Source organism: Actinomadura syzygii (genome assembly GCF_008085905.1).
Lineage (GTDB): Bacteria > Actinomycetota > Actinomycetes > Streptosporangiales > Streptosporangiaceae > Spirillospora > Spirillospora syzygii.
The window spans coordinates 456,992-514,662 of sequence record NZ_VSFF01000006.1; the positions used below are offsets into that span (position 1 = coordinate 456,992).

A 57,671-nucleotide genomic window follows, 5' to 3' on the forward strand; every position below is an offset into this window, starting at 1 on the left:
CCTCCACGTTCGGTCCGGGACGCCGCGAGTTGTCGTCGGGCATGACGCCCTTGATGCGGTCGATGTTGCCGTTGTAGGACGACTGCCGCTGCCACACGAGGCCGCCCAGCCCGGCCACGACCAGCGCCACGAAGACTCCGACGGCGATCAGCACCCGCGGCCAGCGCCGCTTGCGCCGCCGCTCGCCGTCCTCGGCGCCGCCCCAGAACGCGGCGTCGCCCGCGTCCTCCGTCTTCCCGGCGTCCGTCTTCCCGGCGTCCGCGCCCGACGCGGGCGGCGGAGGCGGCGGCGCGGGCGAGGCGGGCGCCTCGCCCGCCTGCTGCGATGCCGACGTTCCGGGAAGATCTGGCCCACTCATGGCGCCGAAGCTACCAGCCTGATCAAACCCCTACGGCCGCAATAACCCCACTTGTCCATTTCAGGGCGATTACGTAGCCGCAGGTAAACCCAACCCCGTCCCGGAGGGTCGGTCAGGGGGTCTTTCTGCGGAGGGTGGCGGCGCCCAGGAGGAGGGCGGCGACGGTGAACGCGGCCATCACGGCGACGTCGAGCGTGAGGGTGCCGGTGAATTCTGCGCTGTCGCTGATCTCCCGCATGGCCTCGACGGCGTAGGTGAGCGGCAGGACGTCCGAGATCGCCTGGAGCCAGGACGCCATCGAGTCGCGCGGGACGATCAGCCCGCAGAGCAGGAGCTGCGGCAGGACGAACGCGGGCAGGAACTGCACGGCCTGGAACTCGCTGCGCGCGAACGCGCTGGAGAACAGGCCGAGGGCCATGCCGAGCACCGCGTCCAGCAGGGAGACGAGGACGAGCGACCCGAGCGAGCCGTTCAGGTCGAGCCCGAGCCACGTCAGCGAGATGGCGAGGACCACGCCCACCTGGACGAGCGCGAACACCCCGAACGCGAGCGCGTAGCCGAGGAGCAGGTCGAGCTTGGCGAGCGGCATCGTCATCAGCCGTTCGAGGGTGCCCGTGGTGCGTTCGCGCAGGGTGGCGACGCTGGCCACGACGAACATGACGGTGAACGGGAACAGGCCGAGCAGCATGGGCCCGATCCGGTCGAACATCGGCCCCTGGTCGAAGACGTAGCGCAGCAGGATCATCAGCAGCGTCGGCACCGCGATGAGCAGGGCGAGCGTCCGGTGGTCGTGCCTGAGCTGCGCCAGGATGCGGCGCGTCGTGGCGAACGTGACGGCGAAGCTCATGTGAGGCTCCCGGCCTTCTCGGTGATGAGCTGGAGGAACGCGGCTTCGAGGTCGGACGTCCCGGTGCGCTCGCGCAGGCCCTCGGGGGTGCCGTCGGCGAGGATCCCGCCCTCGCGCATGAGGAGCAGGCGGTCGGTGCGCCCGGCCTCGTCCATGACGTGGCTGGACACGATGAGGGTGGCGCCGCCCTCGGCCAGCGCCCGGAACAGCTCCCACAGCTCCTGGCGGAGGACGGGGTCGAGCCCGACGGTCGGCTCGTCCAGGACGAGCAGCTCCGGCGCGCCGAGCAGCGCGACGGCGAGGTTGACGCGGCTGAGCTGTCCGCCGGAGAGCGTCCCGGTGGTCTGGTCGCGGTGCCTGCCGAGGCCGACCTCGTCGATGACGCGGGCGGGGTCGTCGCGCGGCGCCCGCAGCACGGACGCGAAGTAGCGCAGGTTCTCGGCGACCGTCAGGTCGGCGTACACGGCGGGCGTCTGCGTCGCGTACCCGACGCGCCGCCGCAGGCCGGGCGACCCGGCGGGCTCGCCGAGGACGTCGACCGCGCCGCCCGCCACGTGCTGGACGCCGACGATCGCCCGCAGCAGCGTCGTCTTCCCGCAGCCGCTCGGGCCGAGCAGCCCGAGGATCGACCCGCGCGGCACGTCGAAGGTGACGCCGTGCAGCACCTCGCGGCCGCCGCGCACGACGTGGAGGTCCTGGACGCGGACCGCCGGACTAGAACTCATCATGTGTTGAATTTATGTCGCGCACGGGGGCACGGTCAAGGTGTTCCGGATGCCTGTGACGGAGCAGACTCGGGCCCGGTCGCTCAGGAGGCGGGCGCTCAGAGGCGGGCGCTCAGGAGGACGTGAGGTACCGCTGGATGGTCGGCGCGACCAGTTCGACCAGCTCGTCCTCGGACGCGGACGCGATCGGCTCGACCCGCACCACGTAGCGCAGGATCATCAGTCCGATCATCTGCCCGGCGGCGGCCTGGAGCGGGAGCTGCGGCGCGCCCGTCGCCTTGCCCGCGCGGCTGAACAGCGCGGACGTGACGAACTCGCGCAGCAGCGCGGCCGCCTGCTCGTTCGTCATCGCCGACCGCAGCATGCCGAGCAGCGGACGGCGGCGCTCGTCGTCGCCCCACACCTCGAGGAAGGTGCGGACCATCAGCTCGCCGAACCGCTCCTTCGGGAACGACGCGGCGCGGCCGAGCAGCGCGGCCGGGTCGACGGGGAAGCGGATCGCCTCGATGAAGACGCCGTCCTTCGTCCCGTAGAAGTGGTGGACGAGGGCCGGGTCGACGCCCGCCGTCCGGGCGATGGCGCGCAGGGACGTCCCGTCGTAGCCCTTCTCGGCGAACAGGTCGCGGGCCGCGGCGAGGATCTTCTCGCGGGTCTCGGTCGGGCCGGGGCGCCGTCCGGGACCGCGGGCGGCCCCGGCCCCGTTCGAGTCCGGACGGGCGTCGGTCACCGTCCGCCCCGGCGGCTGACCTCGCCGGCGGAGGTGACCTCCCAGGTGCGGTCGGCGGCGGCGAGGTGCAGGCGCGCGAAGGCCAGCGCCTCGGCGAGGTCCTCCATCCGCTCGACGCGGCTGGACGCCCGCCGTGTGTTGATCTCAAGGACGACGTGTCCCCGGAAGCCGCCCTCGGCGAGGTTCTCCAGCATCGCCCCGCACGGCTGGTTGCCCCGGCCGGGGACGAGGTGCTCGTCCTTGTTCGTGATGCCTACGCCGTCCGCGAGGTGGATGTGGCGGAGCCGGTCGCCCAGGGTGCCCGCCATGTCGAGGGCGTCCGACCCGGACACGGCGGTGTGGGACAGGTCGAGGGTCACGTGCGGGTAGTCCTGGTCGACGGGGTTCCAGTCGGGCAGGTACATGCCCGCCTCTGCGCCGCGCGCCTTGAGCGGGAACATGTTCTCCACGGCGAAGAGGACGTCGGTCTCGTCCTGCATGCGGGCGATGCCGTCGACGAACTCCTTGGCGTAGTCGCGCTGCCAGCGGAACGGCGGATGGACGACCACGACCTCCGCGCCCAGTTCCTCCGCGACCTCCTTGGAGCGCACCAGCTTGCCCCAGGGTTCGCGTCCCCACACCCGCTGGGTGAGCAGCAGGCACGGCGCGTGGATCGACTTGATCGGCACCTGGTGGTAGTCGGACAGGCGGCGCAGGACGTTGAGGTCCTGCGAGGAGGCGTCCGTGGACACCATGACCTCGATGCCGTCGTAGCCCAGCAGCGCCGCGATCTCGAAGGCGCTCGGCACCTTCTCCGGGTAGACCGACGCCGTGGAGAGCGTGATCGGCGCGTCCGGGACACGCAGAGCCGGTGCAGAACTGACGCCGTTGTGTTGCGGGGTCAAGGCTTCCTCGCCAGGAATGGTCGCTCGACGGTTTCGTAGGGGCTGCGGTGTTCGCGGCGGTACGCAAAGGAAAGCCTATGCGGCCACGGCGGTGATGAAACCCTCGCCCCGCGTGATCCTGATTATCCCCCGGCCGCGGATGACTACCCTCTGTCCCCGTGGCCGAGATAGCGCCGGGCGCCGTGCCGAGCCCCAACATCTGGAACTCTCCGCAGGTCTACGAGCTGGAGAACCGTGCCGTCGACCCGGACGGCGTGCTGCCGGACGCGATGCGCGCGATCCGCCCCTGGGACGGGGCCGACGTCCTCGATCTCGGCTGCGGCACCGGCTTCCACCTGCCGTTCTTCGCCGCGGACGCGCGCCGCGTGATCGGCGTCGAGCCGCACGCGGGCCTCGCGTCCGCCGCGGCGCGCCGCACCCGCGACCTGGCGAACGTCACGGTCCGGGTCGGCGCGGCGCAGGCTCTTCCGCTTCCGGACGCGTCGGTCGACGTCGTCCACGTCCGGTGGGCGTACTTCTTCGGGCCGGGTTGCGAACCGGGGCTCGCCGAACTGGACCGGGTCGTGCGGCGCGGGGGCGCCGTCTTCATCATCGACAACGACGCGACCCGGTCGACGTTCGGCGGCTGGTTCCGCCGCAGCCTGCCGAAATACGACCCGGACGCCGTCGAGCGGTTCTGGACGCGGCGCGGCTTCGACCGCGAGCCGCTGCTGATCCGCTGGGCGTTCGAGAACCGCGACGATCTCGCCGCCGTCCTGCGCATCGAGTTCCCGCCCGACCTCGCCGACGCGTGCCTGCGCGAGCACCCGGGCCTGGAGGTGGACTATGCCGTGAATTTGTGGTGGCGTTGCCCTTGAGTTACTGACGAGTCGGTCACCCGACGGCGTGTCGCGACCTTGACGAACGGGAGGAACCGGCCATGGGCCGTGCCGCCACGACGAGCGCCACCGCGGACTCCGGGTTCCGCTGGGGGCTGATGCTCGGCGGCGCCGTCGCCGCCACCGTGCTCGGCGCGGCCGGGGCGGGCGCCGGGCTGGCCGTCCAGCGGCGCGCCCTGCGGCGGCTGCAACTGCGCCCCGACCCGTTCGCGGGCGAGCCGTTCGGGTCGCTGCGGGGCCGTCCCGTCCCGGTCCGCGCGGGCGACGGCACGCGGCTCTACGCCGAGGTCGACGGCGACGACCGCACCGACCTCGCCGTCGTGTTCTGCCACGGCTGGACCCTCACCCAGGACGCCTGGCACTTCCAGCGCAAGGCCCTGCGCGGCCTCGCCCGGCTCGTCTTCTGGGACCACCGCGGCCACGGCCGCTCCGACGGCGGCGCCCGCGACGGCTATTCGCTGTCCCGGCTCGCGGGCGACCTCGCCGCCGTGATCGACGCGACCGTCCCGGCGGACACGCCGGTCGTCCTCGTCGGGCACTCGATGGGCGGCATGACGATCCTGCGGTACATCGACGCGCATCCCGACCTGGTCGGACACAAGATCGTCGGGACGGGGCTGCTGTGCACCTCGTCCGGCGGGCTCGGCGACATCACGCTCGGCGCGCCCGCCCTGATCGCGCGCGCCACGCACCGCGTGCTGCCCCGCGCGCTCGGCGCGCTCGGCGCCGGGTCCGGCGCGGTCGAGCGGGTCCGGCACCTCGGCCGCGGCGCCGCCGTCCTCATCGAGGACCTGATCGCCTTCGGCCCCGAGGGCGGCCCCGCCGCCGTCGCGTTCGCCGAGCAGATGATGGCCGAGACCCGGATGGACGCCTTCGCCGGATTCCTCGGCTCGATGGTCTCCACCTCTCTGATCAGCGACTGCGCGGCGCTCGCCGGGGCGGAGAACCTCGTCATCGGGGCGGAGCACGACCTGCTCACGCCGGTCGAACACAGCCTCAGGATCGCCTCCTGCGTGCCGGACGCGCGGCTGGAGGTCGTCCCGTCCGCCGGGCACATGGCGATGATGGAACGTCCGAGCGTCGTCAACGACCACCTCGGCGACCTGATCGAACGAGCCCGCAAGACCCTCCCCACCTGACCCGCGCCTGGTCGTCGGACGGAGGGTTGTCGGACGGAGGCTCTACGCTTCGGCGCATGGCGAAGGCGAAGACGGCGAAGGCCGCCTACCGGTGCTCGGAGTGCGGCTGGCAGACGTCCAAGTGGGTCGGGCGCTGCTCCGAGTGCCAGACCTGGGGGACGGTCGCCGAGGCCGCGTCCGCCACGCCCGCCCGCGTCGTGTCGGCCGGGCCGGTCAGCTCTCCGGCCCGGCCGATCGGGCAGGTGGACGTGCGGTCCGCGCAGACCCGGCCCACCGGCCTGGACGAGCTCGACCGCGTCCTCGGCGGCGGGATCGTGCCGGGCGCCGTCCTGCTGCTCGCGGGCGAGCCGGGCATCGGCAAGTCGACGCTGCTGCTGGAGGTCGCCGCGCTGGCGTCCAAGCAGGGCGACGCCTCTGCGAACGGCACTGCGAACGGCGCCTCGTCGGGGCGGAACGTCCTTTATGTGACGGGTGAGGAGTCGGCCGAGCAGGTGCGGCTGCGCGCCGACCGCGTGGGCGCCATCACCGACGACCTGTACCTCGCGGCCGAGACGGAGCTGTCCGCGATCCTCGGGCACGTCGACAAGGTCGAGCCGTCGCTGCTGGTCGTCGACTCCATCCAGACGATCGGGACGTCCGAGGTCGACGGCGCGCCCGGCGGCGTCACCCAGGTGCGCGAGGTCGCCGCCAACCTCATCCGCGTCGCGAAGGAGCGCGGCGTCACCGTCGTGCTCGTCGGCCACGTCACCAAGGACGGCGCGATCGCCGGGCCGCGCCTGCTGGAGCACCTCGTCGACGTCGTCCTGTACTTCGAGGGCGACCGGCACTCCCGGCTCCGCATGATCCGCGCCGTCAAGAACCGCTACGGGCCGACCGACGAACTGGGCTGCTTCGACCTGTCCGACGTCGGCATCGTCGGCCTGCCCGACCCGAGCGGCCTGTTCCTCACCCGGCGGGACGAGCCCGTCCCCGGCACCTGCGTCACCGTCACCCTGGAGGGACGCCGCCCGCTCGTCGCCGAGGTCCAGTCGCTCGTCGCGAAGTCGCATCTGCCGTCGCCGCGCCGCGCGACGTCCGGGCTCGACACGTCGCGGGTCGCGATGGTGCTGGCCGTCCTCGCGCAGCGCTGCAAGATCTCCATGCACGAGCAGGACGTCTACGTGTCCACGGTCGGCGGGGTGCGGCTCAACGAGACGTCCGTCGACCTCGCGCTCGCGCTCGCCGTCGCGGGCTCCACCGTCGAGCAGTCGCTGTCGAGCAGTCTGATCGCGCTCGGCGAGGTCGGGCTCGCCGGGGAGGTCCGCGTCGTGCCCGGCGTGCAGCGGCGGCTCGCCGAGGCGGCACGGCTCGGGTTCAAGCACGCCGTCGTCCCGCGCGGGTCCCTCGAACTCGCCGACGGGCCGCTGCGCCGCGCCGACCCGCAGCTCAGCAGCTTCGAGGGCATGAAGGTGATGGAGGTGGACAGCCTGCAGCAAGCGCTCCAGGTCGCCTTTACGGCCCCGTGACGCGGCGCCCGGCAGAGTATTACCCCGCGCTGCCCGCGCTTGCGACCAGGGGAGGAACCGGCCGGCGGCCCGTCTCGGTAAACTGACGCCGTCCAGCGACCTCCGGGGGTCAGGTGCCATCACACGACAAGGGTCATGACGAACGCCGCCGCGCCACGTTGGCAGCGGTGGCCCCGGGCACCCAGATCCGCGACGGGCTCGAGCGGATCCTGCGGGGCCACACCGGCGGCTTGATCGTCCTCGGCTGGGACGCACCCGTCGAGGAACTCTGCACGGGCGGCTTCGAACTCGACGTCGAGTTCTCCGCCACCCGGCTGCGCGAGCTCGCCAAGATGGACGGCGCGATCGTCCTCGACGACGCCCGCAACCGGATCGTCCGCGCCGCCGTCCACCTCGTGCCCGACTCCACCATCCCCACCGAGGAGTCCGGGACGCGCCACCGCACCGCCGAGCGCGTCGCCCGGCAGACCGGGTTCCCGGTCATCTCGGTGAGCCAGTCGATGCACATCATCGCGCTGTACCTCGACGGCATCCGCTACGTCCTCGAAGACTCGGCGGCGATCCTGTCCAAGGCCAACCAGGCCCTCGCCACGCTCGAACGCTACAAACTGCGGCTGGACGAGGTGTCCGGCACGCTGTCGGCGCTGGAGATCGAGGACCTCGTCACCGTCCGGGACGTCAGCGCCGTCGTCCAGCGCCTGGAGATGGTCCGCCGCATCGCCGACGAGATCGAGGGCTACGTCGTCGAGCTCGGCACGGACGGCCGCCTGCTGTCCCTGCAGCTCGACGAGCTGGTCTCCGGCGTGGACGTCGACCGCGAGCTGATCGTCCGCGACTACCCGTCCGACGACACCCGCGCCCGCGGCGTCGCCGCCATCCTCACGGCGCTCGACACGCTCTCCGCGACCGAGCTGCTCGACCTGTCCACGGTCGCCGAGGTGATGGGCTTCTCCGGCCCGGACGCCCTCGACCTGCCCGTCAGCCCGAAGGGCTTCCGGCTCCTCGCCAAGGTCCCGCGGCTGCCGAGCATGGTCGTGGAACGCCTCGTCGAGCACTTCGGGGGGTTGCAGAAACTCCTCGCCGCCAGCATCGACGACCTCCAGGCGGTGGGCGGCGTCGGCGAGTCGCGCGCCCGCAGCGTCCGCGAGGGCCTCTCCCGCCTGGCCGAATCCTCGATCCTAGAACGCTACGTCTGACACGACGCGAACGCCTGACACGACGCGAACGCTCGGCGCGAGCGCTCGCGTGAAGGCTCGGCGTGCGGCGAGGGCTAGGTGTGGTGGGCTCCCAAACGCTTTCGCAGGCCGGGGATGGGCCAGCGTCTGGCGCGGCGGTCGGCCGTCCACGTCCATGGGCGCCGCAGGTCGAAGAACTCCGCGTCCCCCTCGTAGTGGGACATCTCCTCGTCCCGCCACGACTTCAACTCCGGCGGCATCTCCTTGCGCTCCCCCGCACGCGCCTCCTCCTCGGACGTGAAGTAGACCGCGACCGTGCACCCGCCGTCCGGGTGGACGCAGAACAGCCCGCCGAGCGTGTCGGGACGGAACTCGCCCATGGCCCGCCCCTCCTCCTCGCTCCAGAACGGCCGCAGCGCCTCCCGGTCGCGGACCCTCGTCTGGATGATCTGCACGAAGCCCGCCGTGTCGGAGGGCCCCTGCCCGAAGACCTCCACGTCCGCGCATTCGTGGACGACGACCCCGTCCGCGAACAGCCGGGACGCCCCGTCCCACCACTGCTCCTGCTCCGGACGGACCTCGTTCGCGTGAGCCGCCTCACCGGACTCGAACCGGACGAGTCCGACGAACATCCCGTCGTCGGTGACGCCCGCCGTGCTTCCCAGCCACCCGCGCGCCCCGGGCGCCACCTGCCGGACCCAGTCCTCGCACGCGTCCCGCACGGCAGCCGGATCAGTCGTCCGTCCTTGGACGATCTGGACGAACATCACGCCTCCCCCCGAACTCCGGCCTCGTCCGCAACCACGCTACCGACGCCCACGCAAACAAAAAGCAATGCTTGTCAGGATCAGCGCAGGTAAAAGACCTTTTTCTTGGCCTTTTCGTCTTTGAGTGCGGCCACGTAGGTGCCTGGACGGGCAATGGCGCCGCCCGCACAGCCGCGTTTCCGGTCCCAGACGACGGTGTCGACGTAGGGGACGCCCCGCTTGACGGTTTTCTTGGACGCGCCGCCGCGTCGGCATTCGGCGGACGACCAGAGGCGATCGGCACCGGACGTGACGCGGACGTCCAGTGATCCCGTGTCCAGGGTGCAGGAGCCGCCGCCCATGTTCACGACCGTGATCCGGAACTCGGGAGTGGCCGTCCCCGCGTAGGTCGTCCGGGACGTCGCGATGCTGAACACCAGGTCGCGGTCCCGGCACGCGCCTCCGGCGGCCGCCGTGGCGCGCGGCGTGGTCGTCGCGGTGACGGTGACCGTGGGCATCGCGGTCGGCGCGGCGGGCGGGCTCGACGCCCCGGCGGCGCCCGCGTTCGGCGCCGGGGAGTCGTCTCCCGAGGCGCCGGTGCAGGCCCAGGCGAGCAGCCCGGTGGCGGCGAGGACGGAGGCCAGCGCGACCGCGCGGCGCCGCCAGTACTGATCACTCCCGGAACCGTTCTCGTTACGCCCAGTATGCGCCCCCATACGGTCAGTATGCATTCAGCGATCCGGAAAGAGGGGACGACCCGCCGCGTGCCACAATGGCGGCTCGCCATGAACTCCACCGTCCTGAACTCCGCTTACACCGCGCCGATCCTCGACTGGTACGACGCCAATGCCCGGGATCTCCCCTGGCGGGCGCCGGACGCGACGCCCTGGGGCATCCTCGTCAGCGAGATCATGCTCCAGCAGACCCCGGTCGCCCGCGTCCTCCCCGTTTGGGACGCCTGGACGGCCCGCTGGCCTGAGCCCGCCGCGCTGGCCGCCGAACCGTCCGGCGAGGCCGTCCGCGCCTGGGGACGCCTCGGCTACCCGCGCCGCGCGCTCCGCCTGCACGAGAGCGCCCGCGCCATCACGGAACGGCACGGCGGCGAGGTCCCCTCCGCGCACGAGGACCTCCTGGCCCTCCCCGGAATCGGCGCCTACACCGCCGCCGCCGTCGCGAGCTTCGCGTTCAAGCAGCGGCACGCCGTCCTGGACACCAACGTCCGCCGCGTCCTGGCCCGGCTCCTCTCCGGCGACGAATACCCGCCGAAGTCGCAGACGAAGGCCGAGGTCGCGCTGGCCGAGAGCCTCCTCCCCATCGATCCCCCGACCGCCGCGCGCTGGGCGGTCGCCGCCATGGAACTGGGCGCCCTGGTCTGCACCGCCCGGACACCCCGCTGCGCCGACTGCCCGGTCTTCGACCGATGCGCCTGGCAGCGGAACGGACGCCCCGCCTACACGGGCCCGCCGCGCCGCGGCCAGACCTACGCGGGCACCGACCGCCAATGCCGGGGCCGAATCCTCGCCGTCCTCCGCGCCGCCGAGGGCCCCGTCCCCAAACCCGCCATAGACGTGGTCTGGTCAAACCCGACCCAACGCGAACGCGCACTGGACACCCTGATAGCCGACGGCCTAGTAGCCCCCTTGGACGACGACCACTACACCCTCCCCACCTGACCGACCTTCCGCCGGCTGGGGTGAGGGTCAGGGTCGGCGGCGGTTTCTGGCGCCGACGGCCAGGGAGACGCCGATGCCCAGGCCGAGCACGCCCAGCAGGATTTCCGCTGCGGAGTTGCTCTCGCCACAGGCTGCGCGGACCGGAGCCGTCGGTCCGGCCGCCTCGGCGGCGTTCGCTCTGGCCGCGAAGAGACTGCACCCTCCCTGCACTCGCTGCACTCCCTCCGCGGCCCCGGTGATGAGCATGGCCAGGCTCGGGACGAGGACCACGATCGCGAGCAGGGAAAGGACGCGAAACTGCCATTCCCTCCCCTGAAGCCCGCCGGATCGCGAACGCTGCGTCGCGGGCGGCCCCGCCATTTCCCGGGGCCTCTGCGGATTCGCAGGGGCGGGTTTCCGCGGGCGGGCAGGAGGTGAATTCCGCGGCCCGTCCTGGCCAGGATTCGGCGGGCCCACATCGGCGACTCTCTCCGGAACCGCAGGCGCGGGAGTCCCGAGACCAGGACCCTCGGAATCGACATCGGCTGCATTCTGCGGCGTCGCGGACGGCATCCTTGGCGCTTGCTGGTCGATCATGGTCTGAACCGGGGCCGGGAGCCAAGAACCGCCCAACATCGGCGGGGCGAGCTCCTGCAGAAGCTCCGCGGGCGTCGGCCGCTCCGCCGGATCTTTCGCCAAGCACCGCCCGATGATTTCCCCGAGACCGTGCTCCAACCCTGTAAGGCTGGGCTCTTGATGGACGATCCGATAGCTCAATGCAGGCTGCGGCCCCTCACCGAAAGGCCGCACTCCAGCGGCGTGAGCGAGGACCAGACCGAAGGCGAAGATGTCGGCCGCAGGGGTCAGCGATTCCCCGGTGAGTATCTCGGGAGACATGAAGCCGGGGGTGCCCGCCATCGCGGTCGCCTGGGATGCGTCCGTGGCACGGGCGATACCGAAGTCGATCACGCGCGGCCCGTCAGCACCGAGAAGAATATTGGACGGTTTAAGGTCCCGATGAATGAGCCCGGCTTCGTGGATGGCCTCCAGCGCCTCGGCAATACCCGCACCGAGAACACGCAGAGTAGCGTCCGGAAATGGACCATGTTCAGCGAGAGCCCGCTCCAGTGACGGCCCCGCGATAAATGCCGTGACCATCCAAGGTGGTTCGGCGGCGGGATCGGCATCGACGACACCAGCCGTATGCAACCCGTTGACCTTGCGAGCCGCCTCGATCTCCGACTGGAATCGGCGCCGAAACTCAGGGTTTGTAGCGTGGACCTGATGAATGAGTTTTACCGCCACCGGCCGCCCGCCGGGCGTCAAGCCGAAGAAGACTTCACCCATTCCACCTGCGCCGAGCCTGCCCGACAAACGGTATCTTCCCACCTGGCGTGGATCGCTCGGCCGTAGGGACTCCACCCGCCACCCGCCTTCATTTCCATCCACTGAAGCCAGAAGATCTTATCGGACAAGCACCTCATCCCACAGATCCACTTCTTGATCAATTCACGCGGACACAGCGACCGGAAAAGGACAGACTCACTTACCCGCCGAAGCTTGTGCAGCACACGGCAGGCCGTCTCCACCCTCAACGAAAAACCTGAGGCACCAGGACCGAACCGGTCGGTACGGTGCCGTGGTGCGTAATCTGCTGAGCCTGCCCAAGACCCATCTTCACGTCCATCTGGAGAGCACCGTCCGGCGGGCCACGCTCCGTGAGATCGGTGCGGCGAACGGGGTGCAGGTCCCCGGAGACATGGGCGCGTTCGGCAGTTTCGCCGCCTTCTTCGCGCAGAACGACCTCGTCCGGGCGTGCCTGCAACGGCCCGCCGACTTCCGGCGGATCGCCTACGAGTTCTGCGAGGACGAGACCACACAAGGCACCCGCTACGCCGAAGTCTCCTTCACGGCCGCCGCCCACGGCGAAAGGCTCGGCGACCTCGACATGCCCCTGACAGCCGTCCTGGAAGGACTCGAGGCAGGACGCGAGGCGTTCGGGATCGAATGCCGTCTCATCCTCGACCACTCCCGGCGCCGCTCCGTGGAACGCGCCTGGCGGACGCTCGACCTAGCGCGCCGTCACGACGCGGTGGTCGCCGTCGGCCTGGCAGGCGACGAGTCGCACCCAGGCGACCCGTTCGACAACGTCTTCGCCGCCGCCCACGACGAGGGCCTCCACGTCGTCCACCACGCGGGCGAGGGCGAGGGCCCCGCCAGCATCCGCCAAGCACTCGGCCCCGGCCGCACAGAGCGCCTAGGCCACGGCATCCGCATCCTCGACGACCCAGACCTGGTGGCCGAGGTCCGCGACCGCCGAATCCCCCTTGAGGTATGCCCCACCTCCAACGTCGCCCTGGGCTTCGCCCCAACCCTCAAAGATCACCCTCTCCCCCGACTCCTGGATGCGGGCCTTGTCGTAACCCTGAACACCGACATCCCCGCCTTGATCGACACCCCGCTAGCCACCGAGTACGCCCGCGTCCGCGACACCTTCGCCTACGACGACCGCACCATGGCCGCCCTGGCCCGCGCCGGCGTAGACGCCTCTTTCGCCCCCACCCCCATCAAGGTCGCACTCCACCAAGCCCTAGACACCTGGCTAACCGTCCCCACCCCGTAGAAGAGGGTCGATTAGGGGCTCATGGTGGGTGAACTCGTATCAGCGGGCCGGTGCGGATTTCGCGGAGGAATGGGTCGGCGTCGTCTTTCCATTGGGAGGCAGTGCGGACGACCGGATGTACGGGAAGCGCGAGACGTGCGGCGGCCTCCTGAGCGGTGTCGAACGCGACGTCCGGAGCAAGGTCACCGACGACCAGAACCTCCACGTCGGTCGGCTGGTCGCCGGGAACGTGCTCATACCGTTCGGCCCAGGCGCCGAAGAGATGGACCTCGCGGACGGAAGGCAGCCGTCCGAACTCCTCCGCCACCACCGCGGCGGGGCCGAACGTCAGCATCAGGAGATGGGCGAGCGGCTCGTACAGCGGGCTCTCGGTGTTCCGCTGAACCAGCCGTCCGGCCAAGGTGCGGCGCAGGACGAGGATGCCCGCCCGGGACTGACGATCCACCTCGCGCATCACGCTGCCCAAGTCGGTGCGGAGCATCACGGCGAGATCGAGCATCGCCAGCTCGCGCACCGGGCCGAGCAGCAGGCGCGCTAACAACTCGCCCTGCAGCCGCGACCGGAAGATCGGCAACTGGGCGGGCGCCCGCGCCCGGACATCACGCAGAAACGCCTCCGCGACGTACCCCTCCGCGACCTGAGCCACCCCACCCTGCCCTTCCTCGCCACGCCCGCCCCGCGACGCCACAGCAACGCACCCCCTCCTCATCACCGCCGTAGAGCCCGGCACTCTCGATCATTTGTTCGAACCCTATGCCGCGCGTCCGACAATCCGAGAGCGTCCTCAGCTCGGCCGGGTGCGCCGGGCTTTGATCCGGGCTGACGCCCGCAGGCGACGCCAACTCTTTACACATCCGGAACGTAGTCAGGAGACTACTAAGAGTGATAGATGTTTGACGTCCAGCCATCTATGTAAAGGCGACCTCATGATCAAGCGTGTCTCCCTGGTCGGTATCGGACTTGCCGCCGCCCTGCTGGCCACGGCCGCCCCAGCCGTCGCCGCCGCCGGGATCTTCGAATACTCCACTCCCGACGGCGTCGCGGAAACCCTCCTCAACCCCACCGACCACGCCTGCTACAACATCGACGCCAGCGGACCCGCGACCAACAGGACCAACCGCGACACCGTCGCCTACACCGGCCAGAACTGCGAAGGAGGATCGGTCACGGTCCACCCAAACGAGCAGAACCCCAATCTCACCGCCCGCAGCGTGAGGTTCACGCGCTGACGCCTGGGACTCGACCCTGCTGCACGTGATCGTGCGTCCTCGCGCGGAGGCCGGTCCCTGATCGACGGACCGCGCGAGGACGCGCTCTAGCCCGTCCGCCTACGCGTGGCTCCGGCGATTCGTCCGGCCCCTCATGGTGACCGCAGAGGGGCCCGCGCATGCGGAAGGGCCCGCATCGGACGAATCCGATGCGGGCCCCTCTGGACGAAGCTCAGTCCTTGTTGAAGTTGACCGCGCCCTCGATGGGCGGCGGGCTGTCCGGGACCGTGTCCGGCTTGGGCACGCCCTTGAAAGTGAACTTGGCGTTCTCGGCCGAGTCCGGGTTCTCGGGGTCGAAGCCCTCCGTGCCGACGATCACGATCTGGCCCGGCTTGAGCTCGCTGTACAGGATCTTCTCGGACAGGTTGTCTTCGATCTCCCGCTGGATCGTGCGGCGCAGCGGCCGGGCGCCGAGCACCGGGTCGTAGCCGCGCAGCGCCAGCAGGTCCTTGGCCTCCTGCCGCAGCTCGATGCCCATGTCGCGGTCGCGGAGCCGCTCGTCCACCTTGGCGATCATCAGATCCACGATCTGGATGATCTCCTTCGGGGTGAGCTGGTGGAACACGACCGTGTCGTCGACGCGGTTCAGGAACTCGGGACGGAAGTGCTGCTTGAGCTCCTCCGACACCTTCGCCTTCATCCGCTCGTACGAGCCCTGCTCGTCGTTCTGCCGGGCGAACCCCATGGAGACGCCCTTGGAGATGTCCTTGGACCCCAGGTTCGTCGTCATGATGATGACGGTGTTCTTGAAGTCCACGACGCGGCCCTGGGCGTCGGTGAGGCGGCCGTCCTCCAGGATCTGCAACAGGCTGTTGAAGATGTCCTGGTGCGCCTTCTCGATCTCGTCGAACAGCACCACCGAGAACGGCTTGCGCCGCACCTTCTCGGTGAGCTGGCCGCCCTCCTCGTACCCGACGTAGCCGGGCGGGGAGCCGAACAGCCGCGAGACGGTGTGCTTCTCCATGAACTCGGACATGTCGAGCTGGATCAGCGCGTCCTCGTCGCCGAACAGGAACTCCGCCAGCGTCTTGGACAGCTCGGTCTTACCGACACCGGACGGGCCGGCGAAGATGAACGAGCCGCCAGGACGCTTCGGGTCCTTCAGACCGGCGCGGGTACGCCGGATCGACTGGGACAGCGCCCTGATGGCGTCCTCCTGGCCGATGACCCGCTTGTGGAGCTCGTCCTCCATGCGGAGCAGTCGCGTGGACTCCTCCTCGGTCAGCTTGAAGACCGGGATGCCGGTGGCGGTCGCGAGGACCTCGGCGATCAGCTCATCGGTGACCTCGGCGACGACGTCCATGTCGCCGGCCTTCCACTCCTTCTCCCGCTGCGCCTTCTGGCCGAGCAGCTGCTTCTCCGAGTCGCGCAGCGCGGCGGCCTTCTCGAAGTCCTGCGCGTCGATCGCGGACTCCTTGTCGCGCCGGACGTCGGCGATCTTCTCGTCGTACTCGCGCAGGTCCGGCGGCGCGGTCATGCGGCGGATCCGCATCCGCGAGCCCGCCTCGTCGATCAGGTCGATCGCCTTGTCGGGCAGGAACCGGTCGGAGATGTAGCGGTCGGCGAGCTGCGCCGCCGCGACCAGCGCGCTGTCGGTGATCGACACGCGGTGGTGCGCCTCGTAGCGGTCCCGCAGGCCCTTGAGGATCTCGATCGTGTGCGACAGCGACGGCTCGGCGACCTGGATCGGCTGGAAGCGGCGCTCCAGCGCGGCGTCCTTCTCCAGGTACTTGCGGTACTCGTCGAGGGTCGTCGCGCCGATCGTCTGGAGCTCGCCCCTGGCCAGCATGGGCTTCAGGATGGACGCGGCGTCGATCGCGCCCTCGGCGGCACCCGCACCGACCAGCGTGTGCAGCTCGTCGATGAACAGGATGATGTCGCCGCGGGTGCGGATCTCCTTGAGGACCTTCTTCAGGCGCTCCTCGAAGTCACCGCGGTACCGGGAGCCGGCGACCAGCGCGCCGAGGTCGAGGGTGTAAAGCTGCTTGTCCTTGAGCGTCTCGGGCACCTCGCCCTTGACGATCTTCTGTGCCAGGCCCTCCACCACGGCGGTCTTGCCGACGCCGGGCTCGCCGATCAGCACAGGGTTGTTCTTGGTCCGGCGGGACAGCACCTGCATGACCCGCTCGATCTCTTTACCACGGCCGATGACCGGGTCGAGCTTGCCCTCACGCGCGGCCTGGGTCAGGTTGCGGCCGAACTGGTCGAGCACCAGGGAGGTGGAGGGAGCGGACTCGGAAGGACCGCCGGAGGCGGCCGGCTCCTTGCCCTGGTAACCGTGCAGCAACTGGATGACCTGCTGGCGCACCCTGTTCAAATCGGCGCCGAGCTTCACCAGCACCTGTGCCGCGACACCCTCGCCCTCACGGATCAACCCAAGGAGGATGTGCTCGGTGCCGATGTAGTTGTGGCCGAGCTGCAACGCCTCACGCAGCGACAGCTCAAGAACCTTCTTGGCACGCGGAGTGAACGGGATGTGGCCCGACGGCGCCTGCTGGCCCTGGCCAATGATCTCTTCGACCTGCTGGCGCACCGCCTCAAGGCTGATCCCGAGGCTCTCAAGAGCCTTGGCAGCCACACCTTCACCCTCGTGGATCAGACCCAGGAGGATGTGCTCGGTGCCGATGTAGTTGTGGTTGAGCATCCTGGCCTCTTCCTGAGCCAGGACGACAACCCGCCGCGCGCGGTCGGTGAACCTCTCGAACATCTCGTCGCTCCTCACAGAGCGGTTGGGCAGAGTCCGGAACGTCCGGCACTGTCCTTCCGCATGCTAGCCCGCCCCGAGGAGGCCGCCCGGTGCACTCCCACCAGAAGACGTTCCCCAGCTAAGCGCTGTTCAGTCTCATCCAACTACCGCATCGGTGCGTCATGTTCCCGCTACGCCCCAAGCGAACGGGCGCTTTCCGCAGGTGGGCCAGGGCGAGAGCCAGAAGTGCCGATTGGGGGTGGAGTTGCGCCCGCGCCGCCTCTCTACCGCGCCGCGTGCGCGCGCAAACCGATCTTTCTCTACGCCACAAGCGAACGCCCGTCCGCCATCCGCGGCGAACGGTCCGGACGAAGCCCGGGCGGTCCATACCGGCGGCGGGGCGGAGCTCGCGAACCATGAACGTCCGGCGAACGGTCGCCGCGATGCGACGAATGAGCCCGCGGACCGGTGAATGACGCGCGCGGACGCCAAAGGAACGCGGCCCGAACGGCTCGCCTCCGTCCCGCGAAGGGCGACCCGGTCGCCATCCGGCCGGCTATCGCAAACGGCGGTGCGGCCGCCATCCGCAAACGGCGAGCGGCCCGCCCCGCGAACGGGACGGGCCGCCGGTGGCTCAGCCGTCAGTTCGCCGCCTCGTACTGTTCGATCACATGGGCCGGGATCCGGCCGCGCTCATTGACCTTGATGCCATTGTTCTTGGCCCAGGCGCGGATCTCGGCGCTGCGCTCGCGGGAGGACGCGCCGCGTTGCCGGCGGCGGCGCGTGGCCGTGCCCGCCTTCCGCGACTTCTCCACGAACGGCTTAAGAGAATCCCGCAGCTTCGTTGCGTTGGCGCCACTCAGGTCGATCTCGTAGGAGGCGCCGTCGATCGAGAACGCTACGGTCTCGTCCGCCTCGCCACCGTCGAGGTCGTCGACGAGAAGCACCTGAACCTTCTGTGCCATGGGGACAGACCCTTTCGGCTTGAGCAAACTGCATTCGGTTGCCAAAGATATACCGCAGAGTCGGTCGATGACAATTCCAACGTCCGGCCTAGTACCGGCACTCTGGACGAAGTTCCTTCCACGGTGACGGCCCGTAATCGGCTTCATCGTTTCCGGCATGTTCGGAGGGCGTGCGGAGGACACGACGCACGGCGCCTGAATTTCTCCACCGCACCGTGGGCCGCGGCGCGGATATCGGCGTGACCGGCGTCACGGGCGTACCACGCTGACCTGGGCGGGCACGCGCGCATTGACCGGCGTTTGCGGACGGCCTGGGCTTTCTCTGGGACGGGTCGCCGGGAAGTCAACGTATGACCGTCCGACGAAAAGGTCCGCGGGCGACCTTAACAGGGTGGAGGCCCCGGCACCGCGGACCGGGATTAACTCCAGGGCATCGGAACAAACCGCAGGCCGGGGACGGAATGCGCCCGGCCGCCCGTAACAAGCGGGGGCGCGCCGAGCGATCAACGCCGCCACCGGCGGATGTGGACGGATAACCGCCGGTCGGGCGATGCCGAAATCTCTTGCCGCCGCGAGGGCGACGGGAAGTCGGCGGAGCTCGGTCCTACCGGGAAGCCGCCGGTAGTCGACCATCCCGAAATCGGGAGATTGCGCCACAATCCCACCGCGCATCCCACTTCTTCGAGCCGGGCGGAGCGCAACGTGTGAACGGTACACGGTTCATCCGAGCCCGGCGACATGTGGCGCGAAAGGTAGCGGTCCAAGCGAGACCGCGTGCGGTCCGAACTGAGTCGCCCGCGCTATGCGGCGGGCCCGACGGACGCAACTGCAACGCCTATGAAGCGCGCCCCAAACCGGAGGGCCCGTCCGGGACGTGACAGATCCCTTGGCGATTCGGGGCCGTAACCGGAACGAGCTGGCATTCGGCCCGGCAACGCGCGGCGTCCGAAACAGAGCGGCGATCTAGGGCGAAAGCAGGGGCCCGCTCGGCATGCCCTCTCGGGTCCCGCGAACCGACCGGGGCGCGATGCCGGGATCGTTCTCCGGCGAGCCCGGCCGAGAGCGCCGGAGAGGATCTCAGAAGGCCGTTGAATCGCTCGGCGCGCTTTTTACCACGAGCGTCCCGCTGAGCCTGTCATGGACGGCCTGACGCCGCGTCCCCTCGTACAGCGCGCCCGCGTTCGCGACCCAGAAGACACCGGCGAGTAGGCCGAGAACGGGAATCGGGCGGGCCGCGATCGGCAGCGAATAGATCGCCGCGCGGAGAACGGCGCGGAGTACGTCCGGACGAGCTCCGTCGCCGATCGGCACGTTTACCGGGTTCCGCGCCGCCGACTCGCTATCGGACGCGGTATCGAACTCGGCGACGGGCTCCGCGGCCGCTTCCGTGACCGTCTCCGCGGACGCCGCCCCATCGCCTCCCGCGCGCGCTGCCACGTCCGCGCCTGCGGGCGTCTCCGTGGGCGTAGGACGGTCTCCCGGCACGCCTGCCTCGCCTCCAGGCGTCCTTCCGGACAGGGAAGGGCCCATTGGGGCGATGACGACTTCTATACCGGCGAGGCGCTTGCCGATCGTCCGCCCCCACAAGGCCAACTGGATCGCCTCGTAGAGGAGCATGCATCCCGCCACGACGGGCGGGGCGACGACCTCCACGGTGTGCTCGGACACCAGTTCGCGGACGACGATGATGACGGGCAGGCCGACGACGAGCGTGTCGATGACGCGCGCCAGGAGGCGCTGCCCCGGTTCGGCGAGGGGTGCCTCCATGCGGCCCTATTCCGTGTACTCGTCGTATTCGTCGTATCCGGCCCGCTCGTCTATGACGAGAGTGCCGGCGAAGCGGTCATGGAGGGACTGGTGCAGGGGCTGGTCCCAGATCGCCCACAGGTAGGCCATCAGCGCGCCCGCCCAGACCAGGAGCATCCCGTAGGCGGCGTAGTCCCACACCATCACCGCTACGACGAGGAAGAAGAAGACACCGAGCTGATAGCCCACGTGCACGATCCCAGCGCGCCAGACGGCCTGGGTGGTGGTGAGCGGCTGCCCCCCAGGGGACTGGACGATCCCGAGCCCCATCACCCGCTTCCCCAACGTCCGCCCAGACATGGACAACTGGACGGCCTCATAGAGGAACGGCAGCACCGACAGGACACAGAAGAGGGTGAAGATGATGGGCCAGTTCCACACACCCCCGTCGTCCTCGGTCTTGCTGCCTGGCTTGTCCAGTCCGAACGCACCGATCGTGACGGGGAGGATGAGGGCGAACCCGAAGACCGCGACGAGAGTGTTGTCGATGATCCGGGCACCCGCGCGCCGCAGGATCGGAGCGAGCGCCGGGCCGTCTCCGTAGGAGCCGCCCCCGTATTGGTCTTGGGGCGCACCGTACGACTCGTCGTACGAAGGCTGCTGTCCCCAATCCTGTTGCTGGGGCTGTTGCCATTGCTGCTGGGTCTGCGGAGGTTGCTGCCATTGCTGCTGAGGTGGCTGCTGGGGTTGCCGCTGTTGCTGAGGCTGTTGCCCTTGAGGACCTTGGTACGGAGGCGGGGGGCCATAGGACCCCTGCCCCTGCGGCGGCTGGTACGGCCCGCCACGGTCGCGGGAATCGCTCATCGGGTCAATCCTCCAGGCGAAGCAACATCCGGGTGTTGCCCAACGTATTGGGCTTGACCCGATCGAGGTCCAAGAACTCCGCAACGCCTTCGTCGTAGGAACGGAGAAGCTCTTCGTACACCTCTGGCGACACCGGGGTCCCCAGGAGTTTCTCGAAACCGTGGCGGGCGAAGAAGTCCACCTCGAAGGTAAGACAGAACAGCCTCCGCACGCCTAGTTCCCGTGCCGTCTCCAGAAGACGGGTGACGATTCGGTGGCCGATGCCGCGTCCGCCATAGCCGCCGTCGACGGCGACCGAGCGGACCTCGGCGAGGTCCTCCCACATGACGTGCAGGGCTCCGCAGCCGATCACCCGTCCCGGCGCGCCGCCCTGGACGTCCTCCGCCACCCAGAATTCCTGGACGTCCTCGTACAGCTTCACGGTGGACTTCTTCAGCATGCGCCGTCCCGACCCGGCGTACAGATCGACGAGCCTGCGTATCTCCTGGACATCGGCGGTACGGGCACGCCGGATCACGACCTCCACAATCAGGCGAGATTATCGAATGCGGGCACTTCACCGGTCCCCTGACCTGCGCGCCGTGTGTGCTCCGCGTGTGCTCCGTGCGCGCCCACCCGGTTCGCACACGCCGGACTCCGTCGCGAAACGGCGTCGCGACCTGCGATTTCGCGGGTTCTGGTTGGCATCCGAAGCGTGTTCCGTTAGTGTCCATCGCTGATGTCGGCCGTCCGCAGGACGAAGGCCGAACCGCCGAGTCCCCGGGACGCAACCAGCGCCCCGAGGAGCCGGGGACCCACTTTCGGAGTGTTCGGGGGAGCACCCTCGGCCCGTGAGGGGTGAATCCGCAAGCCGCGTGGTCCGATCCGCGCGTGCCCGCGGACGGGCTGCTCCGGCCCTAACCCGTCAGCTAACTCGGTAGGCGGACGAGGAGAGGAGATCTCAGTGGAGCCATCGCGCCCTGCTTCCTTTCAACGATCTGCGGGTTCCCGCCCCGTGACGCCTCCCGGCGCCGTGCCGCCGCAGTCCCGCCGCGCGGGCCGGTTCCGCGGCCGGGCGGCCGTGCTGGCCGGAGCGCTGGTCGCCCTCTCGGCGGCACCGCACGCGATCAGCCCGCACACGATCGCCGTCGCCCACGCCGACCCTGAGCCGTCCACGAAGGAGCTCCGGGCCAAAGCGCTCAAACTCGCCGACGACCTGGAGCAGCTCACCGAGCAGTACAACGGGCTCAAAGTAAAGCTGGCCCAGTCGCAGCGCGCCGCCAAGGTCGCCACGGAGAACGCGGAGCGGCAGGAGAAGTCGCTCCAGGGCATCCGCGAGAAGGTCGGCACGCTGGCCGCGACCAGCTACATGCAGGGCGGTTCCGACCCCGCCGTTTCGTTCGTCGCCTCCCAGGACCCGCAGGCCGTCCTCGACCAGGCCGCCACCCTGAACTACTTCGCCAAGCAGGACAGTACGAAAGTGCTGGGTCTGATGCAGGCGATGCAGGCCGCCCAGCGCGCGCGCAAGGCCGCCGAGGCACGCGCCCAGCAGGTGAAGCAACTGCGCACGGAACTCGACTCGCAGCGCAAGAAGGTCACCGACACCTACGAGAAGGTGCGCGGGAAGCTCGTCGACCGGGATCCGTCCCAGCTCGCCAGCCTTCCCGTCATCGGTACGGGGAAGGCCGCCCAGGCGCTGCGCTACGCGATGGGCAAGATAGGCCGCCCGTACGTGTGGGGCGCCGCGGGTCCGACGTCCTTCGACTGCTCCGGGCTGACGATGTGGGCCTACAAGCAGGTCGGCATCAACCTGCCGCACTACACCGGCAGCCAGTGGAACGCGGGCACCCGTGTGTCGCGCAGTGAACTGCAGCCGGGCGACCTCGTCTTCTTCTACGCCGACCTCCACCACATGGGGATCTATGTCGGGGGAGGCAAGATGCTGCACGCGCCGCACACCGGCGACGTCGTGAAAATAGCCTCGATGTCGGGACGCCCCTTCGCCGGCGGCGTCCGAGTGGCCTGATTCGTCTCGGGCTCTGAGGACACACGTCGCGAGTGCGTTTCCGCGTGGGCCGATGGACGTGCGCCCAAAGCATGCTTGAAGGGTTCGGCTTGCCTGTGGGGGAAGGCATGCCCACATGAGCGGGATGGGCACGCCGGTGAACTCCGCGGGCGGGCAATTGAACACCGTCCGCGGCGACGTCTCCTGCAGGGACCTACCTGTCAGGACGTCGACGCCGCCGCTGCGGGGTCGGACGGAATTCGTCTGTGCTCGCCGCCTTGGTTCCTGCCGACGCCCGCCGTCCCCAGGCGGGCGTCATGGGCCGCCGCTAGATGAGCTGCCTCCGGGCCGCCCACACAACGGCCTCGATAGGGGTGTTGACCTCCAGGCGGTCGCAGATCGTCCGCAACCGGCGCCGCAAGGTCCGTGCGCTCAATTCCAGCTTGCGTGCCGCCACATCGGCGGTGACACCGCTGGCGATCTGGGCGAGAAGCCGGATCTCCTCCTCGTTCAGCCCGAAATCGTCGGTGCCACGACGTGCGAGTGTGGCCTGTTCCACTCCGTCCTCCCTCGTCCGTGGTGATGACCGCGGGGATGCAGCCGTCCGCTGCACAGGCACGGGTTGGTCTCGATCTCTGTACGCGCGTTGGGTTGCCGGGTCCGGAGCCCTCCGGACTCAGATCATCGGGTTCCTTAGCTGTCTCACGCGCTTGGCCGGAGGTGGCCGCATGGCCGATTGCGGGGTCGTTCGGGGGAACTCCGGGTGACGATTCACTCGTTGGTCGTCTGAGGGAGACGGGATGAGATCGCCAGCCATCCGCACCCGTCCTTTCTCGTCGGACTCGCCTGATCTCGCCGCGGACGAAGATCATGAATCGTTTCAAGCTACGCTTCGGCTCGGAACGCTAGGCGGCCGGATCCGGCCCGTCAAGCGCTGGTTCAGTGCACTGTGTGCGCGAATCGTCACTATGCGTGGTCGCGTATTCGTCCGCACGCTATGCAAAACTCCACTACCTGGGAAAACACGCCCTGGACGGGACGAGGAGCGAGTTGCCGCAGACCAGTATTCGTGAAGTCGCGAGGCGAGCTGGGGTCTCAGTTGGGACCGTTTCGAATGTCCTAAACCGGCCAGACCTCGTGGCCGAAGCTACCCGTGACCGTGTTCGGGCCGCGATCGAGGAGCTCGGATTCGTCCGGAACGAGTCCGCCCGCCGGCTCCGGCGGCGCCCCGAACACACCGCGGGCGAGTTCGGCGACCAGCCGCGCCGCGCGTTCGGCGTCGTCGTCGAAGACCTCACCAACCCGTACGCGAGCGACGTCGCCCGGGGGGCCGAGGCCGCGTTGAACGCCGCGGGCCATGACGCCCTGTGGCTGTCGAGCGACCACTCCGCCGCCAAGGAACGGCGCTCGGTGACGCTGCTGGAGGAGCAGAACGCGGCGGGGGTGCTGATCATCCCCGTCGGGCTCGGCTCCCGCGACATCTCCCGGCTGCGCGCGGCCGGGATGACCGTGGTGCTGATCGACCGCGACGCCGCCGAGGTCTGCTCGGCCCAGGTCGACCACGTCGCGGGCGGTGAGATCGCGGCCGCGCACCTGCTCGGCATCGGCCGGGAGCGGATCGCGTTCGTGACGGGCGTGCCGGAGCCGCAGCCCTGCGTCGAACGCCGCGACGGCGCGGCCCGGACGATCGTCGAGGCAGGTTTCGGCAAGCCCGCGACATTGGTGCAGGACGCGCTCAGCCCCACCGAGGGACAGGCCGCCGCCCACGAGGTCCTGGCGATGTCGCCGCGGCCGGACGGCGTGTTCTGCGCCAACGACCTGCTCGCCATCGGGCTGATCAACGAGCTGATCAGGGTCGGCGCGCGGGTGCCCGAGGACATCGCGGTCATCGGCTACGACGACATCGAGCTGGCGGCGAGCGCCGCCGTCCCGCTCACCACGATCCGCCAGCCCCGGCGCGAGCTCGGCTGGGAGGCCGCCGAACTCGCCCTGGCCGAGTTGGGGGAAGGGAAGTCTCACCAACACCGACAGGTGGTTCTCAGACCCGATCTCGTCATCCGCGAAAGCGCCTGACCCGCCGGCACGACCCTGTTCCGCCCCACTGCACCCGCGGTGGCCCAGCTCCCCTTTCACGCTCCCCACGGCGCTCTGGACGCCGTTTCAACCCGCCGACGCACTTTCCACCCCGGCCGTCGCCGTAGCGGCTCCTGCGCCCGTTGTGGGCGGCGCAGGAGCCTCCGCGTTGTTGGCGGGCCATGCCGCATCGGCCGGGTTGCGGACATGCCAGAGCCCGCGGGCCGTGACGTGGGGCGCGTCGTCTGACCGCGTGCTTCGTGGGCGGTCCGTCGCTACTCGGGCTTGACCAGCGGGAACAGGATCGTCTCGCGGATTCCCTTGCCGGTGAACGCCATGATCATCCGGTCGATTCCGGCGCCCATTCCGCCCGTCGGCGGCATCGCGTATTCCAGGGCGCGCAGGAAGTCCTCGTCCAGTTGCATGGCCTCGAGGTCGCCGCCCGCGGCGAGCAGTGACTGCTCGGTGAGCCGGCGGCGCTGCTCGATCGGGTCGACGAGTTCCGAGTAGGCGGTGCCGAGTTCCGTCCCGAAGCCGATGAGGTCCCATTTCTCGGTGAGAAGGGGCTCTTCACGGTGCTGACGGGTCAGCGGCGACGTCTCGACCGGGTAATCCATGACGAACGTGGGCTGGACGAGGGTGTGCTCCACCAGTTCCTCGAAGAGTTCCTGGACGAGCTTGCCCTGACCCCACTTCGGGTCCCAGGAGATGTCGCGGGCGTCGGCGAGCTTACGGACGTCCTCGATCGGCGTGTGCGGGGTCACTTCTTCGCCGAGCGCCTCCGACACGGCCCCGTACAAAGTGATCCGCGGCCACCGCGCAAGGCCGAGGTCGATCTCGACACCGTCATGGACGACCACGGTCGTACCGAGAGCGGCCACGACCGCGTTCTGGTACATCCGCTGGGTGAGGTCGGCCATGTCGTTGTAGTCGAGATACGTCCCGTAGGCCTCCAGCATGGTGAACTCGGGGTTGTGCGTGGAGTCCGCACCCTCGTTCCTGAAGTTGCGGTTGATTTCGAAGACCTTCTCGATGCCGCCCACGACGAGCCGCTTCAAATACAACTCGATCGCGATGCGCAGGTAGAGGTCCATGTCGTAGGCGTTGATGTGCGTCTGGAAAGGACGCGCCGCCGCACCGCCGTGGATCGGCTGCAGCATCGGCGTCTCGACCTCTAGGTAACCCTCGTCGTGCCAGAAGTCCCGCACGGCGCGCACGGTCGCGCTACGCACCCGCGCCATTTTCCGGGCTTCGTCGTTCACGATGAGGTCGACGTAGCGCTGCCTGACCCTCGCCTCAGGGTCGGTAAGCCCGGCGTGCTTCTCCGGCAGCGGACGCAGGCACTTCGACGTGATCGCGAACCGGTCGGCCATGATGGACAGCTCGCCGCGGCGGGACGTGATGACCTCGCCTTCGACCCCGATGTGGTCGCCGAGGTCGACCTCCCGCTTCCAGAATTCGAGCTGCTCCTCCCCCACCTTGGCCAGGGAGAGCATGATCTGGATGTCGCCGGTGCCGTCCCGGACCGTGGCGAAGCACAGCTTGCCCGTGTTGCGGATCAGCATGACGCGGCCGGTGACGCCGACCTTCTCGCCCGTCTCAGAGCCCGGTTCCAGGTCCGGGTGTTTCGCGCGGACGTCGGCGATGGTCGCCGTCCGCGGAAAGGTCACCGGGTAGGGGTCGATCCCGCTCGCACGGAGCCGGTCGAGCTTCTCCCGGCGCACGCGCATCTGCTCCGGGAGCTCGTCGAAGGTCTCGTCACTCACGCCCCAAAGGCTATCCAGCCCGCCGAGCGCGCCGCGAACTCGTTCCCTGTGGCGTAGCGGGCTTACAGCCAGGTGCGGGGTCAGGGCGTGTTGCGCTCGTAGATCAGGCGGAGACCGATGAGGGTCAGCCAGGGCTCGAACTCGTCGATGCTGCGCGACTCTTCCAGGACGAGCGGCGCGAGGCCGCCAGTGGCGATCACCGTGACCTCGGCGGGGTCCGACGCCAGTTCCTCGGACATGCGCTCGACGATGCCGTCGACCTGTCCCGCGAACCCGAAAATTATCCCGGACTGCAACGCCTCGACGGTGTTCTTCGCGATCACGCTGCGCGGGCGGACCAGCTCGATTTTGTGAAGCTGGGCACCGCGCGACGACAGCGCGTCGATCGAGATCTCGATTCCGGGCGCGATCGCACCGCCCACGTACTCGCCCCTAGCGGAGACGGCATCGAACGTGGTCGCCGTACCGAAGTCGACCACGATCGCTGGGCCGCCATGGGTGTGGACGGCCGCGAGTGCGTTGACGATGCGGTCCGCGCCGACTTCCTTGGGGTTGTCCATGCGGACGGGCACCCCGGTCTTCACACCTGGTTCCACGATGACCGCGGAGACGTCGCCGTAGTAGCGGCGGCACATCTCGCGCATCTCATGCAGGACGGACGGGACGGTCGAGCACAGCGCGATGCCACTGATGTCGGTGTCGGCCAGCAGCGGACTCTGCTGGACGAGCCCCTGCAGGACCACTGCGATCTCGTCGGCGGTGCGCCGCGGATCGGTGTTGATCCTCCAGTGCTCGATCACCTCGTCCCCCTCGAACAGGCCGAGGACGGTGTTGGTGTTGCCGACGTCGATGGTGAGCAGCATCAGGTCCCCGCTGATCAGGTGAAGTCAAGGCCGATGTCGAACACGCGCGCCGAGTGCGTCAGCGCGCCGACTGCAAGGTAGTCCACCCCGGTCACGGCGACGTCTCGGGCCCGCTCCAGATTAAGCCCACCGCTGGCTTCCAGTTCCGCCCGCCCTGCGACCAATCGGACTGCCTCGACCATCTCGTCGTCGGTCATGTTGTCGAGCAGGATGCTCTTCGCACCCACCGCGACGGCCTCCTCCACCTGCGCCAGGGTGTCGCACTCCACCTGGATGTGCAGGGACGGGTACACCGCGCGAATGGCCTCGTATGCCTTGGTGACGCTTCCAGCCGCCGCGACATGGTTGTCCTTGATGAGCGCGGCGTCGTAGAGACCCATCCTGTGGTTGACCCCACCGCCGCACTGGACGGCGTACTTCTGCAGGACGCGGAGTCCGGGCAGCGTCTTGCGTGTGTCGCGAACCTTGGCTTTCGTGCCGGACATGGCGTCCATCCACTGCCGCGTCGCCGTCGCGATTCCGGACAGGTGAGTGAGCAGGTTCAGAGCCGTTCTCTCCGCGCGCAGGACTGCGCGGGTAGGGCCACTGACCGAAATGAGCACCTGCCCTGGGACGACCCGGTCTCCGTCTTGCACTTTCGTCTCGTAGGCGATGTCGAGCACGTCGAACACCACTGAAGCGACCGGGATACCGGCCACGACACCGTGCTCGCGGGCCCTGAGATCGCCTGCGGCGGTGTCGTCGGGCGCGAAGATCGGCATGCTGGTGACGTCGACCTCACCGTCCTCGGTGAGCGCGGCGCGGACGAGGTTATCCACATGTTGCGGATCGAGCCCGGCGTCGGCGAGCGTTTGCGAGAGTTCAGGTGTCATGAACGCTTTCCTTTCAGAGGTTCGTAGGCGGTGGTCAGGGCGTTCCCTGTCAGCCGCGTCACCAGATGCCCGCGCCACGCGCCGTCCGCGCGCTCGGGGAAGTCCTCCCGCCAGTGGCTGCCCCGGGTCTCCTCCCGCCGCCGCGCCGCCGCCACGATCGCGGACGCGACGGTGAACAGGTTGGTGACCTCCCACGCCTCGACCCCGGGCTCCGCCTGGCCGCGCTTCACCCCGTCCAGTTCCCTGGCCGCGGCCTCCAGCCCGTCCGCCCTGCGCAACACCCCGGCATAGGAGGTCATGATCCGCTGAATCTCCCCCCGCATCCCGGCATCGACCAGTCCATCAAGGGCCTCGCCCCCGCCAGCCAGTTCCCCTGCAGTCTCCCGAGCCCCACCCCCAAGCCGCACGCCCCGAGCCGCCACCTCCTGGGCAGGCGCCCGTTGGGCGGACACCTCGTGAGCAGGCAGTCCTTGGGCAGGCGCCCCTTGGGCAGGCGCCTCCTGGGCCAGCGTCTCCTGGACGAGCGCCTCTTGGGCGAGCGCCTCTTGGGCGAGCAGCTCCCCGGGGGACGAAGGCGGAGGCGGGGTTGGGGTGGGGGGTCGGGAGAGTTCATCTTGAAGGACGGTGGTGATGCGATTGGCGAAGACCAGGCCCTCCAGGAGGGAATTGGACGCCAGACGGTTCGCGCCGTGAACACCGGTGCAGGCGACCTCGCCGCAGGCGTAGAGGCCGGAAACCGACGTGCGGCCGTGTAGATCCGTGCGAACACCACCGCTCGCATGATGCGCGGCAGGAACGATGGGGATCGGCTCGCTGATGGGGTCGATGCCGTGATGGCGGCAGGCGGCCAGGATCGTCGGGAATCGGTTCTCCCACATCGCCGCACCCAGGTGGCGGCCGTCCAGGAGCATGTGGGACGCGCCGGTCTCGTGTATCCGGTTCATGATCCCTTTGGCGACGACGTCCCGTGGGGCGAGTTCGGCGAGCTCGTGACGTCCGAGCATGAAGCGCTCACCAGCGTGGTCGATCAGGTGGGCGCCCTCTCCCCGGACGGCCTCGGAGATCAGCGGCTGCTGCCCGGTCGCGCCCTCACCGAGCCACAGCACGGTCGGATGGAACTGGACGAACTCCAGATCGGCGACCTCGGCCCCGGCCCGCAGTGCGAGCGCGACACCGTCACCCGTGGAGACCTCGGGGTTGGTGGTCGCGGAGAACACCTGTCCGAGCCCGCCGGTCGCGAGCACGACGGCGCGGGCCCGGACGGCTCCGACGCCACCCGGCTGCCCTTCGCCCATGACATGCAGGGTGATTCCGGCTGCTCGTCCGGTGGCGTCCTTCAGCAGGTCGAGGACGAGCGCGTGCTCAATGACCTCGACATCAGAGTCTTTGAGGGCGGCAAGCAGGGCACGACTGACCTCGGCCCCAGTGGCATCCCCGCCCGCGTGGGCGATGCGACGCCGGTGGTGTCCACCCTCGCGGGTCAGCGCGATCTCGCCGTCTTTGGAACGGTCGAATGCCGTGCCGAGCTCGATGAGTCCGCGTACGGCGTCCGGCCCTTCGGTGACGAGTGCTCGGACGGCGTCCTCGTCACAGAGCCCGACTCCGGCGGTGAGGGTGTCGGCCAGGTGCTCATCTGGCGTGTCGTCGGGCGCAAGCGCCGCGGCGATCCCGCCCTGCGCCCAGCGCGTCGACCCCGCGTCGAGGAGAGCCTTGGTGACCAGCAGCACCCGCCCATGCGTCCGACAGCGCAACGCTGCCACCAGCCCAGCGATACCGGAACCGATGACCACCACGTCGGTATCGGTGGTCCAACCGGGCTCGGGGGCACTGAGAACGGAAGGGATCATGAACCCTCCTCGGGATCGGTTCTCGTCATTATGACCCTAACCCCGCCCAACTCCACCCCCCGCCCCCCAATTCCCGCATCAACCCCCATCCCACCCAGCAATCCCCCGCCCGCATCGCCCATGACCTCACCCCCACAACGCCCCCAACCACGCGCCCACAGCGGTGCACCACCCACGGCCGCGCGGCGACACCAGACGGCATACGGCAGCGCGAGCCCACCGGACGCAGGGCGGTCCCCAGACCACGCCAGCGGCACACGACGGCCCACGGCCACACAACGGCCCAAGACGGCGCCAGACCACTCCTGCAGGGCGCGGCGGGGCACGACCACACGCGGCAGGGCATGGCGGCGCACAGCCCTAACGGCGCACAGCGCTAACAACGTCGAATAACAAACAAGGCCCGCGCATGGTGTGGCCGTTCCAAGCGTACGAAATGGCCCTTCCGAGCCCTTAAATATGGCCAATCTCAGTATCGAGGGGTGGCCACGCCTACGCGGGCCGCGCTGCGCAGCACCGCTCTAGCACCAAACTTCACGAACGTCTTCAGTAACCTAGAACGAAGGCTTCCTATCGGCCGCCGCGCCGACCAGTTCGCGGAGCAGCGAGCATCCAAGGTCGGAAGGCTCTTCGCGGGCAGGGTGTAGTGCCGACCTTCCTGCAAGTTGCAAGTAGCGTCGATCAATTCCTCAATGGATGCGCCGGTCAGAAGGCAGTCCAAAGGCCACTTGTTCCCCGAGTGGGAGATGACCAGAACACGCTGACCGCCCAGGCAGCGGAGAGGTCACAAAGGAAGTCGCTGGTGGCTTGGATCACCTGGTGGTAGCTCTGGCCGCCCGGGTCGAGGGGGGGCGATGCGGTGCGCACGTTCGGCGGCCACGACACTGACCGGGGAGCCGTTCAGGTCCCCGTAGTCGCATTCACGCAGACGCGGATCTTCATAAATGGCAGTCGAAGCGTCAGGGAAGGCGATCTGAGCAGTCTCGAAAGAACCTCGTAAACGTCAGTCGCGAACCAGATCCCCTCGGGTGGTTCGCGTTCCGGGGACAGGTTCGGCCGGGTCGGAGCCCAACGAGATGATTCGGTTGTACCGATCGACGTGAACGACGGCAGGGACGAATTCACGAGCCTCGGCGTCCGCCATCTGAGCATAGCTAATGATGATCACCATATCCCCCGGCTGGACGAGGCGGGCGGCGGCCCCGTTAATGCCGATCACCCCAGTGCCGCGTTCACCGGCGATCAGATAGGTCTCCAGGCGAGCGCCATTGTCGATGTCGACCACCGACACCTGCTCCCCGGGCAGCAGGTCGGCGGCGTCCATGAGGTCCTGGTCGATGGTGAGGGAGCCGACGTAGTGAAGGTCCGCCTGGGTCACGGTGGCGCGGTGGATCTTCGACTTGAACATCGTCCGGAACATCAGTGCTCCTTGCCGAGATGGAGGGGAACGTTGTCGATGAGGTGGGTGGCGCCGACGCGGCCCGCGACGGCGAGGACAGCCGGGCCGTCGCCCGTGGACGCGGCGAAGGTCGAGGGATCGACGAGCACGAGGTAGTCCAGGTCGAGCGGGGGGTCGGCGGCCTTGGCCGGGTCGAGGACGGCGGTCGCCGCGGCGATCACCGCGTCCCGGCCTTCGGCGGCGGCGTCCGCACCCGCGTGCAGGGCACGGGAGAGGGCGAGGGCCGTGCGCCTCTCCTCAACGGACAAGTACCGGTTGCGGCTCGACAGGGCCAGCCCGTCCGGCTCCCGGACGGTCGGCCCGGCGGCGATCGTGACGGGCACGTTCAGGTCGGCGACCATCCGGCGGATCATCGCGAGCTGCTGCGCGTCCTTCTGGCCGAAGATCGCCACGTCCGGCCGGACGAGGTTGAGCAGCTTCAGGACGACCGTGAGCATCCCGTCGAAGTGTCCTGGACGGGCGGCGCCCTCCACGACCTCGCCCATCGGCCCCGACTTGATCGTGACCTGTGGCTCGTCCGGATACATGACGTCAGGGGACGGCGCGAAGACGAGATCGGCGCCCTCGGCGGCGCACATCTCGACGTCGGCGGGAAACGTGCGCGGATACCGGTCGAAGTCCTCACCGGGAGCGAACTGGAGCGGATTGACGAAAATGCTCACCGCCACGGCGTCCGCACTGTTCCGCGCCTGCCGGATCAGAGAACGATGCCCCTCGTGCAGGGCACCCATGGTCGGAACGAGCGCCAACGTTCCCGTGACCTGCGAACGAACATCCGCGAGTTCCTCCCGCGTCCGCGCGATAACCGGCGTCACGTCATTTCCTCCCACTCACAAACGCCTCCACCCACCACAACAACCAATCCGCCCAGCCGCAGCCCACGCGACTCGCTCACCGCCAGCGCACCACGGTCAGGTCGTCTATCACCCGGCGGCTGTGTCCACCGCCGCCCACTGGACGACCTGACGCTCGACCGTCCTGATGGCGAGGCCGCGAAGAAACCATTTCGCGAACCCACGGGTCGTCTGTCATCCGACGGCTTTGTGCACGGTCGCCCACTGGACGACCTGACGCTAGGCCGTCCTGATGGGCGAGTCCGCGAGGGAGCCATGTCGCGAGCCCGTCGGACGGGCACCGCAGAGGATCGGGTGGGCGCCGCAGAGATAGGAGGGGACACGGTCTCGTCCGGTCAGTCGGCCAGGGCTTCGAGGAGGCGTTCGGCGTCCTCGGGTTTGAGCATTCCGGCGGCGAGTGCGCGGTCGGCGGTGAGGCGGGCCAGGGCGATGTAGGCGCGGCGGCTCTCCGGTGACACCCGGGACAGTTCGGCGACGTGGTCGGAGACCGTTCCGGCGTCGCCGCGGGCGACCGGGCCGGTGAGGCCGTTGATGCCCAGGCGGAGCCCATTGTCGAGGGCGGCGCCGAGCAGCGGGCCGAGCATCCGGCCGGGCTCGGCGATGCCCGCGGCGTGCAGCAGGTCCATCGCCTCGACGACCAGAGTGACGAGGTGGTTCGCGCCTCCGGCGAGCGCCGCGTGGTAGAGCGGACGCCGCTCCTCGGTGATCCACACCGGTTCGCCGCCCATCTCGACGACGAGCGCCTCCGCGACCGGACGCAGCGGCTCCGGCGACGTGACGCCGAACGAGATGCCGGTGAGGCGGTTCACGTCGTCGGGACGTCCGGTGAACGTCATGACCGGGTGGAGGGCGAGCGGCAGGGCTCCGGCACGGGTGAGCGGGTCCAGGACGGCGGCCCCGTACCGTCCGCTGGTGTGCATGACCAGCTTGCCGGTGACCGGGACGCCCGCCGAGACGAGTCCGGACGCCAGTTCGGGCAGGTCGTCGTCCGGGACGGTCAGGAGCACAAGGTCGGCGGCCGTGACGACCTCGGGCGGCGGTGCGATCTCCGCGCCGGGGAGGCGTTCCTCGACACGGGAGCGGGACCGCTCCGACACGGCGGTCGCGGCGACGACGCGGTGCCCCGCGCGGGACAGCGCCGCGCCGAGCGCGGTGCCGACCCGGCCCGCGCCGACGACGCCGACCGCGAGGCGCGCGGGCCTGTCCTCGGGGGACTCCGGCCCGGGTCCCGGTGCGTCCCAGGGGGCGTCCGACCCGTTTCCGGGCGTGGCGGAGGACGGCGTGACAGGGTCCATCGGTTCGTTCCAGTCCTCAGGTAGGTACCGGACGTGCGCGCACCAGAGTACCCGCGGGCCCCGGCCACGCCGTCCGGTGGGTGGCGGCGGCCACCCCGCACCCTCCATTCAGTCATGGGCGAGGGACTCGACGATGGACGTCTTCGCGGCGCGCCGCGCGGGCATCACGGCGGCGCCCGTCCCGGCGAGGCCGGCGAGGGCGACGAACCCGATGACCTGCAGATAGGGCAGGGAGAAGATCGAGTCGGTGGCCATCGCGTTCGTCGCGGCCCAGCCGAACCCGATCCCGAGGACGACCCCGGTGAACGCACCGATCACCGCCATGACCAGGGCCTCCACGGACAGCATCCGGCGGAGCTGCCGCTTGGTGAGGCCGAGGGCGCGCAGCAGCGCGGACTCCCGCGTCCGCTCCACGACGGAGAGGGTCAGCGTGTTGGCGATGCCGAACAGCGCGATGACGATCGCCAGGCCGAGCAGCCCCCCGAAGATCATCAGGATCATGTCCACGGCCTTCGTCATCGTCTCCTTGAACTCGGCGCCGGAGACGACCTTCGCGGCCGGATAGGGGTGCGCCGCGTCGTCCACGGCCTTGCGGGCCTGGGACGCGGGCACGCCGTCACGGGTCTTGACGTAGATCGCGGACGGGTCGACCACACCGAAATACCGGGTGAAGTCGGACTCGGGCACGGCGATCCCGTCCAGCCCGGCACCCGGCGCGTACACGGCGGTGATCTTGACGGGGACGACGCCGTGCGCGGTCCTCACCTGAACGGTGTCGCCCATGCCGCGGCCGGGCTTCTTGGCGGTCTCGGAGTCGGCCATCCCCGTGCCCGGCTTGAGCGCGGCGGCCAGCGTCCCGTCCTTCATCTCGGGTTTCACGACCGAGCCGAGCGCGGCCGTGGTCATGGTGGAGACGGTCTCCTCCCGGCCCCCGACCCGGGCGTCCTTCTCGCGCGCCTCGATGACCTGGGCGACTTCGGGACGCTGCCGCAGCGTCCCGGCGAGCGCCTGCGGGAGGGTCCCGTCCCCGTCCTGGGTCTCGATCTGGAACTCGACGGGGAACTGCTCCTCCAGTTTGTGCACCGCCGTCGCCTTCCCGCTCGCCGCGATCACCGCGAACAGGCTCATCAGCCCGACCCCGACGGTCAGCGCGATCGTCGTGGTCGCGGTGCGGCGCGGGGCGCGCTGCGCGTTCGCGACGGCGAGCCGTCCGGGCACCCCGCCGAGCCGCGCCGGGACGGCCCCGGCGAGCCGGCCGAGCGGCCGGACCAGCGCCGGCATCGCCGCGATCACCGCGAGGAAGAACACGCCGCCGGCGAGCGCCACCACGTACATCGCGGCCTCGCCCTTCTCCATGGCGACCGAGCCGAGGGCGCCGACGGCGAGGCCGATGCCGCCGAGCAGCACGGCGATCACGGTGCGCGGCACGCCGAGGCGGAACCGTCCGCTGCCCGGCTCCAGGTCGGAGCGCAGCGCCGCGACGGGCGCGACGCGGGTCGCGGCGCGGGCGGGCAGGAACGCCGACAGGACGGTCACGGTGACGCCGACCAGGAGCCCGGCGATGATCGTCCGCACGGCGAGGGACGGCGCGGCCATGGCCACGTTCGCGTTGAGCCTGTTCACGCCGAACAGCGCGCCCTCGCCGAGGCCGACACCGGCGCCGATGCCCAGCAGCGAGCCGACCAGGCCGACCACCGCGGACTCCACCAACACGCCGCCGAAGACCTGGCGGCGGGTGGCGCCGACGCAGCGCAGCAGCGCCATCTCGCGCATCCGCTGCGCGATCAGGATCGAGAACGTGTTGTAGATGACCAGCGCGGACACCAGCATCGCCACGAGCCCGAAGATCAGCAGCCCGGTACGGATGATCTTCGTGTCCGCGCCCGCCGCCTTGGCCAGCCTCGCACCGAGCTCTGCCCCGGTGTAGACGTCGTAGGACGAACCCACGGCACCCTTCACAAGGGTCTTGCCGCCGCCCGCGATGTCGAGTTCCCGGTACGTCTTCTCACCGGTCATCAGCATGGTCGTGGCGGCGTCGAAACCCACGGCTCCACGGAAGCTCGCGTCCTGGTCGATGCCGAAGTCGACCAGGCCGACCACCTTGAAACCGTGCGGGCGGTGCTGCTTGTCGAGAATCGTGACCGTGTCGCCGACCGTGTAGCCCTCGCGCTTGGCCACCGCCGTGTCGAGGACGGTCTCCCCGCCCCCGGAGGGAGACCGTCCCTTGTCCATCTCGTAGCGCAACAGCCGTCCGGACGGCACGGACATGCCGACGGTGGGGGAATCGCCCACCGCCTTACCGTCCTTGCCGACCAACGCGGCATCGCCCTTGACCAGCCCCTGCACGTCGGTGACGCCGGGCAGCGCACGCACTTTCTGGAACACAGCGGCCGGAATGCCATCGTCGGCCCTGCCGACGCCGGGCTGCACCGCGACGTCGACCTTGTCGGCCGAGCGGGCGAAGGTCTTGGCGACGCCCTTATTCATCGTGTCGGTCAGGACGAACGTCCCGGAGATGAAGCCGACGCCGAGGGTGATGGCCACGGCGGTCAGCACCAGCCGCAGCTTGTGGGCGCGCAGGCCCGCGAGGGTCGTGCGCAGCATCACGCCTCCAGGCTCTTGAGCCGGTCGAGCACCGCACCCGGAGTCGGTCCGACGATCTCCGACACGATCTCGCCGTCGCGCAGGAACACCACCCGGTCGGCGTACGAGGCGGCCACCGGGTCATGGGTGACCATCACGATCGTCTGGCCCATCTCGCGGACGGACGCGCGCAGGAACCCGAGGACCTCCGCGCCCGCGCGGGAGTCAAGGTTGCCGGTCGGCTCGTCCGCGAAGATCACCTCGGGGCGGGCGACGATCGCGCGGGCGCATGCGACCCGCTGCTGCTGGCCGCCGGACAGCTCGCTCGGCCGGTGCCGCAGCCGGTCGCGCAGCCCCAGCACGTCCACGACCTGCTCGAACCATGCGCGGTCCGGCTTGCGCCCGGCGAGATCCAGGGGCAGCAGGATGTTCTGCTCGGCGGTGAGCGTCGGCAGCAGGTTGAACGCCTGGAACACGAACCCGACCCGGTCGCGGCGCAGCATCGTGAGTTGCCGGTCGCCCATCCCGGTGATCTCGGCGTCGCCGAGGAGGATCCGTCCCGACGTCACCGTGTCGAGCCCCGCCAGGCAGTGCATCAGCGTCGACTTCCCCGACCCGGACGGCCCCATGATCGCGGTGAACGCGCCCCGCGCGAACGCGACGCCGACCCCGCGGAGCGCGTGGACCGCCGCGTCCCCCGCCCCGTAGACCTTCGACACACCCTCGGCGGTGACGGCCGGCGTGGCCGCGACGGCTCCCCCGGCGCGTCCTGGCGGGTCGGTGAACGTGCTGGTCACGGCTGCTCCTCGGGTCTCGGACGAACGATGACCACGTTAGGAATCCGCGCCGTGCCCCGGCATCGGTCTGGCGGCTACATCCCGCGTCAGCCTCGCGGCTACCGGGCGTAATCCACTGGGCTACACGGCGTCCGCGCATACGACCTGAGGATTACGCCTTCGGGCTACAGCCCCCGTCCGACCTGCGGGGACGCCTTTCGTCCGGCCTGCGGAAACACCGAGGCGCCGGAGATCTGAACGATCTCCGGCGCCCGGTCGCCGGGCATCCGCGCCCGCCGGTGACGCGCGTCAGCCGTTCTCGACCGACGCACCGCCCTTGCAGTGGGCCGACGCGATGCCGATCACCGCGATGGCGTTGCCGCACACGTTGATCGGGATGGAGATCGGCGCGTTCACCTGGTTCCCGCCCAGGATCGAAAAGTTCCCGCTGGTGTGGTTGCCGTTGAACTGGCCGTGGTGATGGCCCTTCGGATGGCACTTGTGGTGGCAGTGGCCGTGGCCGCCGCCGTAGACCGACGCGTAGGCGGGCGTCGCGACCAGGGCGGAGCCGGCGAGGGCAAAGCCGAGGATGCCGGTGGCGGCAAGCTTCTTGAGCACGAAGAGGTCCTCCCGTACGTGGGCTTAGCAGGCCCGTTCTGACAAGTGCCGACGTCGCCCCCAAAGGCGACGTCGCGTACGGTAGTTACCCCGCTACTCTCTGGCAGGACATTTGCGTGGTTCATGGCGAAGGCAAATGACCACCAGCAGACGACAAGCCGCTACGCGGAGTTGTCGCCTTGGCCGCTTTTGACCAGCCCTGTCTCGTAAGCGAACACGACGGCCTGCACCCGATCGCGAAGCCCCAGCTTCATCAGGATCCGCCCCATGTGCGTCTTCACGGTGGCCTCCGAGACGTACAGCCGCGCCGCGATCTCCGCGTTCGACATCCCGCGCGCGACGAGCCGCAACACCTCGCCCTCACGGTCGGTGAGGCTCTCCAGCGCACCGTTCGCCTTGGCCTCCGCGTCCGGCAGATGGACGGCGAACCGGTCCAGCAACCGCTTCGTCGTGCTGGGCGCGACCACGGCGTCCCCGGAGTGCACCGACTTGATCGCCTCGATCAACTGCGCCGGGCCCGCGTCCTTCAGCAAGAACCCGCCGGCACCCGCCTTGATGGCCGCGAAGGCGTACTCGTCCAGGTCGAACGTGGTCAGGATGACGACTTTCGGGCCGGAACCGGCGACGACATTGCGGGTCGCTTCGATACCGTCCATCCGCGGCATCCGGACGTCCATGAGAACTACGTCCGCCCGAGTGCCGCGTAGCAGTTCCAGGGCCTGCACCCCGTCTCCGGCCTCGCCGACGACCTCGATGTCGGGTTGCGCGTCCAGCACCATGCGGAATCCGGCCCGCACGAGCTCCTGGTCGTCGACCAGCGCGACCCGGATCGGCGGCGCCAACTCGTCCGCATCCGTCATGTGGCCCCCACTTCCTCCCGTACCGGTATCCACGCCACCACCTCGAAGCCTCCTCCGGAACGGGGTGCGGCACGGACTCGGCCCCCGTACACGGCGACGCGCTCGCGCATCCCGGCGAGACCATGCCCACGTCCGTCGTCGGGTGCGGCGGCACCCCGCCCGTCGTCGTCCACCTGGATTTCCAGGGCCTCGCCCGAATACCGCATCCGCACGGACACCGCTACGCGCGGACCTCCGTGCTTGAGCGTATTGGTCAGCGCCTCTTGGACGATCCGATAAACGGTCAACTGGCGTCCCTCCGACATGGGCACCGGCACCCCTTCCACCTCGTAAATGACGGGCAATCCGGATGCGCGTACTTGCTCGATCAAATCGTCCAGTTGTGCGACCCCAGGCTGAGGGGCGTACGCACCCACGTCGTCGTTCTCCCGCAGGACGCCCAGGAGGCGACGCATTTCCGCCAAGGCCAGCCGTCCCGTGTTCGAGATGGTCTCCAGCGCTTGCCTGGCCCGTCTTATGTCGGTGTCGATCGCGTAGGACGCGCCGTCCGCCTGCACCACGATGACGCTGACGTTGTGGGCCACGACATCGTGCAACTCACGGGCGATGCGCGCGCGCTCTGCGGCCATCGCCATCTTCACCTCGTTGTCGCGCTCCTGCTCCAGGCGAGCCGCTCGTTCCTCTACCGAACGCAGGTACGCGCGACGTGTCCGCATATGCAGACCCAGGACCCACACCCCTGCGACCACCACCGCGAGGATGGTGAACGTGGATTTCCTGGCGTTCGCGCCGGTCGGGTAACGGAAAGTCGCCATGGCCGCCCCCACTTCGCCGACCAATGCCGCCGCGATACCCCAGCGGAATGCGTAACTGGCAGTCACCGTGTACAACCCCATCAGGACGGCGACGTTCGCGGGCACGGGATTGACGCCCGCCAGGCATTGGACGCCAGAAATCAGCGCGACCACCACGAACACGGCACGCGGGTACGTCCGGCGCAGTACGAGCGGTGCGGTCAACGCGACCATCAACAGCGCGTACGTCCCCTTGGAAACCCCAAAGGGCTCCCTCAGCAGATCGGGCAGGGAGAGGAGCACCAGCGGAGCCGCGAAGAACGCATCGACCAGCGGCTTCTCACCCCGCAGCCAGTCCCATGCGCGCACCACCATGCCGACAGGGTACGTAGCCGCAGCTCAGCCCTGGATCAGCCACAAGTAGTACGCCCGTCGGCCACAGGACGGACCGAACGGACGACCCACCCACGGTAACGTCACCCTCGTGGACGCGTTGGTTACCGAGTGGCTGCCATGGCGCACCGCGATGGAGCGCGCGTTGTACGGGGACGGGGGCTTCTACCGTCGCGGCGAACGTCCCGCCGAGCATTTCCGTACGTCGGTGCACGCCTCCCCCCGGTTCGCTGCCGCCATCGCCCGCCTCCTGGTCGAGGTCGACGCTCTCCTCGGACGTCCAGACCGGCTGGACATCGTCGACATCGGCGCTGGGTCCGGACGGTTGTTGAGCAACATCCTGGGGTGCGTCCCGTCCGACCTTGCGCCGCGGCTGGCCCCGACCGCCGTCGAGATCGCGCCCCGCCCCGCCGACACCCCACTGGAGATCATCTGGCGCACCGACCTGCCGGACCGCATCACCGGCCTCGCCGTCGCGAACGAATGGCTCGACAACGTGCCGCTTGACGTCGTCGAGCACACTCCCGACGGCATGCGGACGGTGCTCGTCCAACCATCGACGGGCGTCGAGCGGCCCGGCCCGGCCCCGACGGACGAGGACCGCGCCTGGCTGGACCGCTGGTGGCCCCTGCACGAGCCCGGCGACCGCGCCGAGATCGGCCACCCGCGCTGCGCTGCCTGGGCATCCGTGATCGGACGCCTCTCCGGCGGTCTCGCCCTTGCTGTCGACTACTCCCACTCAGCCGACTCCCGCCCCGTGTACGGAACGCTGACCGGTTACCGGGACGGACTCACCGTCCCCGCCGTCCCGGACGGCTCCTGCGACGTGACCGCCCACGTGGCCCTGGACGCCTGCACAACCGCCGGAGAACGAGCCGGGGCCACGTCCACCCTCCTGACCACCCAACGGAAGGCCCTGCGCGCCCTCGGCCTCACCGGCGTCCGCCCGGCCCTGTCCCTGGCCCACCAGAACCCCCGCGCCTACGTCTCCGCCCTCTGCCACGCAGGTGAGGACGCCGAACTAACCGACCCCTCAGGCCTAGGCAGCTTCGGCTGGCTGGCACAGACAGTGAACGTCCCAATCCCCACCGCCCTAACCACCTAACTCCCACCCACGCACACACCCCCGCTCCCGCCTCCGCGCACAGGGAGGGACCGCTCGCGCGCGGGCGCGCGCAACACGCGACGGGACGTGCACGCTAGGGACGCGCGCAGGAGGCCCGAGTGGGGTGCGGGGTCAGCGTTCTACGTAGAGGGCCTCCAGGCCGCGTAGGACGAAGCCGGGCTTCCATTTCGGTTCGGTGGAGAGGCGTAGGTCGGGTGCTGCGCGTAGGACGGCCGCGAACGACTCCGCGAGTTCGATGCGGGCCAGCGGTGCGCCCAGGCAGTAGTGGATGCCGAGGCCGAACGTGATGTGCGGGTTCGGCTCGCGTGACAGGTCGAGACGGTCGGGCTCGGCGAACACCTCCGGATCGCGGTTGGCAGACGCGAACTGCAAAGCCACCTCAGCCCCACGGGGAATGTCGACCCCGCCGACAGTGATGTCCTCCAACACCCATCGCTCGAACATCGGCGCTGGGGTGTCGTAGCGGAGCAGTTCCTCAACGGCCGTCGGGACGAGTGAAGCATCGGCCCGGAGGCGCGCGAGCTCCTCCGGATTGCGGAACAGGGCCCACCAGCTGTTGCCGGTCGCGTTGACGGTGGCCTCGTGGCCCGCGTTCAGGAGCAGGACGCAGGTCCCGATCAGCTCGTCCTCGGTGAGCCGGTCGCCATCGTCCATCACCTGGGCCAGAGCACTGATGAGGTCGTCGCGCGGCTCGTTCCGCCGCGTGCGGGCGAGGTCGCGCAGGTAGTCGGAGAACTCCAGGGCGGCGCGGACGGCGGTGTGCTGCACCTCCTCTGGCGGGTTGAGCTCGTACATGCCGCAGATGTCGGCGGACCACGGGCGCAGCAGATGCCGCTCCTCCACCGGCACGCCGAGCATTTCGGCGATCACGTTCACCGGCAGCGGCTCGGCGACCTCGGCGAGCAGGTCGCCGCCGCCCTTGTCCGCCAGCGCCCCGGCCAACTCCCCGGCGAGCCGCTGGATCGTCGGCCGCAGCTCCTCCACCATGCGTGTCGTGAACGCCTTGGACACCAGGCGTCGCAAGCGCGTGTGGTCGGGCGGCTCGAGGTCCAGCATCCCGGCGCGGACCAGGTCCCAGAACGGCTTGAGGAAGTCCGCCTCCGGCGCCTGGCCGAACTCCTCATGGCTCGCGATGTGGAGATACGTCCGTCCGAGGCGCCGGTCCCGCAGCAGCGCGTTCACGTCCTCGTACCGGCTGATCACCCATTGCCCGGTGGCCTCGTCGAAGAACACGGGCCGCTCGGCACGGAGCCGCTCGAACACCGGATACGGATCTGCGACGAAGTCAGGAGACCAGGGGTCATAGACCAACTCGCTCATGTCTCGACGATATTCGCATTCGGCGAATCAGCCCACCGTCCAACGCCTCCCAACCATCCCCGGTGGACAATCCACAACAATGACGTGCCTGGATGAGCTGTGGGCCACACCGCCGTCGGCCCCCCACTCATTAGTCGCGAGCAGCAACGAATCGCACAGATGCCCCCTTTTAGGCTCCGTGTCGTTTGGGCGGTCGGCCCGCCTCCCCCCAGCGGCGGGCCGACCTGAATCCATGGTGATGGGGCGCGGGGCAGTCCGGAAGTAGAACGTGGTTCTGTGGATAACCCGTCAGCGGGCCCAGCGGGTCGGGTCTCCGCCTCCGGCTCGGCGGGCGGCCTGGGCGCGGCGGGCCGTCGACTCGACGATGGCGCGCGCCTCGCCCAGCTCGCGGTCGGTGGCCGCGACCTGTACGGGTCCGGGAGGCGCGTCGACATGGACGGTGGCCAGCCCGACGAGGCGCTGGAGAGGGTTCGCGGTGAGGCGGACGCTCTGTGCGCGCGCGTGGGCGATCACGTCGGTGCGGCGGCACGGCCAGCCGTGGCGGGTCACGAACACGACATCGTCGGTGCCGGCGCCGTCCGCACGGTCGATCGCCACGGCCCTGGACGAAGCAGCCACCAGAGGGACGGCGTCGACCTGCGTCCCGGGAAACACCTGCGAGACAAGGTGCATCGCGACGTGACGAGGCGCGACGGGCAGCAAAGTCGACGACAGGGCCTGCCGCTCACCCGCGTAGCCAGCGACCGTGACCTCGACCCGAGCCCAGCCCAGGCTCCGCCAGACCGAAGGCTCGATGATGCTGACGGCCTGGACGCGCCCCGGGGGCAGGGTCTGCATCCGGGTCTCCAGGAGGCCGTACCGCAGGCGTATCCCGTCCGGTGACATGGCGACCGTGAAGTTGGCGTACATCACCAGGGGGGCGATCACAGCGCGGATGAGCCCGAGCAGAACAGGAATGGTGACGGCCAGGATGCCGCCCTCTGCGTACATCACCAGGAACAGCACGGAGGCGAAGAAGAGCAGAACCGTGCCGAGGACGGGCAGGCGCAGGATGAGGGACGCGAGCAAGCTTCCGAACGAGACATGCCAAATAAGCCGTTCAGGCGCCTCGGGCGTGTGACCGGGGAGCCCGGCGGCACGAGCCAGAAGTTCGGCGCGCAGTTGTTGGGCGGAGTTACGTCCCAGATAGCGGAGCGCGATCTCGCTACGTTCACCGCCCGCCAACTCCACTCGCACCTCTGCCAGGGCGAAGACGCGCGTCACGAGCGGACGGACGAGGTCGATGGCCTGCATGCGCGACAACGGGATCCGGCGCTTGTTCTTGCGGAGCAGACCGGTCTCGACAACGAGATCGTCACCGTCGATACGGAAACGTAGAGCGAGCCACGTCCAAAGACCCGTCCCCACTGCAACGAACCCCACCGGGACGGTCACGATGACAAATCGTCCAATCACCTCTGGAGTGAGCGCCAGGGTGATGCCGTCCCCTGTCTGGGTGAGCAGCAAAGGGAAGCCGAGCAGGACGAAGTAGACGATGAGAAAAATGAACGCGCGCAGTGGAGCCGTCGCCCAGTGCAGCCTGTGCGTGCCCTCGGAGAACCGGACCGGCGGACGGTAACCCGCATACGGAGGCTGAGGCGGCCCGTAGGGCGGACCCGGATGCGGGCCGGGCTGAGGTCCATGCTGAGGTCCATAAGGAGGGCGCGGACCATAGGGCGGCACAGGAGGACCATAAGGGCCGGGCGGTCCTGGCCGTCCATACGGACCGGACGGCCCATACGGACCGGGCGGGCCAGGCGGGCCGTAGGGGCCGTTCATAGCCCCATGCTCCGCTCCTCGCCCTTCTGGGCGAGGCGGTCGCGCAACTGGGCAGCCTCCCAGGCCCGTAGGCCGGGAATGGTGGCGTCCGTCGCCGCGGCCGCCGTGTGCATCCGGACGGTGGCGACACCCATCCAACGCTCCAGCAGCCCCGCTGTGACGTCCACGAACTGCATCCGCCCGTAGGGGACGACGATGAGCCGCTTCACCAGGACCCCATGAGTCACGATGAGGTCGTCCGCACGCTCGGCGTATCCGTAGGCACGGCGGTCAAGCTCGGCCATCACCCATGTGAGAACGGCGCCCAGCACGACGGCAGCGACCCACATGGCGGCTGGAACCACACCGCCGTTCCGCCACACGATGAACCCGCCCACACCCCCGATCGGCACCGCCCACAGCACGGCAGTGAGCAGCCTGTGCCAGGCATGCCGACTGGAGATGCGCGACCATTGCAGGCCGCCCCCTGCCGCGAACGCCTGGTCCGCCTGGTAGGCGGGGCTCCCGGATGGATGCGGGTTCGGCGGATAATTCGCCGGTACCTGGCCCTGCCCAGCCGCTCCTTGTCCAGACACGCCCTGACCGGACGGACCCGGAGGTCGACCGCCCTGGCCCGGCTGCCCGGATGGCAGGGGCGGATACGCCGCATCCTGGGCTCCAGGATCGGCGGCGGGCTCGTAGGGCGGTTCGCCGTGGCTCGGATTCATCGGGCCATAGTCAACCGGAAAACGAGTACCGCTCGCCATGCGACGATGAGGCGGTGACCCGAGTGGCGAAGACGCGACCATGACGACCGAACGCATCGTCGGTATCGGTGCGGGCGCCAAGGAGCTCGCCACCGAGGACATGACACTGAACATCGGCCCCCAGCATCCGTCCACGCACGGCGTGCTCCGGTTGAGGCTGACCCTGGACGGCGAACGCATCTCGGCGGCCGAACCCATCATCGGCTACATGCATAGGGGCGCGGAGAAGCTTTTTGAAGTCCGTGACTTCCGGCAGATCATCGTGCTGGCGAACCGGCACGACTGGCTGTCGGCGTTCTCCAGTGAGCTCGGCGTCGTTCTCGCCGTCGAACGGATGCTAGGCATGGAAGTCCCCGTGCGCGCCGTATGGACGAGGACGCTCTTGGCAGAGCTGAACCGCGTCCTCAACCACCTGATGTTCCTCGGCTCGTACCCACTGGAGGTCGGGGCCATCACACCCATCTTCTACGCCTTCCGTGAGCGGGAGGCGTTGCAGCGTGTGATGGAGGAGGTCTCCGGCGGACGGATGCATTACATGTTCAACCGGGTCGGCGGGCTGAAAGAGGAGCTTCCCGCCGGTTGGACGGCGCGCGCGCGGAGCACGGTCTCCGAGGTGCGTGCCCGCATGGGCGACATCGACGACCTCATCATGGGCAACGAAATCTTCCGTGCCCGGACGAGAGGCGTCGGTGTCCTCACACGAGAGCAAATTCTTCAGTACGGCGTGTCCGGGCCCATCGCACGCGCGTCCGGCGTCGACTTCGACCTCCGCCGGGACGAGCCGTACCTCGCCTACGGCGACCTCGACGTCCGTGTGGTCACCCGGACGGAAGGCGACTGCCTGGCCCGATTCGAGTGCCTCCTCGACCAGGTGCACGCCTCACTGGACCTCGCCGACGCCTGCCTCGACCGGCTGGCCGAACTCCCCCCGGGCCCCATCAACCAACGTCTTCCGAAGGTTCTGAAGGTCCCGGAGGGCCACACCTATGCCTGGACGGAGAACCCCCTGGGCATCAACGGCTACTACCTCGTATCGCACGGTGAGAAGACGCCGTGGCGCATGAAACTGCGGTCCGCGTCGTTCAACAACATCCAGGTCCTGACGGAACTGCTGCCGGGCAACCTGGTCGCCGACATGATCGCGATCCTCGGCTCGATGTTCTTCGTCGTGGGCGACATCGACAAGTAACCGTCCGAGTGATGGAGATTCAGGCGCGCGAGACGCCGTGGTCGCGCCGTTCCTCGTCCGGGTCCTTGGGCACGCGGCAGGCGTACTCCAGGAAGAACGCGGCCCCGACCAGGACGACGGCGGCGAGGAACGTGCCGCCGCTGACGAAGAAGTCGTGGCGCGGGGTGGGCTTGTCGAGCGACGCGACCAGGCTGGCGGCGAACCCCGCGAACACACCGGCGATGACCGCGGCGGCGTGGGCGCTGGCCTTGCCGAGGGCGGCGAGCCTCGCGACCGCCATCGGATCCAGGGGCTTGGGCGCCGACTTGCGGTTCGCGTCCCGGCCGCGCCCCCTGTCGGGCTTGCGGCGGATACGGCGCAGGACGTTCAACCCGGTGAAACCCTCGCCGAGGGCCAGCAGCAGCAGCGTCGGGACGGCCGTCCACGGGAGCGGCGGCAGCGACACGTACGCAGAACGCATCACCGCCCAGGTGATCACCGTGATGACGACCACGAGGGCGATGAGGAAGAGCGGGCGGGACGGTTTCATGCAGGCTGCTGCAGGGCCAGGTCTTCCCGGCGACGGCAGGTCGAAGGACCGCCCTCGGCCTGCTTGGCCTGGGCGAGGTCGCCGACGCGGCCGTGTCCGGGGAGGAGCACGTCCGGCTCGATGTCGGCCCACGGCACGAGAACGAACGCACGCTCGTGCGCGCGCGGGTGCGGGAGCGTCAGATCGGGGTCGTCGGACGTGATGTCACCGAACACGACGATGTCGATGTCGAGCGTGCGCGGCCCCCAGCGGACCTTGCGTTCCCGCCGCATCGACGTCTCGATGTTCAGTACTCGCTCCAGGAGGTTCTCCGGTGGGAGCCGGGTGTCCGCGACGAGCACGATGTTGAGGAAGTCGCCCTGCTCGGGGATCGTCTCGCCGGGCGGCGCGTAGGGGGCGGTTTCGTACACCGGGGAGAACGCCACGTAGTTCAGCCCGGGGGCGTCGAACAGCGCGTCCACCGCCTCCTGGATGTTGTCCAGGCGGTCTCCTAGGTTGCTGCCGATCGAGAACACGACCCGGTGCTCGACCAGCATGTGGCCGCCGGTGGCGGTGCGGTCGGGCATGCGGTCGGAAGCTGTCATGGGCGACTCCTCCTGATCTTCACGGCCACGTCCGTGAAGGGGTGCGGGACCGGGGCGCTCGGCTTGTGGACGGTGATCTCGACCTCCGTCACCGCCCTGTCTTCCAGACATATCTTCGCCAGCCGGTCGGCCAGCGTTTCGAGGAGGTCGACGGGCTCCCCCTCCACGACGGCGACCAGTCGACTGGCGAGCGTTCCGTAGTCGACGGTACGGGACAGGTCGTCCGCGGCGGCGGCGGGGCGGGTGTCGAGTCCGAGGACGGCGTCAACGACGAACTCCTGCCCCAGCTCACGTTCGGCGGGCAGGACGCCATGGCGTCCGCGCGCGCGCAGACCGCGCAGTTCGATGTGGTCGAGAGTCATTCTTCCTCTGCATCCACGACGTTGAGGACGGGGGATCCGTGGTGGAGCAGCAGCCGCCATTCCCCGTCCGCCCGTACGAACACGTTCGTGGCCACGATGCTTCCTCCTGCGAGAAATCCGGCCTCGGTGTCCTCGTCCGCGGTGAGGATGTTCTCCTTGCAGGTGACCACGGCGTGATCGCCGTAGACGTCTGTCTCGATGTCGGTCAGTACGAACTGGATGTACGTCGTGTTGGCCATGATGAGGGCCCAGGAACGGAGCACCTCTTCGCGTCCGCGCAGCATCGTCCAGCCTGGGTGCACGCAGGAGACGCCTCGCGCGTACTCGCCGTCGGCCCACACGTCGGACATGCGGTCGAAGTCACCGGCCTCGAACGCGGCATAGAACTCGGCGTGGACTTCGTCCACGTCAGCACGGTTCACGGCACGGCTCATGGACGGCGGCTCCCGTCGTCGGCGCGGCCGCCGGCCGCGGTCTGTCCTGGGCTCTGTTCGTCGGCGGGAGGAGCATCCTCAAGTGAGGGACGCGCCGCACGGAACGCGGCCGCCACCCGAACGGCGTCCGCGTTGGGTCGGACGCGGTGGACCCGCACGCACCACGCCCCCGCCGCCGCGATCAGGGACGTGACCGCCACGGTGGCGTCATCGCATTCGAGGAAGGGTCGCCGCGTACCATCCGGCTCGGCGAGCAACCTCGTGAGGAAGTTCTTGCGGGAGGCCCCCACCAGGACGGGATACCCGGCACCGGTGAACGCATCCAGATGGGCCAGCAGCGACCAGTTGTGCCCCGCCGTGGGACTCTTGGCGAAGCCCAGCCCTGGGTCGAGCACGATCATCGAGGGGTCGACGCCCTCGCGCACTACCGCGTCGACCCTGCGGAGCAGTTCGTCACGTACCTCGACCACCACGTCCGCGTAGACGGTGCGGGTCTGCATGTCATGGCTGTGACCGCGCCAGTGCATCACGACGTACGGAACGCCCGCGGCAGCGACGACCCGCGGCATTTCGGGGTCGGCCAGCCCGCCGCTGACGTCGTTTACCAGCCTGGCCCCTGCGCTAAGGGCGGCTTCGGCCACGTCGGCGCGCATGGTGTCGACGCTGACCGGAACGTTCTCGGCAGTGAGCGCCTCTATGACCGGGACGACCCGGCGGAGTTCTTCGTCCTGGGTCACACGCTGTGCCCCAGGCCGCGTGGACTCGCCGCCCACGTCGACGATGTCGGCGCCCTCCGCGACGAGGTCGAGCCCATGGCGGATGGCCTTCTCCGGGTCGAACCAGGCCCCGCCGTCCGAGAAGGAATCGGGGGTCACGTTGACCACGCCCATGACGAGGCAACGCCCTGGCGCGGGCAGCCCCGGAACGATGGCACCGGTCATGACTCAACCCTAAGCCTTGAACCGATCCCGGCGCGGCGGCGGCCTCCGAGGCCCGCCCCACCCGCCACCCGCCTCCCGGCGGCCCCTGCCGACCCGGCTCCACAACAGCGGAACGGGCCTCAGCTCAACGCTGAGGCCCGTTCGCGTAGCCAGCGATCCCGAGTCAGGGTCAACGCTCAGTAACGGCCCAGAATCAAGCTCATCGCCTCGGACCGCGTCTCGGCATGATCGCGGAAGTCGCCGCGCACCGCGGACGTCACGGTCTTCGCGCCCGGCTTCCGCACGCCGCGCATGGTCATGCACAGATGCTCGGCCTCGATCACCACGATCGCGCCGCGCGGTTCCAGCACGCTCATCATCGCGTCGGCCACCTGGCTCGTCAGCCGCTCCTGGACCTGCGGGCGACGCGCGTACACGTCCACCAGCCGGGCCAGCTTGGAAAGGCCGGTGATCTGCCCCTTCTTGTTCGGGGTGTAGCCGACGTGGGCCACCCCGTGGAAGGGCACCAGGTGGTGCTCGCAGACGGAGTACACCTCGATGTCCTTCACCAGGACCATTTCCTCATGGTCGGCGTCGAACACCGTCGTGAGCGCGTCCTCCGGCGTCTGCCGCAGCCCGGCGAACTGTTCGGCGTAGGCACGCGCGACCCTGGCGGGTGTGTCACGGAGACCGTTACGGTCGGGGTCCTCCCCGATGCCGATCAGGATCTCGCGCACCGCCTTCTCGATGCGGGCGTGGTCGAACCCGGGCGGCTCCTCCAGGATCCGTGCCTCGCCCTCGACGAACGCACGGCCCGCGTCCTGCGCGGCCTGCTCCGCCGTCCACCTCTCCTGCGCGGCGCCGGACGAGCCGCCCGAGGACGAACCCTCGTCCTCGGACCGCTCGTGCGCCGACGCCTCGTCCTGCTGATCTGCCAACGCGGTCAGCTTTCGCCCTGGGCCGGATCGGCCGCCTCTGAGGTGACCCCGCCCTGACCGTTGTTCTTGGTCAGGTCGGTGACGTCCTGCGGGCCGAGCAGGGCCAGCTCCTTGGGCGTCAGTACCGGCGGACGGTCGGACGGCAGGCGCTTGCCGTAACCCGTGTAGGAGTTCTGGTGCGGCCGCTTCTGGATCGGTGCAAAAATCCGGAGGACCTGCTCCTTGGAGAGGGTCTCCTTCTCCATCAGGTTGACGACGAGCTCGTCCAGGACGTCCCGGTACTCCACCAGGATCTCCCAGGCCGTGTCGTGCGCGGCCTCGATGTACCGGCGGACCTCATCGTCGATCGCGGACGCGATGTCCTCGGAGTAGTCACGTTCGTGGCCCATGTCGCGGCCGAGGAACACCTCGCCCTGACCGGTGCCGAACTTACGAGCGCCGAGACGTTCGCTCATGCCGTACTCGGTCACCATGTTGCGGGCGATCGAACTGGCCTTCTCGATGTCGTTCGAGGCGCCCGTGGTCGGCTCGTGGAACACGAGCTCCTCCGCGGTGCGCCCACCGAGCAGCATGGCGAGCTGGTCGGTCATCTCCGAACGGGTCGTGAGGAACTTGTCCTCCATGGGGAGGGTCATGGTGTAACCCAGGGCCCGTCCACGCGGCAGGATCGTCACCTTGTGCACCGGGTCGGAGTTCGGAAGAGCGTGCGCCACCAGGGCGTGCCCGCCCTCGTGGTAGGCGATGATCTTCTTTTCCTTCTCCGACATCACCCGGGTCTTGCGCTCCGGCCCCGCCATGACACGGTCGATGGACTCCTCAAGGGTGTCCATGTCGATCAGCTTGCGGTCGAAGCGGGCGGTGAGCAGCGCGGCCTCGTTGATGACGTTCGCGAGGTCCGCACCGGTGAAGCCCGGGGTACGGCGGGCGATGACGTCGAGGTCGACGTCCGGCGCGAAGGGCTTGCCACGACCGTGCACGCGCAGGATGCCCTTGCGGCCCTCCAGATCGGGACGGTCCACGGTGACCTGACGGTCGAACCGTCCCGGACGGAGCAGCGCCGGGTCGAGGATGTCGGGACGGTTGGTCGCCGCGATCAGGATCACGCCGCCCTTGACGTCGAAACCGTCCATCTCGACCAGCAGCTGGTTCAGCGTCTGCTCGCGCTCGTCGTGCCCACCGCCGAGACCCGCGCCGCGGTGCCGGCCCACTGCGTCGATCTCGTCGATGAAGATGATCGAAGGGGCGTTGGTCTTCGCCTGCTCGAAAAGGTCGCGGACACGGGACGCGCCCACACCGACGAACATCTCGACGAAGTCCGAACCGGAGATCGAGTAGAACGGGACGCCCGCCTCACCCGCGACGGCACGCGCCAGCAGGGTCTTACCGGTGCCGGGCGGACCGTACAGCAGCACGCCCTTCGGAATCTTGGCGCCGATCGACTGGAACTTCGCCGGGTTCTGCAGGAAGTCCTTGATCTCTTCGAGTTCCTCCAGGGCCTCGTCGGCCCCGGCCACGTCGGCGAAGGTGGTCTTCGGAGTGTCCTTGGTGATGAGCTTGGCCTTGGACTTGCCGAAGTTCATCACCCGCGAGCCGCCGCCCTGCATCTGGTTCATGATGAACAGGAAGATCAGCACGATGACGACGATGGGCAGCAGGCTGAACAGCAGGTTCAGGAAGAAGCTCTGCTTCGGCACGTCGACGTTGTAGCCGCCGGACAGCTTGCCCGAGTCGGCCTGCCGCTGCAGTTGCTGCTGCAACTGGAGGCCCTGCCCGTCGACCCAGGACGCCTGCTGCTGCTTGCCGTTGGTGAGCGTCAGCTCGATCCGCTGGTCCTTATCAATGATCTTGGCGGACTTGACCTGCCCAGCGTTGATCTCCTGAACGACCTTGGAGGTGTCGACCTTCTCAAACGAACGACCGGGGTTGACGCCCCACATCACCAGGGCGACCAAGAGGCCGAACAGCAGGATCCACAGCAGCGGCCCGCGAAAATAGCGCTTCACGTCCATTTATCCGGTTACCCCTCCGGGGCCCGTCCCTCCTGACCAACGTCTGTGTACGATCCTCGTCCGTCCCGGGGGACGGATGCCGGGGCGACCTACAATGCGTCCCGCGGAAGGCCGACGCCCTGGGGCTCCGGTCCCGCCGCGGCGGCTTCCCTCGTATGGCTCCCCGACCCTAGGGCCCGGGACATCGACGGTACACCGCAGGATGCAGAAGACGCAGCCGACGCTGTTCTCCTGCATCCCTTCCATATACCCGTCAACGACCTTTGCAACGATTCGTCACGGTCCCTTGTTCCCTGAGGACGTCCTCAGAGCCCCTGACCGGGGCCTTAGCGCCCGATTCCGGTTCGGGTGCCCTCCGCGGTCCGCCCCAGGCGTTCACGCACCGTCAGCGCGCTCTGAGCGTCCTTGAGGGTCGCTCTCGGACGGAACCACGTCCCCGCAGACCAGGTTAGGCCCCACCGCCGCCGTACACATGCGGGGCCAGCGTGCCGACGAACGGCAGATTCCGGTACCGCTCCGCATAGTCGAGCCCATAGCCGATGACGAACTCGTTGGGGATGTCGAACCCGACGTACCTCACGTCCACGTCGGCCTTCACGGCCTCCGGCTTGCGCAGGAGCGCACAGATCTCCAGCGAGGCGGGGTTACGCGAGAGCAGATTGCTCACCAGCCACGACAGGGTCAGACCCGAGTCGACGATGTCCTCCACGATCAGGACGTGCCGGTCGAGGATGTCGGTGTCGAGGTCCTTCAGGATGCGGACGACACCGGACGACTTCGTCCCCGACCCGTAGGACGAGACCGCCATCCAGTCCATCGAGGCGGGCGAGTGCAGCGCGCGCGCCAGATCCGCCATGATCATGACGGCGCCCTTGAGGACACCGACCAGCAGCAGGTCCTTGCCCGCGTAGTCGGCGTCGATCTGCCCGGCGAGCTCCCGCACCTTGGCCTGCAGATCCGCCTCCGGGATCAGCACCTTCGCCAGGTCGGTGCCCAGGTCCTTCTCGTCCACAATCCCACCCTCATCGCTCAGACCTCGCCCGTCCGGTGGGACGGACACCCGCCGCGCGACGTTTTCGCCGTTCGCGCGGCGACGCCGTGCAGCAGTACGTGTGACGGTTCGCACACGGTGCGAGGTCAAACCGGGCCGAACAGCAGCTTCGCATACCGCCGGACGGCTCGAAGGCCCCCCGGCAGGTCCACGTGCCGCTGGCCGTGCCAGGCCGTGACCAGCCGATCCACTGCATCGACATGGACGGCCGCGAGCGTACCGGGTGGGCTGCCCGCGTCGATCGCCGCCGTCCGCAGTACGCGGGTCCGGACGGCTCTTGGCAGTTCAGAGAGCCCCTCCAGGCGGAGGGCGACGGTGTACCCGTCCTGGGCGTCCTTGAGGTCGCTGTAAGCCTGGACGGCGAGTTCGTCCAGGGCGTCGGCATCGTCCCGCAGCATCCTCGCCGTACGTGCCAGGGCTTGGGCCACCCCTGGGCCCAGAGTCTTTTCCAACGCGGGCAGAGCCTCATGCCGGACGCGCACGCGCGCGTAGGTCGGATCAATGTTGTGAGGGTCGTCCCAAGGGTCCAGCCCCATCGCCTTGCATGCCCGGCGCATGGTCGCACGATCGAGCCCCAACAGGGGCCTCAGATAGAGCACGCCTTGCTCGCGTCGCCCATCTCGCCCTTCCCCCAAGGCGGTTCTACGGAGGAACGCGGTTGGCATGCCTGAAAGCGACCGTGCTCCAGAACCTCGCGCCAACCCCAACAGGACGGTTTCGGCTTGGTCGTCCAGGGTGTGCCCCAGGAGGACGGCCGCGGCCCCCAACCGGTCTGCGGTCTGGTCGAGCGCGGTGTAGCGGGCATCGCGGGCGGCGTTCTCCGGGCCGCCCGTGCCGTCGACAGTGACGGCGACCGACCCGGACGGGTCAAGCCCAAGATCCGCCATCGTCCGGACAACGGCGTCGGCACGTTCGGCAGAGCCGTCCTGGAGGCCGTGGTCGATGGTGATCCCACCGGCAGGGCGCCCCTGCCTGGGCGCCTCAAAGGCCAGCGCACCCGCAAGCGCCAAGGAATCGACGCCCCCGCTGCACGCGGCGAGCACCATCCCACCCGGCGGGAGGTCGGCCAGAGCACGCCTTACCGCGAGACGTACCGTCGCCACTGCCGGATCAGGCCCCATGGGAAACCTCTACCACCGCGCGACGCTAGACGCCCACGGTGGATACCACGCGCCCTATGCCTGGCTCCTACGCCTGGTGGTTCTCATGCCTGATTGGCCTCGGGCGGCGCGTCGATGGCCCGCGGACCGATGACCCTGTCGATCCACAGGATCGGTTCCTTGATCTCGTCATGCGTGGGCAGAGCCTCGGGCGACTGCCACACCTGGTTGAAGCCGCTCATGCCGACCTCGGCGACGACCCTGCGGACGAACCGCGACCCCTCCGCGTACTGCTTCATCTTCAGGTCGATGCCGAGCAGCCGGCGGATCGACCTGTCGAGCCTGGAGCCGCCGTCACGCCGCCCCTGGAAGCGTGACCGGATCTGCTGCACCGATGGCACGACCTCTGGTCCGACGGCGTCCATCACATAGTCGCCGTGCCCTTCGACCAGTGTCATGACCGCGGTGAGGCGGTCGAGGATCTCGCGCTGCTCCGGGGTCTGGATCGCGTCGATGAGGTTGGCGTCGCCACCACGCACGGCGTCCGCGACCGCTTCCGCTGCGTCCTTGATGCGGTCGAGCATCACGCCTGGGTCGAGGTCGGAAGCGAGCAGGAATTGGGTCATCTGGTCTTGCACGTACTCCCGCAACCACGGAACGCCGGTGAACTGAGCGCGATGCGTCTCCTCGTGCAGACAAACCCACAGGCGGAAGTCATGTGGGTCCACACCGAGTTCTTGCTCGACGTGGACGATGTTGGGTGCGACCAGGGTCAGTCGTCCTGTAGGCGCCCGTCCGGACGGGTCCGGCGGCAGGAAAAGCTCGTACTGGCCCAGGACGCGACTGGCCATGTAGGCGAGGATCGCGCCGACCTGCATGCCGGTGACTCGTGACCCGACGGCCTGGACGACGACGTTGCCTGCGCCACCGAGCGGCCCGGGGCTGCGTCCTTCGGTCATCTGCTCCATGAGCGGTTCGAGCACCACCCGGAAACCGTCCACGTTGGCGCGGATCCAGCCGGGCCGGTCAACGACGGTCGCCGGGTCGGGATCGAGCTCCGAGGCCATGCCGGTGAAGTCGCGCACGTGCCCGTGGGCGAGCTTCGACAGTTCCCGCAGCTCCGCCACGACCGCACGGGCCTCGGCGTGGCTGACCTGCGGCCCCGGCCTGACGAGCCGAGTACCGGCCTGGACCGCCACGTTCCAGTCGATCATTGAGGCGCTCATGTACTCCACCGTACGTTTGGGACGTGGCGCCGGAGCGCCCTGCACAGTCGTTCAACGAACAACTGTTCTGGTTATCTCCCGTACGGCTCGCCCCACACTCCACCCCAAACCCCCATTACCTGGAACCCCAGCCGGACACCCCACCCCGAACCGCAGGCCCAACCGCAGGCCCAACCGCAGGCCCCACCCACCCGGGGGCGGACCGTACCCCTCCACCCTCGCCGCCCCCGCCACCACGCGGAACCCCAACGCGAACTTGTGGATAACCCGACGTCAGCCGCACCCGCACGCGGCCACCGCAGCCGCCAACTGGTCGAGCCTGCCGGGATCCACCGGCCCCTTACCGTCCCCCGCCATGAACGCGAACGCGAGCAGCCGCCCGTCCGCGTCGTACGCGAGCCCCGCCAACGTGCTGACCCCCGCGAGCGTCCCCGTCTTGGCGCGCACCATCCCCGCACCCGCCCGGCTGGACGGCACCGTGTAGCGCGGAGGGCTCAACGTCCCGGAGAACCCTGCGATGGGCAGGCCGGTGATGACCGATCGAAGCTCCGGATGGTCCTCGCCCGCAGCGAGCGAAACGATTCGAGCAAGAGCAACCGGCGAAATGCGGTTGCGCGTGGACAACCCACTGCCGTCGTTGACCAGGACCCCCGCTTCCACACCCAGCTTGGCGAGAACCTGTTCGACGGCCTGCGCCGCGTCCGCGAACGACGCCGGACGGCCCAGCTTCATCGCCACCTGCCTCGCCACCGCCTCGGCCACATCGTTGTCACTGTCGGTCAGCAAATGTTCCACCAGAGCGGACATCGGCGGTGATTGGACGGCACCGAGCCGAACGGCGCCCTTCTGCGCGAACGTCCTCCGCCCTGCCTTCGCGCCCACCCCGTTCATGGACAGCAGCCGCGCGAACTCCCCCGCGGCAACAGCAGGTGGGTCGGAAACCCGCGTCTTCTTGGACGGATCCGCCGGAGCCACACGTCCCTCATCGACCGTCAGGGCCGTGACAGGTGCGACCTCACCGTCCGGCATGTAATTCGGCTTCCACCCAGCAGCGGTGCGAGGACCTTGGTACGCGGACACGTCATAGTCCACGCGCACACGCCGGACACCGGCCGCCTTCAACGCTGAGGCCGTCTGCCGGGCCAGGTCTAGAAGCGAGGCGTACGGCGGATGGCCTGCATCAGGCCGTGTGGGGAGGGCCGTCAAGGTAGGATCTCCGCCTCCGACGAGTACGATCCCGCCACCGTTGCCGCGTACGACCTGCGTGGTGATCCGGTGCTCGGGACCCACCGAGGCAAGCGCCGCCACCGATGTCACCAATTTCGTAGTAGAGGCGGGGGTCGCGGGACTGTCGGCATGGCGCTCGAACAGGGGACGCCGGGTCGCCGCGTCGATGACCACCGCATTGATCTTCGTCTCAGGCCCCCCGATCAGCGTGGAGAGCCGTCCGCCCAGGACGGAAGCGTTGGGCAGACGCCCGGACGTCAGATCGGCTGCGGCGATCGACGTCGAGGCAGGGGCCCGCACGATGTCACGCACCGCCACACCGGGCGGCTGCGGGGACAAGTGCCGTTCAGGTGTGAGTTTTACCACTGCGAGCCCAGCGGCGACGGCGAAAACGTTAAGGAGGGACAGCGACAGCACCACGAGGGCGGGGGCCCGTCCAGGCACGTGACCGTCCCTCTCCCACTCAGCACTCACCAACGTGCGACATCCTTATATAAGGGAAACACTCGCCTGTGGGGTCGGCCTCGCCCACGGGCTCCCGAAAGACTATGTACTGCACGCGCGCAGGGAGCGGAGGACATCTTGGATTTCGACGTCACCATTGAGATCCCGAAGGGCCAGCGGAACAAGTACGAGGTGGACCACGAGACCGGTCGCATCAGGCTCGACCGCATGCTGTTCACCTCGACGCAGTATCCGGCCGACTACGGGTTCATCGAGAACACCCTCGGCGAGGACGGCGACCCCCTGGACGCACTGGTCCTGCTGCAGGAGCCGACGTTCCCGGGCTGCCTCATCCGCTGCCGCGCGGTCGGCATGTTCCGGATGACCGACGAGGCCGGTGGTGACGACAAGGTCCTGTGCGTCCCCGCGACCGACCCCCGGATGGAGCACCTCCGCGACATCCATCACGTCGCCGAGTTCGACAGGCTGGAGATCCAGCACTTCTTCGAGGTCTACAAGGACCTCGAGCCCGGCAAGTCGGTCGAAGGAGCCAGCTGGGTGGGACGGGTCGAGGCTGAGGTGGAGATCGAACGTTCCCACAAGCGCGCGGCGGACCAGGGCGGCCACTGAGCATCGGCCGGGCAGGCCGACCGGTTCCACATCCTGACCCATCGCGAGGCCGTATGAAGACCAGAGCCGGGAGTCGCGGACGGCGCTGATCCGCTCCCCCGTCCAGCGACACAGCTCGTGAAGAACCCTTCCGCGGGAGACGCCCTGCGGAAGGGTTCTCGTCTTCAGCGGCAGTCACGGGCCGCCTGGAGCG

General features: G+C 69.1%; 53 protein-coding genes, 1 pseudogene and 1 riboswitch (1 of these 55 cut by a window edge). Of the genes and pseudogenes, 12 read left to right on the forward strand and 42 right to left on the reverse strand.

Annotation, left to right across the window (positions count from 1 at the left end; translation table 11 throughout):
- From FXF65_RS17375 to FXF65_RS17395, 5 genes are all read right to left on the reverse strand, one after another.
- Positions 1–358 carry the beginning of an LCP family protein gene (locus tag FXF65_RS17375; RefSeq protein ID WP_148351000.1) on the reverse strand. It extends 839 nt beyond the left edge of the window, so the window shows 358 of its 1,197 coding nt (coding positions 1–358); the start codon lies at positions 356–358; its stop codon lies beyond the left edge, outside the window.
- Between the two features lie 112 nt (positions 359–470).
- Entirely contained in the window at positions 471–1,205 is a 735-nt protein-coding gene (locus FXF65_RS17380) for an ABC transporter permease (protein ID WP_148351001.1), read from the reverse strand.
- Positions 1,202–1,933 carry an ABC transporter ATP-binding protein gene (locus tag FXF65_RS17385; RefSeq protein ID WP_148351002.1) on the reverse strand — a complete coding sequence of 244 codons (732 nt, stop codon included), beginning with the start codon at positions 1,931–1,933 and terminating at the stop codon, positions 1,202–1,204. The genes FXF65_RS17380 and FXF65_RS17385 overlap by 4 nt, the downstream gene beginning before the upstream one ends.
- Positions 1,934–2,042: 109 nt before the next feature.
- Complete coding sequence (locus tag FXF65_RS17390; RefSeq protein ID WP_148351003.1) at positions 2,043–2,657, reverse strand: TetR/AcrR family transcriptional regulator; 615 nt, start codon at positions 2,655–2,657, stop codon at positions 2,043–2,045.
- Positions 2,654–3,541: a sugar phosphate isomerase/epimerase family protein gene (locus FXF65_RS17395; protein WP_148351004.1), complete on the reverse strand. Its 888-nt coding sequence runs from the start codon at positions 3,539–3,541 to the stop codon at positions 2,654–2,656. The genes FXF65_RS17390 and FXF65_RS17395 overlap by 4 nt, the downstream gene beginning before the upstream one ends.
- Before the next feature lie 158 nt (positions 3,542–3,699).
- Between FXF65_RS17395 and FXF65_RS17400 the strand changes: the two genes are divergently transcribed.
- From FXF65_RS17400 to disA, 4 genes are all read left to right on the forward strand, one after another.
- On the forward strand, positions 3,700–4,398 hold the full coding sequence (locus FXF65_RS17400) for a class I SAM-dependent methyltransferase (RefSeq protein ID WP_148351005.1): 699 nt from the start codon (positions 3,700–3,702) through the stop codon (positions 4,396–4,398).
- Positions 4,399–4,460: 62 nt separating this feature from the next.
- The gene (locus FXF65_RS17405) at positions 4,461–5,558 is read left to right on the forward strand and encodes an alpha/beta fold hydrolase (protein ID WP_246198832.1); all 1,098 of its coding nucleotides are present in this window, start codon (positions 4,461–4,463) and stop codon (positions 5,556–5,558) included.
- 56 nt (positions 5,559–5,614) lie between these two features.
- Positions 5,615–7,063 carry a DNA repair protein RadA gene (gene radA, locus FXF65_RS17410; RefSeq protein WP_148351006.1) on the forward strand — a complete coding sequence of 483 codons (1,449 nt, stop codon included), beginning with the start codon at positions 5,615–5,617 and terminating at the stop codon, positions 7,061–7,063.
- Between the two features lie 113 nt (positions 7,064–7,176).
- Positions 7,177–8,259 (forward strand): DNA integrity scanning diadenylate cyclase DisA, encoded by a 1,083-nt coding sequence (gene disA / locus FXF65_RS17415; RefSeq protein WP_148351007.1) that lies wholly within the window; start codon positions 7,177–7,179, stop codon positions 8,257–8,259.
- A 74-nt stretch (positions 8,260–8,333) separates the two neighbouring features.
- Here the strand turns inward: disA and FXF65_RS17420 are convergent, their stop codons facing one another.
- Entirely contained in the window at positions 8,334–9,005 is a 672-nt protein-coding gene (locus tag FXF65_RS17420) for a hypothetical protein (RefSeq protein ID WP_148351008.1), read from the reverse strand.
- 80 nt (positions 9,006–9,085) lie between these two features.
- Positions 9,086–9,700, reverse strand: coding sequence for a hypothetical protein (locus tag FXF65_RS17425; RefSeq protein ID WP_148351009.1), 615 nt, complete (start codon positions 9,698–9,700; stop codon positions 9,086–9,088).
- Positions 9,701–9,769: 69 nt separating this feature from the next.
- Between FXF65_RS17425 and FXF65_RS17430 the strand changes: the two genes are divergently transcribed.
- Positions 9,770–10,657: an HhH-GPD family protein gene (locus FXF65_RS17430; protein ID WP_148351010.1), complete on the forward strand. Its 888-nt coding sequence runs from the start codon at positions 9,770–9,772 to the stop codon at positions 10,655–10,657.
- Between the two features lie 27 nt (positions 10,658–10,684).
- Here FXF65_RS17430 and FXF65_RS17435 read toward each other — a convergent pair whose 3' ends face one another.
- Entirely contained in the window at positions 10,685–12,085 is a 1,401-nt protein-coding gene (locus FXF65_RS17435) for a serine/threonine-protein kinase (RefSeq protein ID WP_342787368.1), read from the reverse strand.
- A 193-nt stretch (positions 12,086–12,278) separates the two neighbouring features.
- On the opposite strand from FXF65_RS17435, the gene add reads away from it, so the two are divergent.
- A complete protein-coding gene (add, locus tag FXF65_RS17440) occupies positions 12,279–13,259 on the forward strand; it encodes an adenosine deaminase (RefSeq protein ID WP_148351012.1) in 981 nt (326 codons plus the stop codon).
- 19 nt (positions 13,260–13,278) lie between these two features.
- Here add and FXF65_RS17445 read toward each other — a convergent pair whose 3' ends face one another.
- On the reverse strand, positions 13,279–13,905 hold the full coding sequence (locus FXF65_RS17445) for an ArsR family transcriptional regulator (protein WP_148351013.1): 627 nt from the start codon (positions 13,903–13,905) through the stop codon (positions 13,279–13,281).
- Positions 13,906–14,185: 280 nt separating this feature from the next.
- Here FXF65_RS17445 and FXF65_RS17450 point away from each other — a divergent pair, with 280 nt between their 5' ends.
- Positions 14,186–14,488 (forward strand): hypothetical protein, encoded by a 303-nt coding sequence (locus tag FXF65_RS17450; protein ID WP_148351014.1) that lies wholly within the window; start codon positions 14,186–14,188, stop codon positions 14,486–14,488.
- Positions 14,489–14,699: 211 nt separating this feature from the next.
- On the opposite strand, the gene FXF65_RS17455 is transcribed toward FXF65_RS17450, so the two are convergent.
- From FXF65_RS17455 to FXF65_RS17475, 5 genes are all read right to left on the reverse strand, one after another.
- Entirely contained in the window at positions 14,700–17,234 is a 2,535-nt protein-coding gene (locus FXF65_RS17455) for an ATP-dependent Clp protease ATP-binding subunit (RefSeq protein WP_148351015.1), read from the reverse strand.
- 620 nt (positions 17,235–17,854) lie between these two features.
- A complete protein-coding gene (locus FXF65_RS17460) occupies positions 17,855–18,178 on the reverse strand; it encodes a histone-like nucleoid-structuring protein Lsr2 (RefSeq protein ID WP_067902453.1) in 324 nt (107 codons plus the stop codon).
- Between the two features lie 1,077 nt (positions 18,179–19,255).
- Positions 19,256–19,945: an RDD family protein gene (locus tag FXF65_RS45315; protein ID WP_246198834.1), complete on the reverse strand. Its 690-nt coding sequence runs from the start codon at positions 19,943–19,945 to the stop codon at positions 19,256–19,258.
- A 6-nt stretch (positions 19,946–19,951) separates the two neighbouring features.
- Positions 19,952–20,788 (reverse strand): RDD family protein, encoded by an 837-nt coding sequence (locus tag FXF65_RS17470; protein WP_148351016.1) that lies wholly within the window; start codon positions 20,786–20,788, stop codon positions 19,952–19,954.
- A gap of 4 nt (positions 20,789–20,792) precedes the next feature.
- Positions 20,793–21,314 carry an amino-acid N-acetyltransferase gene (locus FXF65_RS17475; protein ID WP_378234392.1) on the reverse strand — a complete coding sequence of 174 codons (522 nt, stop codon included), beginning with the start codon at positions 21,312–21,314 and terminating at the stop codon, positions 20,793–20,795.
- Between the two features lie 213 nt (positions 21,315–21,527).
- Positions 21,528–21,727: riboswitch (cyclic di-AMP (ydaO/yuaA leader) on the forward strand.
- A 55-nt stretch (positions 21,728–21,782) separates the two neighbouring features.
- Here FXF65_RS17475 and FXF65_RS17480 point away from each other — a divergent pair.
- A complete protein-coding gene (locus FXF65_RS17480) occupies positions 21,783–22,793 on the forward strand; it encodes a C40 family peptidase (RefSeq protein ID WP_246198836.1) in 1,011 nt (336 codons plus the stop codon).
- Between the two features lie 307 nt (positions 22,794–23,100).
- Here FXF65_RS17480 and FXF65_RS17485 read toward each other — a convergent pair whose 3' ends face one another.
- On the reverse strand, positions 23,101–23,331 hold the full coding sequence (locus FXF65_RS17485; protein ID WP_148351018.1) for a transcriptional regulator: 231 nt from the start codon (positions 23,329–23,331) through the stop codon (positions 23,101–23,103).
- Positions 23,332–23,822: 491 nt separating this feature from the next.
- On the opposite strand from FXF65_RS17485, the gene FXF65_RS17490 reads away from it, so the two are divergent.
- Positions 23,823–24,845: a LacI family DNA-binding transcriptional regulator gene (locus tag FXF65_RS17490; protein ID WP_148351019.1), complete on the forward strand. Its 1,023-nt coding sequence runs from the start codon at positions 23,823–23,825 to the stop codon at positions 24,843–24,845.
- A 275-nt stretch (positions 24,846–25,120) separates the two neighbouring features.
- Here FXF65_RS17490 and lysX read toward each other — a convergent pair whose 3' ends face one another.
- From lysX to FXF65_RS17555, 13 genes and pseudogenes are all read right to left on the reverse strand, one after another.
- Complete coding sequence (lysX, locus tag FXF65_RS17495; protein WP_148351020.1) at positions 25,121–26,611, reverse strand: bifunctional lysylphosphatidylglycerol synthetase/lysine--tRNA ligase LysX; 1,491 nt, start codon at positions 26,609–26,611, stop codon at positions 25,121–25,123.
- 80 nt (positions 26,612–26,691) lie between these two features.
- Complete coding sequence (locus tag FXF65_RS17500) at positions 26,692–27,474, reverse strand: type III pantothenate kinase (protein WP_067902430.1); 783 nt, start codon at positions 27,472–27,474, stop codon at positions 26,692–26,694.
- 14 nt (positions 27,475–27,488) lie between these two features.
- Complete coding sequence (gene nadC, locus FXF65_RS17505; RefSeq protein WP_148351021.1) at positions 27,489–28,346, reverse strand: carboxylating nicotinate-nucleotide diphosphorylase; 858 nt, start codon at positions 28,344–28,346, stop codon at positions 27,489–27,491.
- Positions 28,343–30,193 carry an L-aspartate oxidase gene (locus FXF65_RS17510; protein ID WP_148351022.1) on the reverse strand — a complete coding sequence of 617 codons (1,851 nt, stop codon included), beginning with the start codon at positions 30,191–30,193 and terminating at the stop codon, positions 28,343–28,345. Before FXF65_RS17510 ends, nadC begins: the two co-directional genes overlap by 4 nt.
- A 784-nt stretch (positions 30,194–30,977) precedes the next feature.
- Positions 30,978–31,169: pseudogene (locus FXF65_RS46240) on the reverse strand (hypothetical protein); the annotation flags it as partial.
- 27 nt (positions 31,170–31,196) lie between these two features.
- Positions 31,197–31,613 (reverse strand): aspartate 1-decarboxylase, encoded by a 417-nt coding sequence (gene panD / locus FXF65_RS17520; RefSeq protein ID WP_148351023.1) that lies wholly within the window; start codon positions 31,611–31,613, stop codon positions 31,197–31,199.
- Positions 31,613–32,467 carry a pantoate--beta-alanine ligase gene (gene panC / locus FXF65_RS17525; protein ID WP_148351024.1) on the reverse strand — a complete coding sequence of 285 codons (855 nt, stop codon included), beginning with the start codon at positions 32,465–32,467 and terminating at the stop codon, positions 31,613–31,615. Before panC ends, panD begins: the two co-directional genes overlap by 1 nt.
- 374 nt (positions 32,468–32,841) lie before the next feature.
- The gene (locus tag FXF65_RS17530) at positions 32,842–33,801 is read right to left on the reverse strand and encodes a Rossmann-like and DUF2520 domain-containing protein (RefSeq protein WP_148351025.1); all 960 of its coding nucleotides are present in this window, start codon (positions 33,799–33,801) and stop codon (positions 32,842–32,844) included.
- Between the two features lie 108 nt (positions 33,802–33,909).
- The gene (locus FXF65_RS17535; protein WP_148351026.1) at positions 33,910–36,405 is read right to left on the reverse strand and encodes an ABC transporter permease; all 2,496 of its coding nucleotides are present in this window, start codon (positions 36,403–36,405) and stop codon (positions 33,910–33,912) included.
- Positions 36,405–37,181 (reverse strand): ABC transporter ATP-binding protein, encoded by a 777-nt coding sequence (locus FXF65_RS17540; RefSeq protein ID WP_187412353.1) that lies wholly within the window; start codon positions 37,179–37,181, stop codon positions 36,405–36,407. The genes FXF65_RS17535 and FXF65_RS17540 overlap by 1 nt, the downstream gene beginning before the upstream one ends.
- Before the next feature lie 288 nt (positions 37,182–37,469).
- A complete protein-coding gene (locus FXF65_RS17545; RefSeq protein WP_246198841.1) occupies positions 37,470–37,778 on the reverse strand; it encodes a chaplin family protein in 309 nt (102 codons plus the stop codon).
- A gap of 161 nt (positions 37,779–37,939) precedes the next feature.
- Positions 37,940–38,638 (reverse strand): response regulator transcription factor, encoded by a 699-nt coding sequence (locus tag FXF65_RS17550; RefSeq protein WP_148351027.1) that lies wholly within the window; start codon positions 38,636–38,638, stop codon positions 37,940–37,942.
- On the reverse strand, positions 38,635–39,807 hold the full coding sequence (locus tag FXF65_RS17555) for a sensor histidine kinase (RefSeq protein WP_148351028.1): 1,173 nt from the start codon (positions 39,805–39,807) through the stop codon (positions 38,635–38,637). Before FXF65_RS17555 ends, FXF65_RS17550 begins: the two co-directional genes overlap by 4 nt.
- A 109-nt stretch (positions 39,808–39,916) precedes the next feature.
- On the opposite strand from FXF65_RS17555, the gene FXF65_RS17560 reads away from it, so the two are divergent.
- Complete coding sequence (locus tag FXF65_RS17560; protein ID WP_342787370.1) at positions 39,917–40,930, forward strand: SAM-dependent methyltransferase; 1,014 nt, start codon at positions 39,917–39,919, stop codon at positions 40,928–40,930.
- Between the two features lie 132 nt (positions 40,931–41,062).
- On the opposite strand, the gene FXF65_RS17565 is transcribed toward FXF65_RS17560, so the two are convergent.
- From FXF65_RS17565 to FXF65_RS17575, 3 genes are all read right to left on the reverse strand, one after another.
- On the reverse strand, positions 41,063–42,271 hold the full coding sequence (locus FXF65_RS17565) for a cytochrome P450 (RefSeq protein ID WP_148351029.1): 1,209 nt from the start codon (positions 42,269–42,271) through the stop codon (positions 41,063–41,065).
- Positions 42,272–42,559: 288 nt separating this feature from the next.
- Positions 42,560–43,777: a PH domain-containing protein gene (locus FXF65_RS17570; protein WP_246198845.1), complete on the reverse strand. Its 1,218-nt coding sequence runs from the start codon at positions 43,775–43,777 to the stop codon at positions 42,560–42,562.
- Positions 43,778–44,085: 308 nt separating this feature from the next.
- A complete protein-coding gene (locus tag FXF65_RS17575) occupies positions 44,086–44,664 on the reverse strand; it encodes a PH domain-containing protein (RefSeq protein ID WP_246198847.1) in 579 nt (192 codons plus the stop codon).
- Between the two features lie 211 nt (positions 44,665–44,875).
- On the opposite strand from FXF65_RS17575, the gene FXF65_RS17580 reads away from it, so the two are divergent.
- A complete protein-coding gene (locus tag FXF65_RS17580) occupies positions 44,876–46,024 on the forward strand; it encodes an NADH-quinone oxidoreductase subunit D (RefSeq protein WP_148351032.1) in 1,149 nt (382 codons plus the stop codon).
- Positions 46,025–46,043: 19 nt separating this feature from the next.
- On the opposite strand, the gene FXF65_RS17585 is transcribed toward FXF65_RS17580, so the two are convergent.
- The 11 genes from FXF65_RS17585 to dacB all read right to left on the reverse strand — a co-directional run bounded on the left by FXF65_RS17585 (position 46,044) and on the right by dacB (position 56,824).
- The gene (locus tag FXF65_RS17585) at positions 46,044–46,553 is read right to left on the reverse strand and encodes a DUF3180 domain-containing protein (protein WP_148351033.1); all 510 of its coding nucleotides are present in this window, start codon (positions 46,551–46,553) and stop codon (positions 46,044–46,046) included.
- On the reverse strand, positions 46,550–47,137 hold the full coding sequence (gene folK, locus FXF65_RS17590; protein WP_148351034.1) for a 2-amino-4-hydroxy-6-hydroxymethyldihydropteridine diphosphokinase: 588 nt from the start codon (positions 47,135–47,137) through the stop codon (positions 46,550–46,552). Before folK ends, FXF65_RS17585 begins: the two co-directional genes overlap by 4 nt.
- A complete protein-coding gene (folB, locus tag FXF65_RS17595; protein WP_148351035.1) occupies positions 47,134–47,499 on the reverse strand; it encodes a dihydroneopterin aldolase in 366 nt (121 codons plus the stop codon). Before folB ends, folK begins: the two co-directional genes overlap by 4 nt.
- Positions 47,496–47,933 carry a nuclear transport factor 2 family protein gene (locus FXF65_RS17600; RefSeq protein ID WP_148351036.1) on the reverse strand — a complete coding sequence of 146 codons (438 nt, stop codon included), beginning with the start codon at positions 47,931–47,933 and terminating at the stop codon, positions 47,496–47,498. The genes folB and FXF65_RS17600 overlap by 4 nt, the downstream gene beginning before the upstream one ends.
- Entirely contained in the window at positions 47,930–48,874 is a 945-nt protein-coding gene (gene folP, locus FXF65_RS17605; RefSeq protein ID WP_378234402.1) for a dihydropteroate synthase, read from the reverse strand. Before folP ends, FXF65_RS17600 begins: the two co-directional genes overlap by 4 nt.
- Positions 48,875–49,050: 176 nt before the next feature.
- Entirely contained in the window at positions 49,051–49,638 is a 588-nt protein-coding gene (folE, locus tag FXF65_RS17610) for a GTP cyclohydrolase I FolE (protein ID WP_148351124.1), read from the reverse strand.
- 158 nt (positions 49,639–49,796) lie between these two features.
- Positions 49,797–51,800: an ATP-dependent zinc metalloprotease FtsH gene (ftsH, locus tag FXF65_RS17615; RefSeq protein ID WP_148351037.1), complete on the reverse strand. Its 2,004-nt coding sequence runs from the start codon at positions 51,798–51,800 to the stop codon at positions 49,797–49,799.
- Positions 51,801–52,248: 448 nt separating this feature from the next.
- On the reverse strand, positions 52,249–52,812 hold the full coding sequence (hpt, locus tag FXF65_RS17620) for a hypoxanthine phosphoribosyltransferase (RefSeq protein ID WP_067902366.1): 564 nt from the start codon (positions 52,810–52,812) through the stop codon (positions 52,249–52,251).
- Between the two features lie 125 nt (positions 52,813–52,937).
- The gene (tilS, locus tag FXF65_RS17625; RefSeq protein ID WP_148351038.1) at positions 52,938–53,972 is read right to left on the reverse strand and encodes a tRNA lysidine(34) synthetase TilS; all 1,035 of its coding nucleotides are present in this window, start codon (positions 53,970–53,972) and stop codon (positions 52,938–52,940) included.
- An 83-nt stretch (positions 53,973–54,055) separates the two neighbouring features.
- A complete protein-coding gene (locus FXF65_RS17630; RefSeq protein WP_148351125.1) occupies positions 54,056–55,165 on the reverse strand; it encodes a zinc-dependent metalloprotease in 1,110 nt (369 codons plus the stop codon).
- A 285-nt stretch (positions 55,166–55,450) separates the two neighbouring features.
- Positions 55,451–56,824 (reverse strand): D-alanyl-D-alanine carboxypeptidase/D-alanyl-D-alanine endopeptidase, encoded by a 1,374-nt coding sequence (dacB, locus tag FXF65_RS17635; protein ID WP_246198852.1) that lies wholly within the window; start codon positions 56,822–56,824, stop codon positions 55,451–55,453.
- Positions 56,825–56,986: 162 nt separating this feature from the next.
- On the opposite strand from dacB, the gene FXF65_RS17640 reads away from it, so the two are divergent.
- Positions 56,987–57,478 (forward strand): inorganic diphosphatase, encoded by a 492-nt coding sequence (locus tag FXF65_RS17640; RefSeq protein ID WP_148351039.1) that lies wholly within the window; start codon positions 56,987–56,989, stop codon positions 57,476–57,478.
- The last annotated feature ends 193 nt before the right edge of the window (positions 57,479–57,671 follow it).

What these genes read in the sequence shown, in the direction of transcription:
- FXF65_RS17450 (WP_148351014.1), top strand. Translation starts at nt 14,186, where the DNA reads ATGATCAAGCGTGTCTCCCTGGTCGGTATCGGACTTGCCGCCGCCCTG.
- FXF65_RS17500 (WP_067902430.1), bottom strand. Translation starts at nt 27,474, where the DNA reads ATGCTGCTCACCATCGACGTCGGCAACACCAACACCGTCCTCGGCCTG.
- folB (WP_148351035.1), bottom strand. Translation starts at nt 47,499, where the DNA reads ATGACTCTCGACCACATCGAACTGCGCGGTCTGCGCGCGCGCGGACGC.
- FXF65_RS17460 (WP_067902453.1), bottom strand. Translation starts at nt 18,178, where the DNA reads ATGGCACAGAAGGTTCAGGTGCTTCTCGTCGACGACCTCGACGGTGGC.
- FXF65_RS17535 (WP_148351026.1), bottom strand. Translation starts at nt 36,405, where the DNA reads ATGCTGCGCACGACCCTCGCGGGCCTGCGCGCCCACAAGCTGCGGCTG.
- ftsH (WP_148351037.1), bottom strand. Translation starts at nt 51,800, where the DNA reads ATGGACGTGAAGCGCTATTTTCGCGGGCCGCTGCTGTGGATCCTGCTG.
- FXF65_RS17420 (WP_148351008.1), bottom strand. Translation starts at nt 9,005, where the DNA reads ATGTTCGTCCAGATCGTCCAAGGACGGACGACTGATCCGGCTGCCGTG.
- FXF65_RS17380 (WP_148351001.1), bottom strand. Translation starts at nt 1,205, where the DNA reads ATGAGCTTCGCCGTCACGTTCGCCACGACGCGCCGCATCCTGGCGCAG.
- FXF65_RS17455 (WP_148351015.1), bottom strand. Translation starts at nt 17,234, where the DNA reads ATGTTCGAGAGGTTCACCGACCGCGCGCGGCGGGTTGTCGTCCTGGCT.
- FXF65_RS17470 (WP_148351016.1), bottom strand. Translation starts at nt 20,788, where the DNA reads ATGAGCGATTCCCGCGACCGTGGCGGGCCGTACCAGCCGCCGCAGGGG.
- FXF65_RS17430 (WP_148351010.1), top strand. Translation starts at nt 9,770, where the DNA reads ATGAACTCCACCGTCCTGAACTCCGCTTACACCGCGCCGATCCTCGAC.
- FXF65_RS17600 (WP_148351036.1), bottom strand. Translation starts at nt 47,933, where the DNA reads ATGAGCCGTGCCGTGAACCGTGCTGACGTGGACGAAGTCCACGCCGAG.
- FXF65_RS17565 (WP_148351029.1), bottom strand. Translation starts at nt 42,271, where the DNA reads ATGAGCGAGTTGGTCTATGACCCCTGGTCTCCTGACTTCGTCGCAGAT.
- nadC (WP_148351021.1), bottom strand. Translation starts at nt 28,346, where the DNA reads ATGACACCTGAACTCTCGCAAACGCTCGCCGACGCCGGGCTCGATCCG.
- FXF65_RS17530 (WP_148351025.1), bottom strand. Translation starts at nt 33,801, where the DNA reads ATGGACCCTGTCACGCCGTCCTCCGCCACGCCCGGAAACGGGTCGGAC.
- FXF65_RS17555 (WP_148351028.1), bottom strand. Translation starts at nt 39,807, where the DNA reads ATGGTGGTGCGCGCATGGGACTGGCTGCGGGGTGAGAAGCCGCTGGTC.
- folK (WP_148351034.1), bottom strand. Translation starts at nt 47,137, where the DNA reads ATGACAGCTTCCGACCGCATGCCCGACCGCACCGCCACCGGCGGCCAC.
- FXF65_RS17405 (WP_246198832.1), top strand. Translation starts at nt 4,461, where the DNA reads ATGGGCCGTGCCGCCACGACGAGCGCCACCGCGGACTCCGGGTTCCGC.
- FXF65_RS17550 (WP_148351027.1), bottom strand. Translation starts at nt 38,638, where the DNA reads ATGACGGATGCGGACGAGTTGGCGCCGCCGATCCGGGTCGCGCTGGTC.
- FXF65_RS17580 (WP_148351032.1), top strand. Translation starts at nt 44,876, where the DNA reads ATGACGACCGAACGCATCGTCGGTATCGGTGCGGGCGCCAAGGAGCTC.
- FXF65_RS17585 (WP_148351033.1), bottom strand. Translation starts at nt 46,553, where the DNA reads ATGAAACCGTCCCGCCCGCTCTTCCTCATCGCCCTCGTGGTCGTCATC.
- folP (WP_378234402.1), bottom strand. Translation starts at nt 48,874, where the DNA reads ATGACCGGTGCCATCGTTCCGGGGCTGCCCGCGCCAGGGCGTTGCCTC.
- FXF65_RS17630 (WP_148351125.1), bottom strand. Translation starts at nt 55,165, where the DNA reads ATGATCGACTGGAACGTGGCGGTCCAGGCCGGTACTCGGCTCGTCAGG.
- radA (WP_148351006.1), top strand. Translation starts at nt 5,615, where the DNA reads ATGGCGAAGGCGAAGACGGCGAAGGCCGCCTACCGGTGCTCGGAGTGC.
- tilS (WP_148351038.1), bottom strand. Translation starts at nt 53,972, where the DNA reads ATGGGGCCTGATCCGGCAGTGGCGACGGTACGTCTCGCGGTAAGGCGT.
- FXF65_RS17425 (WP_148351009.1), bottom strand. Translation starts at nt 9,700, where the DNA reads ATGGGGGCGCATACTGGGCGTAACGAGAACGGTTCCGGGAGTGATCAG.
- FXF65_RS17510 (WP_148351022.1), bottom strand. Translation starts at nt 30,193, where the DNA reads ATGATCCCTTCCGTTCTCAGTGCCCCCGAGCCCGGTTGGACCACCGAT.
- FXF65_RS17385 (WP_148351002.1), bottom strand. Translation starts at nt 1,933, where the DNA reads ATGATGAGTTCTAGTCCGGCGGTCCGCGTCCAGGACCTCCACGTCGTG.
- panD (WP_148351023.1), bottom strand. Translation starts at nt 31,613, where the DNA reads ATGTTCCGGACGATGTTCAAGTCGAAGATCCACCGCGCCACCGTGACC.
- FXF65_RS45315 (WP_246198834.1), bottom strand. Translation starts at nt 19,945, where the DNA reads ATGGAGGCACCCCTCGCCGAACCGGGGCAGCGCCTCCTGGCGCGCGTC.